Genomic DNA, 54352 nt, shown 5'->3' with positions numbered 1-54352 from the left:
GAATAGAACTTGGCCCCGCCATTGTATTTCGCGCCGGGACCCTGGTCGCCCCTGGCGGGATCGAACGGCGCCGCCGTCGTGATGATGGCGATGCGGGACTGGTTCAGCGATTTTTTCAGCGGTTCGAACGGGGCGGACGTGTAATGGGCCCAGCGGTAGGGGGTGGTGTAGCCGATCGCCGCGTAATAATCACGGGTCCGCTTCATGTAGCCGATCGGGGCATCGTCGTCGGGGGCAAAGCCGAGTTGATCGTCTGAAGCTGCGGCCATTTTGCGCTCCCTTTTGCGCGCCATCATTTCAGTCCATAGCTAGACCACGAGCTCGCGGTGTCAAGCCGCGCTGCGCGGGAACAGATTTGCAATGCGAACAGGTCGTTGCGCCGCATTGGTCATGCTTCTGTTGCTGGCGTCCGCGGCGGGCGCCGGCGCGGAGGATGCACCGGCCGCTCCTCCGGCGCCGCCGCCAGGCGCCGAGCAGCCCGCGACGCCACCTGCGGACAAGCCCGCCGACAAACCCGCGGCCTCGCCGGCGGAGCAGGCTGCTCCAGCGCCGGGAGAGCAGACCGCGCCATCGGCCGGGAAACCTGCCGCACCTCAGCCAGACACGCCCGCGGCACCCGCCGAGAAGCCCGCGGCGGCTACCGACAAGCCCGCGGACGATGCGCGGGAGAGCGACACCCGCGAGGCGATGTGCCTGATGATCGAGTCGGCGGCGCGGGCGAACGATTTGCCGCTCGAATTCTTCGCGCGCGTGATCTGGCAGGAGAGCCGTTTCCAGGCAGACGCGGTCGGTCCCGTCACGCGGAACGGCCAGCGCGCGCAGGGCATCGCGCAGTTCATGCCGGGCACCGCCAACGAGCGCGGGCTGCTCGATCCGTTCAATCCGGTGCAGGCGCTGCCGAAGTCGGCCGAATTCCTCAGCGAGCTGCGCAACCAGTTCGGCAATCTCGGCCTTGCGGCGGCCGCCTACAATGCCGGCCCGCGCCGGATCCAGGACTGGCTAGCCGGCTCCGGATACATGCCGCAGGAGACGCGCAACTACGTGTCCGCGATCACGGGGTCGAGCGTTGATGATTGGGCAGCCGCCGGCCGCAGCGGCAAGATGCCGGAGCGCAAGCCGACCGCGAGTTGCCGCGAGCTGATGGCGCTGTTGCAGCGCGCGCCCAATCCGTTCGTGGCCGGGCTCGAGCAGCACATTACGCTGTCGGCGGCCAAGCTGTGGGGCGTGCAGCTCGCGGCCGGATTCAGCCGCGACAAGGCACTTGCGATGTATGCCCGTGCCATCAAGCGGCTGTCCAACGTGATCGGTGATCAGGATCCGAGCCTGCTCTCCTCGCGCCTGCGCAGCCGCGGCAGCGCGACGTTCTACCAGGTGCGTATCGGCGCCGACACGCGCCCCGAGGCCGACGGCCTGTGCGGCCGCATCCGCAAGGCCGGCGGGGCGTGCTTCGTGCTGAAGAACAGGGCGTGATCCAGCCGGCCTACTGCATACCGGACCTGTGTTGTCGCTTGCTTGACCCTGCGGTCACCGCGCCCTAAGCCGCCGCGATTGCAAAACCATCCGGCTCCCCGTGGCGCTTCCTCGGCTTGATTCTCCGCAATGGCAAACCTCGTTCCGCGCCTTCCTGTGGGGCGCGCGGTCGATCGGCGCGACCGTGCTGACCCTGGTGCTGTTTGCGACCTATCTCGGCATCGGCGCGCTGGCGCATGATTCCGGTTTCTCGCTGGGCTGGACCTTGGCGAGCACGGCGTTCGTCTGGGCAGGGCCCGCGCAGATCATCGTGATCACGACGCTCGGCTCCGGCGCCACCGTGCTGCAATCGGCGATCGCGGTCACCGTCAGCGCCATCAGGCTGTTCCCGATGGTGGTGTCGGTGTTGCCGATGATGCACACGGAAGACACCAAGCGCCGGCATCTGATCCTTGTGGCGCATCTGACCGCCGTGACGCTGTGGGTCGAATGCTTCCGCTTCCTGCCGCAAGTGCCGCGCAACCGCCGCATCGCCTTTATCCATGGGCTCGGCTGCGGGCTGGTGACGGTCTGCCTGATCGCCAACACCATCGGCTACACGCTCGCGGCCAACCTCACGCCGCTGTTGGCCGCCGGCATGCTGATGCTGACGCCGCTCGCCTTCCTGTTCTCGACCGCGCGCAACTGCCGCGAGCTCGCCGATGTCATCGCGCTGGTGCTCGGCCTGCTGCTGTTCCCGCTGGCTGCCATGCTGAACAGCGGCGTCGACATCCTGGTCAGCGGCGTCGTCGCCGGAACCATCGCCTATGGCGTGCATCGGGCGAGAGCGGGCATCGTGAGGGCGCGCGCGTGAGCACCTTCATCGGCGACTGGCACGCGCTTGCGATCCTGTTCGTGGCCGGCGTCATTCCCAACCAGATATGGCGCATGCTCGGCCTGTGGTTCGGCGGCGGAATCGACGAGAATTCCGAGCTTCTGGTCTGGGTGAGGGCGGTCGCCACCGCGATCCTCGCCGGTATCATCGCGCAGATCGTGGTGCAGCCGCCGGGTGCGCTTGCCAGCGTGCCGGACTGGTTGCGCTACGGCGCCGTCGCCGCCGGCTTTGTGGTGTTCATGCTGGCGAGGAAATCGATCTTCGCCGGTGTGATCGCGGGTGAAATCGTCATGCTCGCTGGCAAATACTGGCTCGGCTGATTGCGGCGAGCGCATTATCCGTTACTGTCGTCCCCAACAAAACAACACCGGGGGAAACGGCATGCAGCGGCGCGCATCATCGTCCTTCATCGTGGCTCTGGCCGCCTTGCTGGTGGCGGCGCTGCCGGCGCGCGCCGCAGATTATCCGACGCGTCCGATCAAGCTCGTGGTGCCCTATGCCGCGGGCGGACCGACCGATGTGCTCGGCCGCATCGTCGGCGAGTATCTCGGGCGCGATCTCAAGCAGGTGGTCGTGGTCGAGAACAAGGCCGGCGCGCAGGGCGCGATCGGCGCCGAGGCCGTGGCGCGCTCCGATCCCGACGGCTACACGCTGTTCGTGACAGCCGCCTCGATCTTCGTACTCAATCCGCTGCTCTACAAGAAGTTGCCCTATGATCCGGCCAGGGACTTTCGCTTGCTGTCCGTGATAACGGATGCGCCGATGATCATGGAGGTGCATCCCTCAGTGCCCGCCACAACGATCGCCGAGTTCGTTGCCTATGCCAGGAAGAATCCCGGAAAACTCAATTTCGGATCGGCCGGCACCGGCGGCACGGTTCACCTCGCCGGCGAGATGTTCAAGCAGATGGCCGGCGTCGAGATGACCCATGTGCCCTACAAGGGCGCCGGGCCGGCGCTGACCGATCTGCTGTCGGGCAACATCCAGCTGATGTTCGATACGCTCGGCACTGCGCTGCCGCCGGTCAGGTCCGGCATGCTGCGCGCGCTCGGCGTCAGCTCGACGGAGCGCATTCCGGACTTGCCCGATCTGCCGACGATTGCCGAGAGCGGCTATCCCGATTATGCGGTCAGCGTCTGGTATGGTATCGCAGCGCCGTCGAAAGTGCCTGACGAGATTACCGACAAGATCAAGGCGAGCCTCGACCGGGCCTTGAATGACGAGGCGTTTCGCGCTTCGTTGGTCAGGATCGGTTTTCCGCCGCTGCACGCGAAGAGCCAGGCCGAGATCGACAAATTCGTAGATGCCGATCGCGCGCGGTGGGCGGGCGTGGTCAAGGCGCTGAACATATCGTTGGACTGAGACATGGTACGTGAAATGGAATTGCGCCAGGGCGAGGTCGCCGTCGATATGCCGACGGCTCGCCACGCCGGGCTCGTGTTCATCGGCCGTATCCGCACACCCTGGACCTCGCGGCTGGCGACGCCGCGGCAGGGGCGGCATGACGGGCCGGTGTGCCGGCTCGAGATTTTCGAGCCCTGGGTCGCCGCGATCAAGGGCGTCGATTTCTATTCAAATCTCGAGGTGCTGTACTGGCTGCACCAGTCGCGCCGCGACATCGTGCTGCAAAGCCCGAAGAACAACGGCAACACCCGCGGCACCTTCTCGCTGCGCTCGCCGGTGCGTCCGAACCCGATCGGGACCTCGATCGTCAAGCTGGTCGGTGTCGAGGGCAGCGTCATTCTGGTCCGCGGCCTCGACTGCCTCGACGAGACGCCGCTGATCGATGTCAAACCCGACCGCTGCGAGTTCACCCCGCTGGCCCCGCCACAGCCGGGCGATTTCGAGACGGAGTGACGGGCGCGACGCCGTCGCCCGGATAAGCGAAGCGACATCCGGGACCAATATCGCCAGCCTTCCCGGATATCGCTTCGCTCATCCGGGCTTCAAAATGGCCGTGCCTACTTCAACGCTGCGATCAGCTTCGCCGCGTTCGCCTCCAGCACCTTGCCGTCTTCCTTGTGGCTGGCGGGCGGCAGCAGTGCGACGCCGTTCTTGCGCGGCATCACGTGCATGTGGAGATGGAAGACGACCTGGCCGCCGGCGGGCTCGTTGAATTGCTGCACGGTGATGCCGTCGGCCTCGAACGCCTTCATCGAAGCGGCGGCGATCTTGTGCGCGGCGCGCGCGACATGGGCGTAGTCGTCAGGCGTGACGTCGAGGATATTGCGGGCAGGGGCCTTCGGGATGACAAGCGTATGCCCGGGCGAGCGCGGCATGATGTCGAGGAAGGCGATCACGTGCTCGTTCTCGTAGACCTTGTAGCAGGGAAACTCGCCGCGCAGGATTTTTGCGAAGGGATTGTTGTTGTCATAGGCGGCGGGCATGGGCGGCTCCTCGGATTTTTGTAGCTTTTGTTTAGGCATGATCGTTTCGGAAAACCGCGTCACACTTTTCCGGATCATGCCCTAATGTCTCGGTCGCGGCCGAAACGTCAAGCGTCGTCGTCGGCCGTCTTCCGGAACGGACCGGCCTCGGAGAGCTCGCGGCCGACCTCGGCGACATAGTCGCGCTCGCGCTTGAGGTAATCGGCGATCGCCCGGCGCAGCCCGGGATCGGCGATGAAATGCGCCGAGTAGGTGGTCTGCGGCAGGTAGCCGCGCGCCAGCTTGTGCTCGCCCTGCGCGCCGGCCTCGACCACCTTGAGCCCGCGCTGAACCGCGAAATCGATCGCCTGGTAGTAGCAGACCTCGAAATGCAGGAACGGGTGGTGTTCGATCGCGCCCCAGTTGCGGCCAAACAGCGTGTCCGAGCCGATGAAGTTGATCGCGCCCGCGATCCAGCGGCCATTGCGCTTGGCCATCACCAGCAGCACGTCCCGGCTCATGCTCTGGCCGATCAGCGAGAAGAATTCTCGGGTCAGATACGGCCGGCCCCATTTGCGTGATCCGGTTTCCATGTAGAACGCGAAGAACGCATCCCAGGCGTCCTCGGTGATATCGGAGCCGGTCAGCCGGTGGATGGTAACCCCGGCGGCAACCGCCTCGCGGCGCTCTCGCTTGATGCCCTTGCGGTGACGCGAGTTCAGCGAGCCGAGAAAATCGTCGAAGGTCTTGTAGCCCTCATTGTGCCAGTGGAACTGCTGGTCGGTCCGCTGCAGGAAGCCGTGTGCGCCGAGGAACCTGGCCTCGTCCTCGCGGGCAAAAGTGACGTGCACGGAGGACGCCTCGGTGGCGTTGCAGAGCGCCCGCAGGCCCCGCGCCAACGCCGAGCCGATCACCTCGCGGTCGACACCGTCGCGGATCAACAGCCGTGGCCCGGTCGCGGGTGTGAAGGGGACGGAGACCTGCAGCTTCGGATAGTAGCTGCCGCCGGCGCGGTGATAGGCCTCGGCCCAGCCGCGGTCGAACACGTATTCGCCCTGTGAATGGGATTTCAGATAGCAGGGCACGACGCCGACGATCTTGCCATCGAGCTTCGCGATCAGATGCCGCGGCCCCCAGCCGGTCCGCGGGCAGGCCGAATTCGAAGCTTCGGCGGCAGCAAAAAAGGCGTGGGAAACGAACGGGTTATAGCTCGAACTTGCGGTCGTCTGGCAATCGCCTGCGGCAGCAGGCGAGGCCAGCGTGTCGAGGCTGTGAATGCTGTCCGCGTCCGCCTTCGGATTGGCGCAAGCGTCCCATTCGGCGGGTGGAATGTCGCCGATGTCAGCTATAGCCTCTAGGGTAATTTCAGACGACGCCATCGAGAATGAAGACCGGTGCCTCTTTTGAGCATGATCTTTCCGGAACAGCTGGCCCAACTTCCGGATCATGCTCTGCATTCCGCCATCGCAGATGACGACCAACCCTTGCCAAGCCAACCATTGCCAAGATCGTGCGTCGCAGCGACGAGTTCAAGACTGCAAGGGACCATGTCTGGGGCATGTCAGGTTCCCGGCACAAACCCCTCGAAAATCATCTGGTCGGCGTAGCGCGCCGCGCGCTCGCGCTGTTCCGCGGTCCGGACGGTCCAGGCCAGCAGCGGGCAGCCGAACACGTTGCGGGCGATCCAGGGCGCCGGCGCCGGTAGCTGATTGATCCAGAAGGCGACGAAATGCGGCTCGGTCTTGAAGCCGTGGCGCAGATACCGCATGCCGTCGCGCTGTTCCGGCGTCAGCTTGGTCCAGGAACTGTCGTCGTAGGTGCGCTGGGCGGTGATACCGCGCGGCAAGGCCGGTATGATCTCGCGCAGCGCCAGCACCTGGTCGGGGTCGAAGGACATGCCGACAACAGGGCCGGAGTAGGATGACAGCACCTCGGCCATCCGCCGCACCAGCTTGCGGTCGCCGTCGAAATGGCTCTTCACCTCGATCACCAGCGGGACGCGGCCTGAGACCAGCGCGCAGAGATCGCCGAGCGTCATCATCTGCTCGGATGTATCCTTGAACTTGACCGCCTTCAGCTCAGCCGCCGTCTTCGTGGCCAACAGGCCCGAACCTTCAGTGAGGCGGCCGAGGGCATCGTCGTGATGCACCATCGCCTCGCCGTCGGCGGTGAGCTGGATATCGCACTCGATCGCGAAATTGCCGGCAATCGCGGCGTTGGCCGCGGCCGGCATGTTCTCGATCACACCGCGTGCGGCATCGTGCAGGCCGCGATGGGCGACCGGCCGTCTCGTCAGCCAACCAGGAGCGCGCATCGATCAGGAGACTTCGAACACACCCTCGACCTCGACCGCGGCATCCGCGGGCAGCGAGGCGACGCCGACGGTGGTGCGGGCATGGCGGCCCTTGTCACCGAAGGCCGCGACCATCAGGTCGGAGGCGCCGTTCATGACCTTCGGTCCGTCGAAGAAATCAGGCGCGGAGTTGATGAAGCCGCCCAATCGCACCACGCGCACGACCTTGTCGAGATCGCCGAGCGCGGCCTTGATCTGCGCCAGCAGGTTGATCGCGCAGCCGCGCGCGGCTTCGGTGCCTTGCTCAATCGTGACGCCGGCGCCGAGCTTGCCCTTGGCGATCAGCTTGCCTTCGGCGTTAAAACAAACCTGGCCGGACACGAACAGCAGGTTTCCGCTGCGGACGAAGGGGACGTAGTTGGCGACCGGGGAGGTCGGTTCGGGAAGTGTGATGCCCTGTGACGCCAGTTTCTGTTCGACGGTACCCGCCATTTTTTGTCCCCCAATTGGATTGCACGACGCCTGAAACGCGGTCAGGGCCCGGTTTGTTTCGCGCATCGTGCCGCCGGTTGCAAGCAACTGTAAAGGACGCGTAAGGCTGCCGTGATGCGCGGGAATCGCACGGAAAATTGTCGAAAATGACGGCACTTTCGCTGCGCACATTGCTATTTTGTCAGACTTGCCCCAGTTGCGGCGCAATACCACCGTCACTATTGTGGCGAATCCCTGCCTCCCCGAGGAAAAATCATGACCCTTCCGTTCCGGAATCCGTCGCGTGCCTTGGTGCTCACGATCGCCGTTGCCGCAGGATCCGGTCTGGTTCAAGGGCCCGCCGCCGCGGCCGGCGGGCCGTTTCTTGCGCATCAGGCGCTGTACGATCTCAGCCTGGTGAAATCACGCGGCTCCAACTCGGTCAGCGATGCGCGCGGGCGCATCCTCTACAATTTCACCGGCAGCTCCTGCGAAGGCTACACCTCCGAATTCCGCCAGGTGTCCGAGCTCGACAGCGGCGAAGGCAAGGTGACGCTGTCCGATCTCCGCTCAACGTCCTGGGAGGACGCGTCGGGCAAAAGCTACCGCTTCAAGATCGACACGCGGATGAACGACAGTGAATCGTCGCCGGTCGACGGCATCGCCGAGCGCGTCGGCGATCATATTACCGTGAAGCTGACCCAGCCGGTGAAGAAGACGTTCAATATCGACGGCAAGATCGTGTTCCCGACCGAGCAGATCCGGCACATCATCGCTGCCGCCCGTGACGGCAAATCGGTGCTCGAGCAGACCGTCTATGACGGCTCCGACAATGGCGAGAAGATCTACAACACGCTGACGGTGATCGGCCGACCGATCGCGGGTGACCGCGCGCCGTCATCGCCCGATCCGTCGACGGCGAGCGACGCGATGAAGACCATGACGCGCTGGCCGGTGACGGTGAGCTATTACGACAGCGATGCGCGGGCGAAGGACGGCGAGCAGACGCCGGTCTACGCAATGTCGTTCGAGCTCTACGAGAACGGCGTCTCCCGCGCGCTGGTGCTTGATTACAACGATTTCGTAATCTCGGGCGCGCTGGACAAGTTCGACGTCAGGGATTCCAAGCCCTGCAAGTGACGGCTGGCTATCGCCGCCCACTCGGTGTCGTCCCTGCTTTCGCCGAGACGACGGCGGAGCAAGCCTGAGCACCCTGCGGGACTGCACTGGCCGGAACCGTCCGACACGAGTACGCTTTCCAAGACGCGCGTATCAGGGAGGCGCATCATGAGCAAGCTCGACCATCTTCGCCCCAGCGGCCTGCATCACAATCCGGCTTACTCCCACGTCGTCGTGGCGTCGGGCGCGCGCACGATCTACATTTCGGGACAGGTTTCTGTCGACGAGGAGGGCCGCGTGGTCGGCGCCGGCGATCTCGCCGCGCAGACGACGCAGGTGATGCAAAACCTCGGCATGGCGCTGAAGGCCGCCGGTGCCAGCTATTCCAACATCGTCAAGATCACGACCTTCGTGGTGGGCTACAAGCCGGAGCTTCGCCCCATCATCGGCAAGGCGCGCTCGGCGTTCTTTGAGGGGATGGAGCCGCCGGCCTCTACGCTGGTCGGCGTCACCGCGCTCGCGGCGCCGGAATGGCTGATCGAGATCGAGGCGGTTGCGGTCGCCGATTGATATCTTTTCGGTCGTCATGCGCGGGCTTGACCCGCGCATCCATCGCTCTTCCAAGAATCTTGCTGGATGGATGGCCGGGTCAAGCCCGGCCTTGACGACTGAAGGCTACTCCTCCCCCGGCTTTCCTGGCCCTTCATAGGCAATGCCCCTGATCACGGCGGCATTGCCGAACTTCTTGCGCAGATTGTCCATCGCCCGTTCGGCGTGCGCCGAGCGGCGGTCGAGCATGTCGGAATCGTTGGCCTGCGAGCCCGGGCGCAGCGCGCTGACGCCGGTGCCCATCAGGCGGAAGGCGGTGCCGTCGATTTCCTTCACCAGCATCTCGCGCGAGACCGCAAAGATCTTGGCGGCGAGCTGGGTCGGGGTCTGGATCGATTGGGAGCGGGTGCGCTGGCGGAAGTCCGCGGTCTTCAGCTTCAGCGTGATGGTGCAGCCCGAAAGCTCGCTGGTCTTCAGCCGCGCCGAGACCTTCTCGGACAGTTTCCAGAGCAGTTTTTCCAGCGTGGCGAAGTCGCGGAGATCGGTCTCGAAGGTGGTCTCGCTCGAGATCGTCTTGGCGCCGCGATCGGGCACCACTGAGCGGTCGTCGATGCCGCGCGCCAGTCGCCACAGCCTGCGGCCTTCGCTGGCGAACTGCTTCATCAGCTCGTTCTCGTCGGCGCGCTGCAGGTCGGCGATGACGCGGAAGCCGCGTTGCACGAGCTTCTCCTGCGTCGCAGGGCCAACCCCGTAGATGAACCCGACCGGCTTGCTTGCCAGCATCTCGCGCGCCTCGTCCTGGTCGAGCGTGGCGAAGCCCCTGGGCTTGTCGAGGTCGGAAGCGATCTTGGCGAGGAACTTGTTGCAGGACAGCCCGACCGACACCGTGATGCCGATATCGCGCTCGATATCGCGGGCGAATTTGGCAAGCACCTTGGCCGGGATCATGCCGTGAACGCGCTGCGTGCCGGAGAGATCGAGGAAGGCTTCGTCGATCGACAGCGGCTCGACCAGCGGCGTCAGCGCCTGCATCGCCTGGCGCACCTCGCGCCCGACCCGGACATATTTCGCCATGTCCGGAGGGATCACGGCCGCGTCCGGGCAGAGTTCCAGCGCTTTGAACATCGGCATCGCCGAACGGACGCCGTAGGTGCGGGCGATGTAGCAGGCGGCGGACACGACGCCGCGCTTGCCGCCGCCGATGATGACGGGGCGGTCGGCGATCTCAGAGTTGTCGCGCTTCTCGACGGTAGCGTAAAACGCGTCACAATCGATATGCGCCAGCGCCAGCGCGGGCAGGGCGCGATGACGCACCAGCCGCGGCGAACCGCAATGGCTGCAACGCTTCACCTTGATATCGAGATCGCCGAGGCAGTCTCGGCAGAAACTGAGGGGGCCGTCGGAAGCTGCCGCTGCCGTCGTCACGGCACGTCGCGCTCCCATTTTGGGTCGCCCAGCACTTGATGGGCGGCAGCGATGTTGGTCGGGTGCAACTCGGAGGCCTGCGCGAACGCCTTCACGGTGGCATCGTCGCGCATCACGAAATCGAGCACGCTCGCAAGAAATTGAGGATTGGATGCTGCGTTCCGCAGCGTCTCTGGACCGATTCCGGTCTCGGCCAGGAACAGGCCCAGCCGTTCTGGATCGCCGGCAATAAAGCCGAGCGCCTGAATCGCAACGATTTCAGCTACTTCCCGGGGGTTGTGAACAGGCTTTTTCAACGCGCCGGTTTGCCTTTCCATTAACTTATGGTCTCTATTGAGAGGCCCATCATGCCCGAGTCTTCTGCGTGTGTTCAAGCAATGGAAACCACGCTTTGGAAGTTGGACTTCGGGTTAACGGGTTAGAGCGATTCTGGCGCTAGTTTGAATTCACATTTTCGACGCGCTCCGCGCGCGGTACGTGAGGTGCCGCGGCCGGGCCCGTCTCCGGGATTTGGGAGGGACGGGATGGCCAAAACCGTCCTGATCGTGGAGGACAACGAGCTCAATATGAAGCTCTTTCGCGATCTGTTGGAAGCGCACGGCTATCAGACTTCGGGCACCAGCAATGGCTTCGAAGCGCTCGATCTCGTGCGCAAGCTGCGCCCCGATCTGATCCTGATGGATATTCAACTGCCTCAGGTTTCCGGCCTCGAGGTGACGCGCTGGATCAAGGACGATCCCGATCTGCGCACGATTCCGGTGGTCGCGGTCACCGCCTTCGCAATGAAGGGCGACGAAGAACGCATCCGCGAGGGCGGATGCGAAGCCTATTTGTCCAAGCCGATCTCGGTCGGCAAATTCATTGAGACTGTCCGACGCTTTATCGGATAGGGGAGTTGTGGTGCAATGTCCGCGCGTATCCTCGTCGTCGATGACGTTCCGGCGAACGTCAAGCTGTTGGAAGCCCGTCTGTCAGCCGAGTACTTCGATGTGCTGACCGCTTCCAATGGAACCGAGGCGCTGGAAATCTGCACTCGCGCGGAATGCGACATCATCCTGCTCGACGTCATGATGCCGGACATGGATGGATTCGAAGTCTGCCGCCGGCTGAAGTCGAATCCGGCGACCCATTTCATTCCCGTCGTCATCGTCACTGCGCTCGATAGTCCCGCCGATCGCGTGCGCGGTCTTGAAGCCGGCGCCGATGACTTCCTGACCAAGCCGGTGTCCGACGTCGTGCTGATCGCGCGCGTGCGCTCGCTGACGCGGCTGAAGATGATGACCGACGAACTGCGCATGCGCGTCATCACCTCGCTCGAGATCGGCATGCAGGCGCCGGAGCGCAGCGCGATCGCCGACAGGGGCACGGGCGGCCGCATCCTCCTGGTCGACGACCGGCCGTCGTCCTACGAGAAGCTGGCGCCGATCCTCTCCGCCGAGCACACCGTCGACGTCGAAATCAATCCGTCGGAAGCCTTGTTCCACGCCGCCGAGGGCAATTACGACCTCCTGATCGTGTCGCTCAGCCTCGACAATTACGACGGCCTGCGCCTGTGCAGCCAGGCTCGCTCGCTCGAGCGCACCCGCCAGGTGCCGATCCTCGCGATTTCGGATGCCGACAACAATGCGCGGCTGATGCGCGGGCTCGAGATCGGCGTCAACGACTATCTGCTGCGTCCGGTCGACAAGAACGAACTGCTGGCGCGTGCGCGCACCCAGATCCGCCGCCGCCGCTATACCGATCATCTGCGCGACAACGTGCAGAACTCGATCGAGATGGCGATCACGGATGCGCTGACCGGCCTGCATAACCGGCGCTACATGGAGAGCCACCTCGCGACCCTCGCGGAGCAGGCCTCGATCCGCGGCAAGCCGCTGGCGCTGATGATCCTCGACATCGACTACTTCAAGGCGATCAACGACACCTACGGCCACGATGCCGGCGACGACGTGCTGCGCGAATTCGCCGTCCGCATCCGCAAGTCGATCCGCGGCATCGATCTCGCCTGCCGCTATGGCGGCGAGGAATTCGTCATCGTGATGCCGGAGACCGACCTGCATGTCGCCGGCATGGTCGCCGAACGGCTGCGCCGCTCGATCGCAGGCGAGCCGTTTGCCGTCGACAAGGGCGGCAAGCGGATCACGGTGACGATCTCGATCGGGCTCACCACGCTGGAGCGCAAGGGCGAGCAGGTCACCGACGTGCTGAAGCGCGCCGATACTGCGCTCTATCGCGCCAAGCACGACGGCCGCAACCGCGTGGTTTCCGCCGCGGCGTAGCGCGCTTCACGCTCTCATCATCCGTCGTCATACCCCGCGAAAGCGGGGTATCGAGTACGCTGCGGCCTCTCGTTTCAGGCGACACCGCTCTGCAATACTGGATCACCCGCATTCGCGGGTGACGACAGGGTCCGCCAACCTAACGTCCGCGCTTCACTGCGTCATAGGCCATCCGCTTGAACTCGAACGCGAACGGATGGACGAACGCCATCTGGCGCTGCGCCATCATCACGCCGGCGATGCCCGTCTTTGGCGAAATCCACCACTGCGTGCCGGCGACGCCGCCCCAGTAAAACTCGCCGGCAGCGTCGGGGTGATCGATCGGTGAGGGGTTGAGGATCAGGCCACCGGCAAGCCCGTGCGCCTTGCCGGGTTGCTCGCCCATCATCGCGAAGCGGATCCACTGTCCTTCGGGCAACTGGTTGGACATCATCATTGCGATCGTGTCCGGCTTCAGCAGCGTCGGTCCGCCCGGCAGCAGGCTGCGGATCAGCGCGACCATGTCAGGCAGTGTCGATACCAGGCCGCCGCCGCCATTGAGCCTTGCGACCGGGCGCAGATAGGCACCGGGGAAGGGCGCATTGTCGGTGCGGGTGAGGCCCGGCTTCATCGGCTCCATCAGATCGGCACCCGCGTAATACGCGACAAGGCGCCCCTGATCCTGTTGCGGAATGACGAAGCCGGTATCGACCATGCCGAGCGGATCGAGGATGCGTGCCTTGATGAACTTGTCAAAGGTCTGGCCGCTGACGACTTCCACCAGGCGTGCGATCACGTCGATCGCGAGCGAGTATTCCCACGACGTGCCCGGCTGATAGATCAGCGGCAGATCGGCCAGCACATCTACCATCTCAGCCAAGGTCGTATTCGGATTGTGCACTCCGCGCTCGTTGAGCGCCTTGAAAATGACGGTGCCGGGATCGAAGAAACCGTAGCTCAAACCAGCGCTGTGGCTCAGCAATTGGCGGATGGTGATCGAACTCCCGGCCGGCTCGGTGTCATCGATCGACGTTGCGCCCGGCCGCAGCACTTTCCGGTTTCCGAGCTGCGGGATGAAGGTCTCGATCGGATCGTCAAGCCCGATGCGGCCTTCCTCGACCAGCAACAGCGCCGCGCAGGAGGTGATCAGCTTGGTGTTGGAGAAGACCCGGAAGATATGGTCGGTGCGCAGCGGAATCTGCGCTTCCTTGTCGGCCCATCCGACGCAAGAGACGTCGACGAGCTCGCGGCCGACCATGACCGCCGACGAGATGCCGGACAGGAGATTATTGTCGATATAGCGCTGCATGGCGGCGCGCGCCGGCGCGAAATCGTAGCCGGTGGCCGTCACCTTCAGATCTTCCATGGTCGTCCCCCTGTTGTGCCGCACGCTGTTCGCGCGGTCGTCAATCTCGCCGGACGGAATATCCAATCGGGAATGCCGTCACTTCGGTCAGGGCTAACAACCAAACCGGACTTCCGGACGCAACCGGATTTATCTGCTGCGTTTCTTGTGTGCAGGCGTGGTGCTGCCGACCTTGACCCTTGCGTTCGCCAGTAGCACGCGGGCGGCTTCTTTCGCCGCGCGCGCCATCGCGGGATCGTCGCGCACCAGGTCCTGCGCGATCGAGCCGTCGACCAGCAGCGTGAGCTGGGTCGCAAGCCCCTCGGCATCGGCGACGTCGAGTTGCCGCAGCAGATCGCGAAACCAGACCCGGCGGCTTTCCTTGAAGGCAATTGCGATGTTTCGGACGGTGCGATCCTCGTCCTCTGGACCAAGCTCCGCCACCGCGTTCACGAACGGGCAGCCGCGAAAATCCTTCGCCGAGAAGCGCCGCTCCAGCGAATCGAAGGTTGCGAGAATCTGCTCGGCCGGCGGCTTGTCGGAGGGGCGGGGCTGCACGAAGCGGCGCTGCAGATAGGCTTCGATCAGCGCGTCCTTCGACGGGAAGTGATTGTAGAGCGTGCGTTTGCTGATGCCGATCTCGGCCGCGATGGTGTCGACGCCGATGGCGCGAATGCCCTGCAGGTAGAACAGCTTGTCGGCGGTCTCGAGGATCCGCTCTTTCATGGTCTGTTTGGGAGGCGGGGAAGCCATGCGCCGGCCGTGATCCTCTTCGCTTGACAGGTCGCCCCCTGTATAGCCTAAGTACACAGGTCTGTGTAATCAAAACATGCGTGAATCGCAGGCCGTGGCACTCGTGCCGCGCCGTTCCGGGAGAACAAGAACAATGCCCCTGTTGCAGGTCCTGCGTCCCACGCTTCCCATTCTGATCGGTGCCTCCATCATGCTCACGCTGAGCATGGGGCTGCGGCAGAGCCTCGGCATCTTCATGCAGCCGCTGACGCACGACGTCGGTATTTCGATATCCCATTTCACCTTGGCGCTGGCGGTGCAGAATCTCGCCTGGGGCTTCCTGCAGCCGCTGGCGGGCGCGATGACGGTGCGTTACGGCTTCCGCCCGATCATGGTGGTCGGTGCGCTGGCCTATATCGCGGGCCTCGTGCTGATGACGACGGCGCATGGGCTCGTCGCCATCATGATCGGCGCCGGTGTGTTGATCGGCATTTCGCTCGCTTGCACCGCCAATGCGATCGCAATGTCGGTCGCGGCGCGCGCGGTGCCGGAGACGGTGCGCTCGACCGTGCTCGGCATGGTCTCCGCCGCGGGCTCGCTCGGCGCGCTGCTGTCGGCGCCGCTCGGCCAGATCCTCAATGAGGGTTTTGGCTGGCGCGTCGGGCTTGCCGGTTTTGTCATCCTGTCGATCGGGATGATTCCGGCCGCGCTGTACGCCGGAGGCGTCGACAAGATTCCGCTGCCGAAGCCCGCGGCCGATGATATCGGCAACGCCACCGCGGTGACCGCGGCCAAGACCGCGTTCGGCAACGCCTCCTTCGTGGTGATGACCTGCGCCTACATGGTCTGCGGCATGCAGCTGGTCTTTCTCACCACGCATCTGCCGTCGTATCTTGCGATTTGCGGGCTCGATCCGATGCTGAGCGCGCAGACTCTCGGCATGATCGGCGGCTTCAACGTGCTGGGCTCGCTGTTCTTCGGCTGGGCCGGCCAGCGCTGGAACAAGCTCGCGCTGCTCGGCGGGATCTACATCCTGCGCTCGCTGGCGCTCGCCTGGTACTTCATGCTGTCGGCAACGCCGGGATCGACACTGCTGTTCGGCGCCATCATGGGCTTCCTCTGGATGGGTGTCGGTCCGCTGGTGGCGGGCGCGGTGGCCGAGATGTTCGGGCTGCGCTGGCAGGCGATGATCCAGGGCCTCGCCTTCATGAGCCACCAGATCGGCAGCTTCCTCGGTGCCTATGGAGGAGGGGTGCTCTATGACACGCTCGGCTCCTACACCATGGCCTGGCGCATCGGCGTCGCGCTGGGTCTTGCCGGCGGCATCATCCAGCTCGCCTTCGCACTGATCCGCCCGGCGCAGCCCCCGCTGCTGAGAACGGCCTAGCTTCCGATCCCGGTAAGGTCGGCGACTGCCCCGTGCGCGGGCAGCCGCCGGTCGCTGCCTATTTTTTCACCGGTCGCTTGCCGCGAGAACGTGCAATGGAGCGCGATTCCATTCCGTGCGCAGATTGAAGTAACAGCGCTTTCAAAGCGTTACGCCGCACGCATCAGTGGCACGAATCTTGATTGAACGTGGCTAGAAAACGTGCCGGAAGCCGCCGCTGAGGTTTCCGGCCTGGGGACCCATGGGAAGGGCTGGCCGCGATGAGGCTAGTCGCCGTCACTCTCCAGCCATCTGCGCACGACGGCCTTCGCTGCGCCGCCGAGCAGGGGGCCCTTGTGCCTCATGTCAGGTCCAGTGCCGCCACGGCTTCGGTGTGTCGCGGCACCCGTATCGCGGCACATCGAGATATCCCGATAACCGAACACGCGGGTGGCCTCTCGGCGCTTACCGCGCCCGTCGCGCCCATTCCGAACCGCAGCATTTCTTGTGTGATGGGAGGAAGATGATGGAGTCTCGGATATACGCGCGCCAGAAGCTTGTGAGTATCGTGACCGCCCTGCTGGGAGTAGCGCTTCTTTGCCTGCTGTTCAGCGACCTGGCGCTGGCTGAGGACGCTGCGCCGCCGGCCTGCGGCGGCAAGATTCTCGAGAAGTGCACGCCGAATTCCGGCGACACCGCCTGGATGCTCACGTCAGTCGCGCTCGTCCTGATGATGACGATCCCGGGGCTCGGCCTGTTCTATGGCGGCATGGTGCGCAAGAAGAATGTCGGCGATACCGTGATGACCAGCTTCGCCGTCACCTGCCTGGTCACGATCCTGTTTGCCGTCCTCACCTACAGTCTGGCGTTTCGTGCCGGCACGCCGTTTATCGGCGGCCTTGATCGCCTGTTCCTCAAGGACATCCTGAGCGACATCGGCAAAGGTGGCATCGGCAATCCCAATCCGCTCGCTGCGACGATTCCTGAGTCTGTTTACATCTGCTTCCAGATGACGTTCGCCATCATCACGCCGGCGCTGATTGCCGGCGCGTTTGCCGAGCGGATGAAGTTCTCGGCGATGCTCTGGTTCATCGGGCTGTGGGCGATCTTCGTCTATGCGCCGATCGCGCATTGGGTTTGGGGGCCCGACGGCATCTTCTCGGCGGGTAACGACGCTGCGTATGTCAAAGTGCTCGATTTCGCCGGCGGCACTGTTGTGCATATCAACGCCGGCGTCGCGGGCCTGATGTGCGCGATCATGCTTGGCAAGCGCGTCGAAACCGGACCGGCGCACAACATGGTGCTGACATTCATCGGCGCCTCGCTGCTGTGGGTCGGCTGGTTCGGCTTCAACGCCGGCTCCGCCGTCACGGCGGGAATGCAGGCGGGCATGGCCATGCTGGTGACCCAGATCGCCACGGCGGTGGCGGGCTTCACCTGGATGCTGGTGGAATGGGCGTTGAAGGGCAAGCCGACCGTCGTCGGCATCTGCTCGGGTGCTGTCGCCGGCCTCGTTGCGATCACGCCGGCCTCCGGTTTCGTCGGGCCGGTCGGCGCTTTCGCCATCGGCATCGCCGCCGGTGTCTGCTGCTACTGGGGATGCACCGGCTTGAAGCGCATGTTCAGCTACGATGACGCGCTGGACTGCTTCGGCGTCCATGCCCTCGGCGGCATCGTAGGGGCGTTGCTGACCGGGGTGTTCGCGGTCGAGCAATATGGTGGAACGGCTGGCGTTCTGGAGGGGAACGTCGGGCAGTTCGTCAATCAATGCATCGGCGTCGCCACGGTTTTCGTGTATGATGCCGTCGTGAGCCTGATCATCCTGTTCGTGATCAATCTGTTCGTCGGGCTTCGCGTGACACGGGACATCGAGCGCGAAGGGTTGGATCTGGCACTGCACGGCGAGATCGTGCAGTAGACGGGGCGGCGTCCCGCAAAGGCCGGCGATCTTCGCCGGCCGGCGCGGATCAAAGCTGTTCGAGGTGATCCCATGAACTGGTTCTATTGGAACACAGCGTGGTCGCTGTTCTTCAGCCTCGTTTGGTTCATGACCATCACGCACAATGCAGATGCCCACATCGCAGATGCGCACCTGCGTGATGAGGCGTTCGGCGGCCGCTAGCTGCGGTAATAGCGCCACATTCTGAGGAACGTCCGATGGATTTCATCGGGCGCCCGGTCGAATGGCTCGAGATTGACGCGCACCACGCCACGATGGTCCATGCGCCAGGGCAGGCGCATCAGGAACCGATAGGCGGGCCGCTTGCGCCAATCGGCCACCAGTGCGCTGCCGAGCGGTCCGTTGAGCGCGATCTGCAATTCGTGAACGGTCATCGCGCGCTCGGCGATTTCGACGAGGTCGATGCGCGTGATGGCGCGCCAGCGGATCAGCCCGAAGGCCTGGATGAAGACGCCGTATTGGTTGGCCCCGATGGTCGGACGACCGGCCTCCAGCAGGGGGATGTTGTAATAGGTGAAGCCGACGGCGGCCGCCGCCGGCGCCAGCCAATAGATCGCGCCGGTGATCCAGCTCGCGGTCAGGAAGATCGCGGCCAGCGCGGCCGTGACATAAACCGGAAAGTAGATGTCCTCGCGGCCGTAGGCGACCGAGTAGCCGCCGACGTTTCCCTCGTCCAAGGTTGCGATCATGTGAGCCCTGCGCCCGGGACTTGTCCGGGAAGCATGAGGGATGACGCTTGGCTAGAAAGCAAAAACGGGGCCGCAAGGGCCCCGTTTGTAACGTCGGAAGCAGGCGATCTTACTTGATCTTGGCTTCCTTGAACTCGACGTGCTTGCGCGCGACCGGGTCGTACTTCTTCTTGACCAGCTTGTCGGTCATGGTGCGCGAATTCTTCTTGGCGACGTAATAGAAGCCGGTATCGGCCGTCGACACGAGCTTGACCTTGATGGTGACCGCTTTGGCCATGTGCAGAACCTCGAAAGTGCAGGGAATTCGGGAGCCGGCCAAATCGGCCCGCGTTTGGCCGGGAAACTAGCCGCAAACCGCCCAAAGTCAAGGATTTCTGAGCCAAAACCACCCCGATTCCGGGCCGATTAACCCTCGAAGAACTGATTTTTGGGTCGTGGCAGGCCCAAATTCTCCCGCAAGGTCCGTCCCTCGTATTCCGTGCGGAAGATTCCGCGCCTTTGCAGTTCCGGGACGACCTTGTCGACGAAGTCGAACAAGCCCTGCGGCAGATACGGGAACATGATGTTGAAGCCGTCGCTGCCGCGGCCGGTCAGCCATTCCTCCATCTGGTCGGCGATGGTCTGCGGCGTGCCGACGAAGGCGAGCCCGCCATAGCCGCCGACGCGCTGGGCGAGCTGGCGCACGGTGAGCTTGTCGCGCGCCGCGACCTCGACGAGGCGCTGCCGGCCACTCTTGCTGGCATTGGTTTCCGGTATCGGCGGCAGTTGACCATCGGGATCGAAGCCGGACGCATCGGTGCCGAGGATCACCGACAGCGAGGCGATCGCGCTGTCGTAGTGCACGCGGCTGTCGAGCAGCGCACGCTTCTCCTTGGCTTCCTCGACACTGTCGCCGACCACGACGAAGGCGCCGGGCAGGATCTTCAGATGCTCGGGATCGCGGCCGATCGTCTCCATGCGGCCCTTGATATCGGCATAGAGCTTCTGTCCGTCCGCGAGGCTGCCGCCGCCGGTGAACACGGCTTCCGCTGTCTCGGCTGCTAGCTGCCTGCCGTCATCGGATGCGCCGGCCTGCACGATGACAGGCCAGCCCTGCACCGGGCGCGCGATGTTCAGCGGGCCGCGGACCGAGAGATATTTGCCCTTGTGATTGAGCACATGCATCTTGTCGGGATCGACGAACAGCCCGGACTCGACATCGTACACGAAGGCGTCATCAGCGAATGAATCCCAGAGGCCGGTGACGACGTCGTAGAATTCGCGGGCGCGCTTGTAGCGCTCGGCATGCTCCATGTGATCGTCGAGGCCGAAATTCAGCGCCGCGTCCGGATTGGACGTGGTGACGATATTCCAGCCGGCGCGGCCACCCGAGATGTGGTCGAGCGAGGCGAAGCGCCGCGCGACGTGATAGGGCTCGTCGAAGGTGGTGGAGCCGGTCGCGATCAGGCCGATATTCTCGGTGACGGCCGAGAGCGCCGAGAGCAGGGTGAATGGCTCGAACGAGGTCACGGTGTGGCTGCGCTTCAGCGCATTGATCGGCATGTTCAGCACGGCCAGATGGTCGGCCATGAAGAAGGCGTCGAACTTGCCGGCCTCGAGCTTCCGGATCAGCTGCTTGATATGGTCGAAGTTGAAATTGGCGTCCGGCCAGGCCCCGGGATAGCGCCAGGCGCCGGTGTGGATGCTGATCGGCCGCATGAACGCGCCGAGCTTGAGTTGACGCTTCGCCATTGCCCCGTTCCGTCGTTGATGTCGTTGGGGGAAAAGATAGGGAGGCGTTTCGCGGCGCGCCATCGGGAAGATTATTTTGTTTTTGCGGGCCCTCTCGACATCGTCATTCCGAGGCGGCGCGAAGCGACGAACCCGGAATCTCGCGCCACAGATCCAGATTCCGGGTGCGATACTGCGCATCGCCCCGGAATGACGAGTCTCATACTACGCCCCCAAGACGTCCTTGTGCATCTTGCCACCGTAGAAATGGAAGAACGGCACCGGCGCGTCGTGGCGGAGCGGGCCGGTGGCGAGACGGCGGTCGAGCTCGGCGAGCACGTTCTTGGTCATGGCATGCGCGTCCGCGAGCGGCTCGGAGCCGATCTCGACCCAGACCAGCTCGACCAGTTCGGCATCGGCATGCACCACGCCTTCGACACGGTGTGCGATCGTCGAGGCATCGGCAGTGAAGAAGCGCGTGTCGAAGCGGCGGACGCGGCCGGGCGGGGTGATCGCGCGCGCGATCAGGAACAGGCCGGACGGATCGGGCAGGAGACCTGCGTCGGCGAATGGCGCCCAGGGACCGTCGAGCTTCTGTGACTTCTCGACCTTGCGGCCGAGGCAGAGCCCGGTCTCTTCGCAGGCTTCGCGGATCGCGGCATTGGCGAGTGCGCGCGCGCGGCCGGGCGTGATCTTCGGGCTGCCTTTCAGGAGATTGGCTTCGAGCTCCGGCGTGATCGGTGCTGCGACCGGCACGCGGTTGTCGGCCTTGTCGACGCGGCCGCCGGGGAAGACAAACTTGCCCGGCATGAACACGACCTTGTCGTGGCGCTTGCCGACCAGCACCTTCGGCTTGGCGCCGGAGCGATCAATCAGGATCAGCGTCGCCGCATCCTTCGGCCGGAAATACGCGTGATGATCGGCTTCTTTTTCCCCTTGGTGAACGGCAGCGGCAGCTTCAGTCATTTCATCCCTTTCATTTCTTCTTGTGGTCCGGTTTAGCTAGACCGGCGGGATGTCGCTAGGGGGATTCTCGTCAAAACCATGCATGCGCAGGGCCCATTGCAAGCCGATCACGGCTCCCTTCACCGGCTGCAGCAGGGCCAGCGATGCGAACAGCGTGAGCGGCAGATAGATCGCAAGTTGCAGCCACACCGGTGGCGAATAGTTGGTCTCGATCCACAGCGCGGTCGGTACCACGATATGGCCGACAATGACGATGACCAGATAGGCAGGCAGATCGTCGGCGCGATGCGGTGTGAAATCGAGGTCGCAGACCGGGCAATGGCCGTCGCATTTGAGAAACTTGCGGAACAGCTTGCCTTTGCCGCAGCGCGGGCAGCGGCCAAGGAACCCGCGCCTCATCGCGCTCCAAACGTCGCGCTTCTCGGGCTCAGCCGCGTCGCGAGTCCAGACCACCGTCGGGGGTGTCACTTCCATGACTGGCCTCGCTTCGATTTGCCGGACTTCTGCGTCGGCGGCTTGCGGCCCTTCTTGTTGCGCGCTTTCCGTTCCTCGTGTGCCTTGCCAGGTCCTTTACCTGGTCCCGTGCCGTGTCCCTTGCCGTGTCCCTTGCCAAACGCTGCGGCGGGAGGCTCGGCTCTTGCGCCGTCGCGTTTTCTGCTCCGCGGAATTGCCTGACCGCCGGATAATAGCTCAAAGCGCAGCGCGCCCGCCACCGGCGCGGCCTCGACCAGACGCACGTCGACGACATCGCCGAGCCGATACATGGTTCCGCTGCGCGAGCCGATCAGCGCGTGGCGCGTTTCGTCGTAGTTGAAATATTCACTGCCGATGGTGCGGATCGGGATCAGGCCGTCGGCTCCGGTATCGTCGAGCTTCACGAACAGGCCGGCTCGCGTCACGCCGGAAATGCGGCCCTGGAACGAAGCGCCGACGCGATCGGCAAGGAAATGCGCGATCAGCCGGTCGGTGGTCTCGCGCTCCGCCTTCATCGCGCGGCGCTCGGTGACGGAAATCTGCGCGGCGATCTCGGCCAGCGTCTCCACGCTCTCGTCGGTCGGCAAGGCGCCTTCGCCAAGGCCGAGCGCGCGGATCAGCGCGCGATGCACGATCAGATCGGCGTAGCGGCGGATCGGCGAGGTGAAGTGTGCATAGCGGCGCAGGTTCAAGCCGAAATGGCCGTAGTTCTCGGCGGAGTATTCGGCCTGCGCCTGCGAACGCAGCACCACCTCATTGACCAGCGGTTCGTAATCCTCGCCGGCGACCTGTGCCAGCACGCGATTGAATTGCGAGGGACGCAGCGCGCCCGACTTGGTGAAGGGCAGGTCGAGCGTCTTCAGAAATTCCTGGAGGTTGTGGACCTTCTCCTGGCTCGGCTCGTCATGCACGCGGTAGATCAGCGGCAGCGCCTTCTTCTCCAGCATCTCGGCCGCGGCGACGTTGGCCAGGATCATGAACTCCTCGATCAACCGGTGCGCATCGAGCCGCTGCGGCACGATCACCCGATCGACGGTGCCGTCCGGCTTCAGGAGGATCTTGCGCTCGGGCAGATCGAGATCGAGCGGATCGCGCTCGTTGCGTGCGAGCCTGACCAGCTCATAGGCCGACCACAGCGGCTTCAGGATCGGGTCGAGCAGGGGACCGGTGGTGTCATCGGGCCTGCCGTCGATCGCGGCTTGCGCCTGCGCGTAATTGAGCTTCGCGGCCGAGCGCATCAGCACGCGATGAAACGTATGCGAGCGCTTGCGGCCGTCGGCGCCGATCACCATGCGCACCGCGAGTGCGCCGCGTGGTTCGCCCGGCACCAGCGAGCAGAGATCGTTGGAGATGCGCTCGGGCAGCATCGGCACCACGCGATCGGGGAAGTATACCGAGTTGCCGCGCTGGAGCGCGTCGCGGTCGAGCGCCGAGCCGGGCCGCACATAGAAGGCGACGTCGGCGATCGCGACATGGACGATGAAGCCGCCCCTGTTGTTGGGATCGGGGTCGACCTCCGCATGCACGGCGTCGTCGTGATCCTTGGCATCCGGCGGGTCGATGGTGACGAGCGGCACGTCGCGCCAGTCCTCGCGGCCCTGCAGCGTCGCTGGCTTTGCGTCTTCGGCTTCACGCAATGCGGAGGGGGAGAAGACCTGCGGGATGTCGTGGGTGTTGATTGCGATCAGGCTGATCGCCTTCTCGCTCGCGATCGAGCCGAGCCGCTCCTTGACGCGGGCGGAGGCGAGCCCATAGCCGCGGGTGCGGATCAGGTCGACGCTGATGAGGTCGCCGTCCTCGGCGTCGCCGCTGTCGGCCTTGGCGATGTTGAGCTCGCGGCCGGCCTGCTTCTTGTCGACCGGGATCAGGCGCCCGCCGCCATCAGGGTTCTTGCGGAAGATGCCGAGGATGCGGGTACGCCCGTGATCGATCACCTTGATGACGCGGCCGCGATAGGGCGTGCCGTCGTGCTCGTCCGTCACCTCGACCCGCAGCAGCGCGCGGTCACCGACGCCGGCCGTGGTGCCGGGCTTCGGCCGCCGCGGCGTCTCGATGCGGATTTTCGGGGCGGCGCCGTCTTCTTCCGTGTCCCACTCGGCGGGCGAGGCGATCAGTTCGCCGTCGCTGTCGCGGCCGGTGATGTCGGCAAGCACGGTCGGCGGCAGCGCCGCCGGCTCGTGAACCTTGCGGCCGCGCTTGGCGACCGTGCCGTCGTCGGCGAGTTCGCGCAGGAGCCGCTTCAGCTCGATGCGGTCGGCGTTCTTCAGGCCGAACTCGCGCGCGATCTCGCGGGTGCCGACCTTGCCTGGATTGGCGCGAATGAAGGCGACGATGGCATCCCGGCCCGGAAAGCCATGTCCGGGTTTTCGTTTCACTTATCCTCGTGCCTTGCCGGCGCTCTTCTTGGCGGGCGCTTTCGCTGGTGCCGATGACTTCGCAGCCGTGGTCTTTGTAGCCGATGTCTTGGCGCTGGAGGCGACCGGCGCGCGCGCCTTGCTGGTCGCATCCGATTTCGGTTTCGCTGCGGCCTTCTTGGACGCAGCCTTCTTGGCGGGCTTGGCCTCGCTATCGCCATCGGCTGTTTCAGCTTTGGACTTCGCGGGCTTTGCCGTTTTCGCTTTCTTGGCCTTTGCCTTGCCGCCGCCCTTGGCCGCGCGCTCGTCGATCAGCGCGATCGCTTCCGCGAGCGTGATCTGGTCGGGGGTGCGGTCGCTCGGGATCGTCGCGTTGACGCCGCCGGCCGCAACATAGGCGCCGTAGCGGCCGTTCTTCAACGCGACTGCGCCGAGCGTCGGGTGATCGCCGAGCGGCTTGCCGGGATCGGCGCCGAAGCGGCGGCCGCTCGGGCCCTTCGCGATCTTCTCCGCGATCAGCGTGACGGCGCGGTTCAGCCCGATATCGAAGACCTCGTCGCCGGCCTCGAGGCTGGCATAGGTCTTCTCGTGCTTCACGAACGGCCCGAACCGGCCGAGGCCGGCTGTGATCGGCTGCCCGGTTTCCGGATGCTTGCCGATCTCGCGCGGCAGCGACAACAGCTTCAGCGCCAGTTCGAGATCGACATCGGCAGGTGAGGTGCCCTTCGGAATGCCCGCGCGCTTCGGCTTCTCGCCTTCGGCGTAATCTTTCTGCTCGCCGAGCTGGATGTAAGGGCCAAAGCGGCCCGCCTTCACCGTGACATCGAACCCGGTGTCGGGATCGGTGCCGAGCACGCGATCGGCGCTCTCGGCGCTGTCGGCCGCGAGCGGACGGGTGTAACGGCATTCCGGATAGTTCGAGCAGCCGACAAAGGCCCCGAACTTGCCGGCCTTGAGGTTAAGCCGGCCGGTGCCGCAGGTCGGGCATTGCCTGACGTCGCCGCCATCCGCGCGCGGCGGATAGATATGCGGGCCGAGCATCTCGTCGAGCGCATCGAGCACTTCGGCGACGCGGAGGTCCTTGATGTCGTTGACCGCGCCGATGAAGCCGAGCCAGAAATCCTGCAACACCTGCTGCCAGGCGATCTCGTTGTTGGAAATCCGGTCAAGCTGTTCCTCGAGATCGGCGGTGAAGTCGTACTCGACATAGCGCGCGAAGAAGTTTTCCAGGAACGCGACCACGACGCGGCCCTTGTCCTCGCCGTGCAACCGCTTCTTCTCGAGCTTGACGTAGCCGCGGTCCTTCAGCACCTGCAGGATCGAGGCGTAGGTCGAGGGACGGCCGATGCCGAGCTCTTCCATCCGCTTCACCAGCGAGGCTTCGGAGAAGCGCGGCGGCGGCTCGGTGAAATGCTGGGTGACGGCAAGGCTCTGGCGCTTCACGGCTTCGCCCTGGCTCATCGCGGGCAAGCGGCGCGAATCCTCGTCCTCCTCGTCGTCACGGCTTTCCTGGTAGAGCGCGAGGAAGCCGTCGAACTTGATGACCTGTCCGGAGGCGCGCAGCTCCAGCACGCGGGCGCCGGCCCTGGCCTCGATGTCGACGGTGGTGCGCTCGAGTTCAGCCGACTCCATCTGGCTCGCAATGGTGCGCTTCCAGATCAGCTCGTAGAGCCGCGCCTGATCGGTATCGAGCCTTCGGCCGATGGTGGCCGGGCGACGCGACAGATCGGTCGGGCGGATCGCTTCGTGCGCTTCCTGCGCGTTCTTGGCCTTGGCCTGGTACTGGCGCGGAGCGTCGGGCACATAGGCGTTGCCGTAGTCCTCGCCGATCACCTTGCGCGCCTGGGTGACCGCGGACGGATCGATCTGCACGCCGTCAGTTCGCATATAGGTGATGAGGCCGGTGGTTTCGCCGCCGATGTCGATGCCTTCATACAGCCGCTGCGCGATGCGCATGGTATGCGCCGGCGCGAAGCCGAGCTTGCGGCTTGCTTCCTGCTGCAGGGTCGAGGTGGTGAAGGGCGCCTGCGGATTGCGCCGCGCCGGCTTGGCCTCGACGGTCGCAACCTTGAAGAGTGCGGCCTCGATCGCCTTCTTGAAATCCTCGGCTTCCGCACCGGACCCGATGTCGAGCCGCGCAATCTTCTTGCCGTCGGCGCCGACCAGCCGCGCCTCGAAGGCCTCGCCGCGCGGCGTCAGCAGCGTCGCGACCAGCGACCAGTACTCCCGGGCCACGAACTTCTCGATCTCGAGCTCGCGGTCGCAGACCAGCCGCAGCGCGACCGACTGCACGCGGCCGGCGGAGCGGGCGCCGGGCAATTTGCGCCACAGCACGGGCGAGAGGGTGAAGCCGACCAGATAGTCCAGCGCGCGGCGCGCCATATAGGCGTCGACCAGCGCGCCATCGATCTGGCGCGGCGCCTTCATGGCGTCAGTGACCGCCTGCTTGGTGATGGCGTTGAACACCACGCGCTCGACCTTCTGGTCCTTCAGCGCGCGCTTCTCCTTCATCACCTCCAGCACGTGCCAGGAGATCGCTTCGCCCTCGCGATCAGGGTCGGTTGCCAGAATCAGGCGGTCGGCCCCCTTGAGCGCCTTGGCGATGTCGTTCAGCCGGCTCGCAGCCTTGGCATCGACCTCCCAGATCATCTGGAAATTGGCGTCGGGATCGACGGAACCGTTCTTGGCCGGGAGGTCGCGAACATGGCCGAACGACGCCAGGACCTCGTAGGAGGACCCCAGATATTTGTTGATCGTCTTGGCCTTGGCCGGCGACTCCACAATGACGATATTCATGTCATTCCAATATCTTATGGGAAAACTTGAAGGCGGGTTCCGCTAGACTCGCGGCCCGCCATGTCGGGGCGAACATGGGTGCTGGGGCGGCCCCTGTCAAATCGCCAGATATTGAAAGGAGCGCTCAAGCTCTGAAGTTTTGATCCCAAGGGTTGAAAAATGCGTCCTAGAGTTGCGGCCGGATAGGGCGTATCTCTTTATATATTGGGTGGGAATCGGATTAGGCCTTTTGAGCAGTACAGGGGCGGGCGGAAGCGCAAGGCGTCCGGCCGGCGGCGACCGGCGGACGACTGGACAGCTGGGGAGGGCGGCCCGGATGACGCCCTGGTCCTGATCGCAGCCGCCGCGACCGAACTCGCCAAACTCGCCCAGCGCCACAAATTCGAAGTCCTGGACCGTCTGCTCGCGATGACCCGGCTGGAGACCGACGAGCAGCTGCGCACGCGCAGCCGGCGAAGTTGTCGCGATGGCACGGCCGTCATTGCGAGGAGTGACAGCGACGATAGCCAAGCCCTCGGTGTCATCACCCGCGCATGCGGGTGATCCAGTATTCCAGAGACAGCAGTGCTTGAATTGAGAAGCCGCGGCGTACTGGGCGGATTCGCCCGGTCGAGCCGGGCGACGACAGGTACAAATGGTGGAATGGATACGGGTTCTCGCTTCGCGAGCCCTCAGGTGCGCAATTGCCTCGCCACCTTCCGCACAGGCCGCAGTTTCAATGTCGTGTCCGCCACACCCAGCACGCGTCCGTCCTGCGAAAGCAGCGCGAGCTTCTTTACCGGTCTGCCCTTGTCGCGGTCGACCAGCATGGTCGCGATCTCGTCCGGATGCTCGTCGAACTCCTCGGTCCACTGCCGGAGCGCGACCAGGATCGGAAAGATGCCGTGGCCCTTCGGTGTCAGAACATATTCCTGATAGGCGCTGCCGTCGGAAGCGGGGACCGTCTTCAGAATGCCGCGCTCGACCAGCGTGCGCAACCGGGTGGCGAGGATGTTCTTTGCCAGCCCGAGGCTGGCCTGGAATTCGCCGAAGCGGCGCCGGCCGAGGCTGGCGTCGCGGATGATCAGCAGCGACCACCAGTCGCCGAACACGTCGAGTGCGCGTGCCACCGGACAGCTGTCGCCTGCAAGGCTGGTTCTCTTCACCACGCATCTCCGGAAATCTAATGCGCGCTGAAGCGCGCACTAGATTCTTGCTTGAGCATGATCTCTCCGGAAAACCGCTTCGCACTTTTCCGGATCATGCTTGGCCATCACGGCCTTGTGTGGTTGCAATATTAAACCTCATGGCCTAGGTAGACAACGAAGTTTAATAATGCAACCAACTGGAGGCGGGCATGAGACTGGCAAACAAGACGGCGTTGATCACCGGCGGCAACAGCGGCATCGGGCTTGCGACGGCAAAGCTGTTCGTGGCCGAGGGCGCCAAGGTCGTCATCACCGGACGCAACAAGGAGACGCTTGCGGCGGCGGCCAGGGAGCTCGGACCGAACGCACTCGCTGTGGTCGCCGATGCCACCGACGTCGCGGCGCTGGAAGCCGCGGTGAAGCAGGGCGCCGAGAAGTTCGGCAAGTACGATGTGCTGTTCGCCAATGCCGGCATTCCCGGCCAGACGCCGGTCGGCGGCACCACACTTGCCGCGTTCGAGAATGTGATCCGCACCAATCTCACCGGCGTGTTCTTCACCGTGCAGGCGGTCGCGCCCTATCTGAACGATGGCGCGTCGATCATCCTCAACGGCTCGGTGATTTCGGTGCTCGGCAATCCCGGCTACTCGGCCTATGCCGCGAGCAAGGCCGGCGTGCGCGCGATGGCGCGGGTGATGGCGTCAGAACTGTCGCCGCGCAACATCCGTGTCAACGTGGTGGCGCCGGGCGCCGTGCGCACGCCGATCTGGGGCGCCGCGATCGCAACGCCCGAGGCCGAAAAGGCATTCGAGCAGCGGATCGGCAAGACCACGCCGCTCGGACGGATCGGCGAGCCCGATCATATTTCGAAGACCGTGCTGTTCCTGGCGTCCGATGACGCGGCGCATGTGCAAGGGCAGGAGCTGTTCATCGATGGCGGTGCAACGGCGTCGCCCGCCGGCGCGCCGATCTATCGCGGCTAAATTGTTTCTCATTGTAACGAAGGGCCGGTGTGAAATGGATCATACCGGCCGTTTTCGCGCGGGACTATTGTTGCACGCAATAAGCGCGCTGACGTCTGACTGAATCGTCATCACGTTTTAGCTTCTTGTTTGAGCATGATCTTTCCGGAACCGCTTCGCACTTTTCCGGACCATGCTTGTGGCATTGAACCTTTGGCGGACTGCCCGGACTCCTGAATGGGCGGGGAATTTTTCACCACGGAATCATTTGGAGTGCCGTTATGCCGAAAGCAGCCCGCATTTCGACGCCGATCCCAGTTTCATCCGCTTCCGAAACTTCGGACACGGCACAATTTGTGACCGTCGCGCTGTTTTCCGGCATCGGCCTGTTGGTTTCGCTGGTCGCCGTTATCCTCGGCATTCAAGGCGTCTGGTTCTGAGGCAACAACCACAACTGTCATACCCCGCGCATGCGGGGTATCCAGTACGCCGCGGCCCATCGGTTCGTGACGACCGTCTCTGGAATACTGGGTCACCCGCCTTCGCGGGTGACGACAGCGGTTCTGGAACTAGGCGGCGTTCAGGCTGCCGGCGGCCTGCAACGCGCCCGCAACCGCCTTTTCGCGATGTTCGGGGCCGACCTGGATGCCGTCGGCAGGGATGAATTCGACGTTTTTGACACCCATGAAGCCGAACACCCCACGCAGATAGCTCTCAAGATGTTCAAGCGCGGCCATCGGCGTGTCGGCGCCGTAATAGCCGCCGCGCGAGATCGCGATGATAATGCGCTTGTTGCCGGCCAGTCCCTCGACGCCGGTGGCGCCGTATTTGAAGGTCTTGCCCGCAATCAGGACGCGGTCGATCCAGGCCTTGAGCTGGCTCGGAATCGTGAAATTGTACATCGGCGCGCCGATCACGACGATATCGGCGGCGAGGAACTCGTCCAGCACCGCCTGGCCGGTCGCGATGTCATCGCGCACCGACGGGTCCGGCGCCGCGCCCTGGCTGGCGGCGAGGTGCAGGCCGGAGAGGTGGGCGAGCGGGGTCTGGGTGAGATCGCGGTAACTCACGACAAGACCGGGGTTGGCCTGGCGCAGCCGCTCGACGGCGGCGGCGGAGATCTGGCGGCTGACGGAGTGGGGGCCGAGGACCGAGGAGTCGATGTGCAGAAGTTTCATGGCTGGGGTCACCGTTGGTATAGGTTTGTAACTGGCGCTATATGAGTGACCGCCTTAAATGTCCGCAAGAACGCACATTTTTGAAACCCGAGCACACCGATGAGACCTGAGAACATCCATGTGACTGACCTGCCGCCCAATCCCGCGGAGCATCAGGACTGCCGCGGGGTGGCATCCGTACTGTCGCGCGTCGGCGACAAATGGAGCGTGCTGGTCATCATGCTGCTGCGGGATGGACCGCGCCGCTTCAACGAACTGAAGCGCATGGTCAACGGCATCTCGCAGCGCATGCTGACATTGACCTTGCGCGGGCTGGAGCGCGACGGGCTGGTGACGCGCACTGTGTTTCCGACCATTCCGCCGCGGGTCGATTACGAGCTGACCGACCTCGGACGCGGGCTCGCCGTGCCGGTGATGGCGCTCGGCGAATGGGCGTTCGCGCATCTGCCGGAGATCGAGGGCGCGCGAAACAATTTCGATGCGCGCAATGGCTGATTAGATCATCGACACCAGACCGCCGCCGTGACGCTCGAGCTTGCCGGCGAGCTCGAGCTCCAGCAGCACCGCGCGCACGACAGCGGGCGAGACATCGGCCATCCGGATCAGATCGTCGAGGCTGATCGGGCTCGGCCCGAGCAGATTGATGATGCGGGCGCGATCGGGCGCACCGGTGGCAAAATCCAGCGGCTCATCCTCCTCGCGCGCGCCGAGCATCACTGGCCGCGCCATGATCGGCGTCACCGCGCTGATGACGTCGGCGGCTTCGGTGACCAGCGTGGCGCCCTGCTTGATCAGGTCGTTGGCGCCGGCGGCGCGCGGATCGATCGGCGAGCCCGGCACCGCGAACACCTCGCGGCCCTGTTCGGCCGCCATCCGCGCCGTGATCAGCGAGCCCGAGCGGTGCGCGGCTTCGACGACCACGACACCGAGCGATGCGCCCGAGATCAGCCGGTTGCGGCGGGGGAAGTCGCGCGCCCGCGGCACATGGCCGAGCGGCATCTCCGAGATCGCCGCGCCGTGTTCGAGCAGGGCGGCCAGCAAATCCTCGTGCTCCGGCGGATAGATCTTGTCGTGGCCGCCGGCGAGCACGGCGACCGTGCCGCTTGCGACGGTCGCGCGATGCGCGGCCTGATCGATGCCGCGGGCCAGGCCGGAGATCACGACAAAACCGGCGTCGCCGAGGTCGCGCGCGAGGGATCCGGCAAATTTCAGCCCGGCGCCGGAGGCATTGCGGGAGCCGACGATCGCGATCATCGGTCGCATCAGGGTGTCGCGTGCGCCGCGCACCGCAAGCAGGGGCGGTGCATCGTCGATGGTGGCAAGCCGCGCCGGATAATGGGCCTCTTCCGGCGCGACGAGATCGATGCCGAACCTGCGGCAGGCCGCGAGCTCCGCAGCGGCGTCGGCCGCGCTGCAGATTCGCCCGGGCCCCGACGCGCCGCCGCGGCGCGCCAGATCCGGCAGGCGCTCCAGCGCCTGCGCCGCATCGCCAAAATGGCGGAGCAGCGATGCAAAGGTGCGAGGGCCCGGTATTATGGCGCAAACGCCACAAGCCCGGTTGAATATCAGATCATCTTGAAATGCTTAAAGGCATCCAAGATGGCCACGCGTCTTTGAGGCGGGCAAGGTTGCTCCCTAGATGCGGGGTCGATGCGGTTGGGCGCGTCTCTCATTGGTAGGCCGCAATCGGACTTCACATGCGCAATCCAGCAAGTCTTGGCCGCGAAGCCATGCTTTGCCTTGATCCACTTCGCTATATCTGCGTAAGACGCCATCGTTGGCTCCTGTGCTAGATTTCCTCCAATACTACTTGCTCAAGCTCCAACGCTGCAACGCACGCAAGAAAGAAGATCGCCGTAAACGATCCTCGTTTCAGCTTCATTGTGATCCCGGCTTCGGTCTCATCCTTGAGGCCGTGCTTCTTCAGCCGCTTGGCCAAGTCGGCATAGGTGACGTCGGCTTTCTTCATTTCCGCCTTGAGGAAGGCGCTGGCACGTTGGCCCCATTCCTCTTCCGCCTTGGGTAGGACCATGGCATCTCCTATCGATTCCGTGAGCTAACAAATATGATAGACCGGCATTGACTTCCGGTCAAACGGATCATATCCGTTAGCTATCACATTCGATAGGATGCGGCAATGCGCGGGAGACCGACGAAGGACCCTCACACCCGCCCGGCCATCAACACCCTTGAACGGCTCCATATGGAGCTGGGCGGGCAGATACTGGCGAACCGGCAACAGCATGACGCCTTGAGTGAGCAAATGCGGCACGTCGAGGCCGTCATCAAGATGCTGGACCCGACGTACAACCTGGGACGGATCGCGGTGAAGCGGCGCAAGCCTAACCCGTGGTTCAAGCGCGGCACCCTCTACAGGCGGGCGCTGGACGTGCTCAGGACAGCCACGGAGGCGATGACCACCACGGAGCTGGCGAAGGCGGTTCTCGCTGCCCATGGCGTGCAGGACGCCTCTGGCGACGACGTGCAGGGCATCGCGCTGGGTATCCAGCACAGCCTCAAGAACCATGAAGGAAAGGGCGTACAGCGGGTTGGTGAGGCCACCCCGGCGCGATGGTCTCTCGTTGCCGGTGGGTAACTCAGCCAAAAGGTCAGTTGCGTTAACCATATTTGACTGCGAATCTGCCAGTATTGGTTGTATTGCATTGAAGGAAACGCGTTGTGACTATTGCTTCGTGCTATTTGTCTCCCGAGGGGGTTGTATTAGGTGCAGATAGCACGTCGACCTATTTTACCGCTTCCGGACCCCATTATTTCAATCACGGCCAAAAGTTATTTGAGATCGGCGTGGACAGCACGCTCGGTATCGTGACATGGGGGCTCGGCGGCCTTGCCGTCAGTAGCCACCGAATGCTTGTTGCTGCCCTCGCCGACGATCTAAGGAAGAAGAAGGCCGCATCGGTCGCCGAAGTTGCGACACGCTGGTGCCAGCAGTTTTGGAAGGCTTACTCAAACGCAATGTCTAACGACATTGCTCAATGCGAGGCTCTTTCAAAACTGCATCCATACGATCCTTTGAGCGTTCCGCCGAAATCCAACTCCAGAACCAAGGACCAAGAGACGCAGTTCATAAGGCTTCGTAATATGCTGCGGGTAGGCTTCTGTTTGGGCGGCCATGTGCTACCTGATCGCACCCCGCACGCCTTCCAAACCCTCTTCGATGCACTCGATGGGCAACCCCCAACGCCCACGGAAATCCCCATGGGGAAGCACCGCTTTTGGGGTGTGCCCAACATGTCGGCTCGGCTACTCAACGGCTACGATGATAATCTCCGTAAGGCGATCTTGAGTTCTGGAAAATGGGTTGGAACGGAAGCCGACCTTGATAATGTCTTGAAAAAACAATCGCTTACCCATCCGCCAGCGCCAATGCGGGATGCGGTCGATTTCACGTACTCTTGTATCCTTTCGACCATCAAGGCGTTGAAATTTTCAGAGTACGCTCAAACCTGTGGCGGTCCTATTGAGATTGCTGTAATCACCGTCGACCGGCCATTCAGGTGGGTGCGTCACAAAGAGTGGGATGCAGCTATCACTGAGGGAGACCCATAATGCCGGATAAAACGCGTGCGGGAGCTGAGCCCTTGGACACCAATTTTACTACGGACATTAAGCTGGAAGCAGCGACTGTCGACCCGTCGACTTCGACGCAGGACGCGACCGCAGTGCTTGGCGACGCGCATTCCTATGTAGAAGTTCAGGCGGGCGATTACTCGCTGGCGGCCTATTGCAATCAAGCCAGCGATTAATTGCCTATGTGGCGTTGCCAATAGCCAGTAAAGTCGGCGCTCCTGCCACGTTTGAGCGCAAGCGCCGCAATGCGGTTCACCTGATCTCCGTTCGAGACGCGACGGTTGTCCTCACGCCATGAGGACTCCTGCGCGTACCGGAGGAGATACGAACCGGCGATGTGGTGGTGAATTCCGATCTCTGCACGTCGCAGGCGGGAAAAGTATTCCTCAGCCATGTTAGTGCACGCGCCATCGAGGCTGTATGCCTCCTGATGGTTGATTCTTTTGACCTCGAAACGCTCATGTAAGTTGTCCCATGAGGCCGCTTCATCCGCATGCACAACCGTTCCCTTCGCGATGCGCGCGCGAATGAACGAGGCGGCTTGGCTTTCCGAATTGAACACTGCCGGAACGGAGTTGCCATCGCGCTCCCGGACTATCACTACAACTTTGCGCTTGCCGTTCTGGTTCCTAGCGAAGCGGCGGTCGATACGATCCGCCTTCATATTGGCGGGCTTCACGTAGCCGCCGAAATAGCCGCCATCGACCTCGGCAACCTTGCCTTCGCCGCCGACGACACGGCCTTTCATTTCCTCAGCCATCGCCTCACGGAGCTTGTGTAGGAGGACGAAGGCAGACTTGTAGGACAGGCCCAGGTCGCGGCTGAGGGCCAGCGCGGACTTGCCCTTCACTTCGTTGCAGAACACGGCAATGGCCGCCAGATAGCCGCGCAGAGGCAGCTTGTGGCTGGCGAACAGGGTGCCGGACGTGATGGTGAAGTCCTTCTTGCAGCCCTTGCAGCGAAAGCGCAGGGAGCCGTTCGGACGGCGGGCTTCGTAAGCCTCTACGGAGCCGCAGGAAGGGCATACGGGAGCGCCAGCGGTATCAGCCCAACGAATAGCCTTGAAGGCCGTCTCGGCTTCCGCATCAGTCATGCGGAAGACCTGAGCTAGGCTCAGGGTCTTTGCCGCTTTGCTGAGAAGGAAGTGTTGGGACACAGCCGCTACCTAACGAATACGATAGGTAACGAATATGATAGGTTTGGTTCTAGGTCAAGAAAATCTATCGTTTCTGTTAGGTAACGAATTCGTTAGATTCCGCGCGGCAATACCCTTTAGGTGTATTGCGTTCCCGAAACCCCAACAGGTAGTATTTGGAGGGCGTGGGGGAGGATAATGAAACGGCTGCGGCTCGGATTGCTGTTTCTACTCGCCGCGCTCTATTTGCTGGGAGCGCCCACGCTAGCCCAAACCAACCATAATCCCGACGCCCAAAAGGCCGAGCAGCCAGAGGGCGTAAAGCCCGACACAAAGCCAGAGAGTTCGGCGACCTCGACCCATGAACCCGAACGCAGCACCCACGATCGGGATAAGCACGAAGAACACTGCGAGTACCGGGGGCCAACTTGGTTCTCGGGCTTCTATTGTTTCTTTGCGCTCCATGACAAGTTTTGGGTCGCCTTCGGAACATTGATCCTTGCTGTAGGCACAGGAATCTTGGGCTTTGCCACCGTATTCTTGTGGCGGGCTACGCGACAGCTGGTTTTGGACGCCAAAGAAGCCAGCGATAATCAGTTTAAGGTTTCCATGCTGGCTGCCAATGCCGCGAAAGAAACTGCTGCCACCGCCAAAACTCAGGCCGAAGTCGCCCGCGATACTCTCCTCACAATGAGGGCTCAATTGCGGGCCTATCTCGTTGTTGAAGCTGATAGGATCGAAGACTTTGAGGCCGGGAAAGTCACGATAGGCCACTTCTGGATTCGCAATGTAGGCCAAACCCTGCCGCGCGATGTCATTATGGCAACTGGGGTAGAGATAGCCAAGCGCGGACAAATCCCGACATTTGATGCTCCACCTTCCGATGCTCTTCGAGCAGAACCAAATGCAAGAAATGGTCTTTTCGCCGAACAAATCTCGGTTAAGAAGGCCGCCAACCGGGTATTCAGTCAGGGCGAAATAGACGACGTTCTCGCCAATCGAAGCCGCGCCTGCGTGGGCGGGCGCGTCTATTACAAAGACGTTTTCGGGGGCGAGTGGCACACGGATTTTCTGTACGTGTACTCCGGTCCAGAAACACGGACCATGATCCCGGAGCAGTACCAGACCGGCAACAAGGCTACCTAGCAGGATTGCGGCCAGAGCCGTCCGCGCCCTCACGGCGCGGTTCCTAGCCTAACTCAACCCCCTTGTGGCGTTTGCGCCATAATACCGCGAGGGCCGACATTGTCGGAGCGGATCAGCCGCAGACGGTTGAGCCGTTCGGCATCCGGGAGTATTGCGGCATTGGGCGTTCTGTCGTGCATGCGGGGTGCAGCTTCGCCCAACCTGAGATTGCGATCAACCGCGACATTGGCGCACCTGCATGCAACGCGCTACAAGCGATTGCCAAGAAGCCGTCAAGAAGCGGCCAAGAAACAGCAAGAAACAGCAAGAGACAGGAAGTTTGCCGATGATTTCGTTTGCCGATCTCCAACGCCGCATCGAGTCCGGCGAATTGTCCGCCGATGCCGCCATCACGCAAACGCGGGACGCCATCGCGGCGCAGGAAAAGACCATCGGTGCCTTCGTCCGCCATGATGCGACGGCGCGTGCGCAAGATGCCGGACCGCTGCGCGGGATCGCGGTCGGCATCAAGGACAATATCGACACTGCCGACTTCCCGACCGAGATGGGTGCCGCAATCTATTGCGGGCATCAGCCGCGCGCCGATGCGCCGGTCGTGATGGCGCTGAAGCAGGCCGGCGCGACCATCATCGGCAAGACCACGACCACCGCATTCGCCGCGAACGATCCGACGGCAACCCTCAATCCGCACAATCACGCGCACACGCCGGGCGGATCGTCGGCGGGTTCGGCCGCCGCGGTCGCCGCGGGGATGATCCCGCTGGCGCTGGGTACGCAGACCGGCGGATCGGTGATCCGGCCGGCGTCGTTCTGCGGCGTCGCCGCGATCAAGCCGAGCTACCGGCTGCTGCCGACCGTCGGCGTGAAATGCTTCTCCTGGACGCTCGATACCGTCGGGTTGTTCGGCGCCGGCGTGCGCGACGTCGCGCTCGGCTTGGCTGCGATGACAAGGCGGCCGGAACTGATCGTGCCGTCATCGGTCGCGGCGCCGCGCATCGGCGTGGTGACGCAGGCATTCGCCGGCGCGCCCGAACCATCCGGCGCGGAGGCGTTGCAGAAGGCCGCGCAGGCGGCGGAGCGGGCGGGGGCAACCGTGCGCGAGCTCGCGATGCCCGAGATCATCGCGGAGGCCTGGCGGATCCATCCGGTGGTGCAGGAGTTCGAGGCGCATCAGTCATTCGCCTGGGAGTACGGGCAGAATTACGATGCGATGCCGCCGCTGCTGCGCGGCCGGCTCGACGAGAGCAAGGGCGGCACGCCGGCTGAGTACGACGCGGCGATGGACGTCACGCTGCGCGCGCGGCAGGCGCTGGCCGCGATCCTCACCGAGGTCGACGTGCTGCTGACGCTGTCTGCGCCGGGCGCTGCACCCAAGGGCTTGGCGTCGACCGGCGATCCCCGTTACAACCGGCTCTGGACGTTGATGGGTGTACCCTGCGTCAACGTGCCGACACTGACCGCCGAGGGCGGATTGCCCGTCGGCGTGACCGTGATCGCGGGCTTTGGCGGCGATGCGCGGGCGCTGGCGGCGGCGAGCTTTGTCGAGGACGCACTGAAGCGGTAGCGCTACTTCTTCTCGCCGATCTTGCCTTCCGTCCCGGCCTGCAGGCGTTTGATGTTCTCGCGGTGCATGTAGAACAGCAGCAGCGTCAGCACGGCGAACAGCGAGGCGAGCGCGTTGTGGCCGAACCACCACAGGAATAGCGGGGTCACGAACGCGGCGATCAGCGCCGACAGCGACGAGTAGCGTGTAGTGTAGGCGGTGCCGAGCCAGATCACGGCAAAGATCAGCGCCGCCGGCCAGAACAGGCCGAGCAGCACGCCGATATAGGTCGCGACGCCCTTGCCACCGCGAAACCTGAGCCAGACCGGGAAGAGGTGGCCGAGGAATGCGCCCAGCGCCGCCAGCATTGCGGCGTTCGGGCCGTCGATCGAGCCCGCGATGATGACGGCGACCGTGCCCTTCAGCATGTCGCCGATCAGCGTCGCCGCGGCGAGGCCTTTGTGGCCGGTGCGCAGCACGTTGGTGGCGCCGATATTGCCCGAGCCGATGGTGCGCAGATCCTGCGTGCCGGCGAGCCTTGTGAGGATCATGCCGAACGGGATCGAGCCCAGCAGATAGCCGATCACAAAGCCGGCCAGCAGCAACGCGTCAGCAGACATCGCGGTGGCTCCCCGGACAGTCGGTTCGGTCCACTTTGGACAATCCAGTCAACGCAATATTAACCATCAATCCGCACCATGGCCTTGGAAATGAGGGACCTTATCATGGCTTCTGTTCGCAGGCGGCTGGAGCAGGTTTTCTTTGTCGTTTACGTCGCGGCCATCGTCGTTGGAACGACGATGGAAGCAATGTCGCAACTTGCGGCCCGCTGAGTTCCACGCCAACTTCAGACGTGTTCGTACACCGTTCGTCCGCCCACGATCGTCCGCGTCACGCGGCCCGAAAAGCGCGCGTCGTCGAACGGCGTGTTCTTGCACAGCGATTTGAGCTCGTCGCGGTCGAGCACCCAGGGCGTATCGGGGTCGATCACGATCACGTCGGCCGGCGCACCGGCGCGCAGCGTGCCGCCGGGCAGGCCGAGCAGTTCCGCCGGCCGGGTCGACATCGCCTGGATCAGCGTCTTGAATTCCATCTCGCCGTTGTGGATCAGCCGCAGCGCCGCCGGCAGCATGGTCTGTAGGCCGACCGCGCCGCTCGCCGCTTCCGCGAACGGCAGCCGCTTGACCTCGACGTCCTGCGGATTGTGATCGCTCATCACGACGTCGATCAGCCCGGAGGCGAGCGCTGCGACCAGCGCCTTGCGGTCCTCCTCGGTGCGCAGCGGCGGCGCCAGCTTCAGGAAGGTGCGGTAAGGGCCGATATCGTTCTCGTTCAGCGTCACATGGTTGATCGAGACCGAGGCCGAGACATTGTAGCCGGCGTCGCGGGCACGCTTGAGGATCTCCAGCGATTCGATCGAGGTCAGCGACGCCGCGTGATAGCGCCCGCCGGTCAGCCCCGCGAGCCGCATGTCGCGCTCGAGCATGATCGACTCGGCGGCGGTCGGAATTCCGGCGAGGCCGAGCCGGGTGGCGAATTCGCCTTCGTTCATGACGCCTTCGCCCACCAGGTGCGGGTCCTCGGTGTGATGCACGATCAGCGCGTCGAAATCGCGGGCATAGGTCAGCGCGCGCCGCATCACCTGGGCGTTGGTGACGCTGCGGTCGCAATCGGTGAAGGCCACGGCGCCGGCGGCCTTCAAGAGGCCGATCTCGGTCATCTCCAGGCCCTGCATGCCCTTGGTCAGCGCCGCCATCGGGTGGATGTTGACGATCGCGGTGTCGCGGGCGCGGCGCAGCACGAAGTCGACGGTCGCGGAATTGTCGATGACCGGAGAGGTGTCGGGCTGGCAGATGATGGTGGTGATACCGCCGGCGGCGGCAGCCTGGCTGGCGGAGGCAAAGGTCTCGCGGTGGCTGGCACCGGGTTCACCGACGAAGGCGCGCATGTCGATCAGGCCGGGGGCCACGATCTTGCCGGCGCAGTTGACGATGTCGGTGCCTTCGGGGACGCCGGCGGCGCCGATGCCGCGCTTGGCGTCACGGATCACGCCGTCGGCGATCAGGACGTCGCCCGGACCGTCGAAGTCGCGGGACGGATCGATGACGCGGGCGTTGGCGAGCAGGATGGGGCGGCGGTCAGTCAGCATGGCGTCACGCGTTCGGCAGGTTGCGGGCGAGTGCTTCGAGCACCGCCATGCGCACCGCCACACCCATTTCAACTTGTTCACGGATCAGCGACTGCGCGCCGTCGGCGACGAAGGTGTCGATCTCGACACCGCGGTTCATCGGGCCCGGATGCATCACCAGCGCATCCGGCTTGGCGTAACCGAGCTTCTTCTGGTCGAGGCCGAAATAGTGGAAGTACTCCTGGCTCGACGGCACGAAGGAGCCATTCATGCGCTCGCGCTGCAGCCGCAGCATCATCACGATGTCGGCACCGTTCAGCCCCTCGCGCATGTCGCGTGCGACCTCGACGCCCATCCGTTCGATTCCGGACGGCAGCAGCGTGGAGGGTGCCACCACGCGGACGCGCGCGCCCATGGTGTTGAGCAGGAAGATGTTGGAGCGCGCCACGCGCGAATGCAGCACGTCGCCGCAGATCGCGATCGTCAGCCCCTCGAGCCGGCCCTTGTTGCGGCGGATGGTCAGCGCGTCGAGCAGCGCCTGGGTCGGGTGCTCGTGGGCGCCGTCGCCGGCATTGATCACGGAACCGTCAACCTTGCGCGCCAGGAGCTCGACCGCACCGGAGGCGTGGTGGCGCACTACCAGGATGTCGGGGTGCATCGCGTTCAGCGTCACCGCGGTATCCATCAGGGTCTCGCCCTTGCGGGTCGACATCGATGACACCGACATGTTCATGACGTCGGCGCCCAGGCGTTTGCCGGCGATCTCGAACGAGGACTGGGTCCGGGTCGAGGCCTCGAAGAACAGATTGACCTGGGTGCGGCCGCGCAGACTGGCACGTTTCTTGTCGACCTGGCGGTTGAGCTCGACATACTCCTCGGAGAGGTCGAGCAGGCCCGTGATGTCGTCGGCGGAAAGGCCCTCGATGCCCAGCAGATGCCGGTGACCAAGGACAAAAGTCGATTTCAATGATGGGGTCATTAAAGCCAGAGCTATAGGCGCGGATGGCCGGTGGGGCAAGCGCGAAGAGGGGACATTGGAGTTATCCCCATGCCGGGTGGAGGGGTCGACGGGGGAGCGATCTCCCCCATCACGCCTGGGCTGGTCACGCCCCATCCGCGCCTTGTTTTGCAGGCCTTTCCGGAACAGGACATCGATGGCCGGCCTCGGGCGGAGCGAAAGCGAGCGGTCCGTCGGACGGCGGCGCCCAGGCAGGACACCGGAGCGAGAACTCGTGAAAATTGCCGTGATCGCACTGCTGGCCCTCGGATCGATCTCGTCTGCCTTCGCTCAGAACTTGCCCGGCGACTTCGCGTTCCTGCGCGATATCGATCCGACCATCATCCAGGACATCCGCTACGCCACCTCCAACAATTTCATGGGGCGGCCGATCGCGGGCTATGGCGCGGCGGAATGCGTGGTGAAGCGGGAGGTGGGGCTGCGGCTCAAGGCGGTGCAGCAGGAACTCGCACGGCAGAAATTGTCGCTGAAGATGTTCGATTGTTACCGGCCGGCCCGCGCCGTCGCCGACATGGTGGCATGGTCGAAGAACGGCAAGGAAACCGCCGCCGAGCGGCGCTACAATCCGGCCTTCTCGAAGGCGGATCTGTTCCGCCTCGGCTATATCGCCACCCATTCCGGTCATTCGACTGGCGCCGCGGTCGATCTCACGCTGGTTGATCTGACCTCCGACAACTCAGGCAGGTTCGACCCGGCCAGGGACTATGCCGACTGCACCGCGCCGGCGGCCGCGCGCGCCCCGGAGGGCAGCGTCGACATGGGCACCGGCTATGACTGCTCCGACGCGAAGGGCCACACCGCTGCCAACTCGATCACGCCGGCGCAGAGGCGCTGGCGCAACACGCTGGTCGCAGCGATGGCCGAGCGGGGATTTGTGAATTACGCCAAGGAATGGTGGCACTTCTCGCTGCCGGGGGCCGGCGGCGCGCCCTACGATTTCCCGATCGCCCGGGGGCGCTAGCGCGGGATTTTCCTCAAATCCGAAGCATTGTCGCAACACAAAGCTTGCCCTCGCAAAAGTAGCGGAGCGCGCGTTCAACACTCCTTAATTGGCGGAGTACGATGTACGGGCAACGCGGGAGCATCAAGCATGCGCTTCGGAGCCATTGCAGTTATTGCCGTCGGCGCCGCCGGCATCGCGATTTACGATCAATACGACAAGAGCGCGAATTTTCAGCGCGTCGATGCACGCATCAGCGGCGTCAGCGAGCAATGCTATCTGGAAAAGGTCGAGCGCGGCGTCATCACCAAGACGACGTTTACTTCCGACCTGACCCGCTGCGAAATTGCCGAGCTGCTGCGCAAGGAGCACCCGAAGTGGCAGGGCTATGACGTGAAGCACAAGATCGAGGTGAAGGTCGTCTATGTCTCTCCGGTAGACAATGTCACGCACACCTCGAGCTTGCAGATGTCTGCCTTCCCCAACGGAAAGCTGCTGCGCGCCGGTGACGTGTTTCCGGTACTGGCCTCCAAGAGCAAGGCGGAGAGGACGCGCACGATCTGACCGTTCAGCGGGATGGGAGTTCAACCATGCGTCTGGGTCTCTACGGGATGATCGCCATCGGCGTTGCGAGTTTCTATGCCTACGGCGAGATCGACAAGCGGGTGAACTTCCGGCCGATCGACGCGCGCGTCAGCAGCGTCAAGGAGCAATGCTATATGGAAAGGACCGAGGGGCAGCGGAGCTCGACCTCCGATCTGTTGCCTTGCGAGCTTGTCGAGCTTCTGGCGCGTCACCATCCGAAATGGCAGGGCTCCGACATCAAGCACAAGATCGAGATCCGGTTTGCCTACATCTCTCCGGTGGACGGGGCCGCGCACGAGTCGAACCTGCAGCTGGTGGCCTATCCCGATGACCGGCCGCTGCACGCGGGCGACATCTTTCCTGTCCAGGCTTCCCGGAAGGAGGCCGACAAGACCCGCGCAAATGATTGGCTGGACAGGCGGCTGGGCCGCCATGCGCCGACGCATGGAAGCATCTAGTGTTGTGACTCTAACGCTTGTTTCGCCCGGGCGACTTTTTCGAGGATTTGGCTCGCAGACTTGGTCCAGACGAAGGGTTTGGGATCGGCATTGTGGTTTTCCAGGTATTGCATGATGGCGCCTTTCAATTCGGCGACGCTCTTGAAGGCGCCGCGGCGGATGCGGTTTCGGGTGATGTCGGCAAAGAAGCGCTCGACCATGTTGAGCCAGGACGCCGAGGTGGGCGTGAAGTGCAGGTGGAAGCGCGGGTGTGCCTTGAGCCAGCGTTTCACGGCCGTGGTCTTATGCGTGGCATAGTTGTCCACGATGAGGTGAAGGTCGAGACCCTCGGCGATCTGTTGGTCAATCAGCTTGAGAAAGCGCAGAAACTCCCGGTGCCGATGGCGTGGCATGCACGTCCCAATGACCCTGCCGTCCAGCATGTTGAGCGCTGCAAACAGCGTCGTGGTGCCGTTGCGCTTATAGTCGTGGGTCATCGTTCCGGCGCGGCCCTTCTTCATCGGCAGGCCGGGCTGGGTGCGGTCGAGGGCTTGAATTTGGCTCTTTTCATCGACGCAGAGAACCAGCGCCTTGTCCGGCGGATCGAGATAAAGCCCGACCACATCCTCGACCTTCGCGGCGAAGTGCTTATCGCGCGAGACCTTGAACGTCTTAACCAGATGCGGCTTCAGCCCATGCGCACGCCAGATCCGTTGGACGCTGCTGTAGGAAATGCCCGCTACCGCCGCCATGCTGCGCCCGCTCCAATGCGTTGCCTTCGGAGGCTTCTCGTGCAGCGTCATATGCACCACTTGCTTGATCTTCTCAGGGCTCAACGGCTTGACGCGCGAAGGCCGGGTTGCGTCCTTCAAAAGCCCGTCCGCTCCCTTGGCAACATAGCGGCGGCGCCAGCGGCGTACCGTCAGAAGGCTCTTGCCCACGGCCGCCGCAATCGCTTCCGCCGTCAGCCCGTCGCTGGTCAAAAGCACGATCCGCGCTCTCCAAACCGCCTTCTGGGGCGTGTTCCGGTTTCGGACCAGCCCCTCCAATCCTTCACGATCAGCTTTGCTAATCGAAATCCGTTCGATCGTCCTCATCGGCCCAGATTCGCAGGTCTGAACCGATTTGTGAATCGTTCGTCAGCATCGGAACACTAGCAGAGGGCGCATTTTTCGCTGCCCGGCGCCGGCTCGCGGGCTTATGATCCCCCGATTCCACTGCGTGACGATTGGCTCGTGATCCCGGCCGGAGGAGGCCGTTGTCCGGGCCCATGGACGCAGCGAGACTGCTCCCGAGGAGACCATGACGCAGGCTTCGTTTGCCACCCACGACGTCCTCAACCAGTCGCCGCCGTTTTGGGATGTCGACCTGTTCACGACGGACGCGCCGCTCGTCGCGGCCGTTGCCGCCAATGGCGGGGCGGCGGCCACGGCTGAACTGTCGGATTTCGGCAAGCATTGGGGATCGGCAGCGATGGCGGAGCGCGGCCGCGTCGCGAACGAGAACACGCCGAAATTGCGCTTGTTCGATGCCAGGGGCAATCGCCGCGACGAGGTCGAGTTTCATCCGGCCTATCACGAGCTGATGGCGCACTCGGCGCATGCCGGCGTGCACAACTCAACCTGGAGCGCGGACGGCAAGCCGGCCGGCGGGGCGGCCGAAGTGGTGCGTGCGGCGAAATTCTATATCGCCGCGCAAGTCGAGACCGGCCATCTCTGTCCGATCACGATGACGCGTGCCTCGGTTGCGGCGCTGGCCTCGCAGCCGGATATTCTGGCGAAGACGATGCCTGTCATCGCCACGCGCGCCTACGATCCCGGCTTTGCGCCGTGGTGGACCAAGCGCGGCATGACGCTCGGGATGGGCATGACGGAAAAGCAGGGCGGCACCGATGTGCGCGCCAACATGACGCGTGCCGAGCGCGACGGCGGCACCTATCGCATCACCGGGCACAAATGGTTCATGTCGGCGCCGATGTGCGACGCGTTCCTGGTGCTGGCGCAGGCCAAGGACGGCCTGAGCTGTTTCTTCATGCCGCGCTTTGCGCCCGGCGGCACGGTCAATGCGATCCATTTCCAGCGCTTGAAGGACAAGCTCGGCAACCGATCCAACGCTTCGTCGGAGGTCGAATTCCACGGCGCCCATGCCGAATTGATCGGCGAGGAGGGCAAGGGCATCCGCACCATCATCCAGATGGTGCAGTTGACGCGGCAGGATTGCGCGATCGCGTCCGCCGGCCTGATGCGCTCGGGGCTGGCGCATGCGCTCAATCACGCGCGGCACCGTAGCGTGTTCCAGAAGCATCTCGCCGACCAGCCGCTGATGCAGGCGGTGCTGTCGGACATGTCGCTGCATGTCGAGGCGTCCATCGCGCTGGTGATGCGGCTCTGCCGTGCCTTCGATCGCGCGCCTGCCGATGCAGGCGAGGCCGCCTATATGCGGCTGCTGACGCCGGCGATCAAATACTGGATCTGCAAGAGCGCACCAGGTTTCCTCTACGAGGCGATGGAGTGCCTCGGCGGCAATGGCTATGTCGAGGAGGGCATTCTGGCGCGCCACTACCGGGAGTCGCCGGTCAACGCGATTTGGGAAGGCTCCGGCAACGTGATGTGCCTCGACGTGCTCCGCGCGCTCGGCCGCGAGGCCGATGCCGCACTGGCCGTGCTGCGGGCGCTCGCCGACGAGACCAAGGGCCTGCCGGGCGCTGTTGAGGCGGTCGCCTCGATCGGACAATCGTTCCGCCGAGCGGACGGCGAGCGCATCGCAAGGCTTGCGGTCGAGCAACTGGCGCTGCTGGCGGCCGCCGCCGCGCTCAACCAGGTCTCGCCTGAGAACGCCGAATTGTTCGCGGCGACACGGCTTGCCGAACGCCACGCCGGCATGTACGGCGCGGTGGAGCTATCCGATGCCGATCAGCGCGCGCTGCTGGCGCGGGCGCTGCCATGACCACATTCACCACCGTCATGCGCGGCCCCGTGCCGGGCATCCACGTCTTTGCTTCGGCAGGGCAAGAAAAGACGTGGATGGCCGGGACAAGCCCGGCCATGACGAATTGATAGAGCCGAGGTTCGCTGATGGATTCTCTCACGCCGCAAGACGCGACTGCCGCTATCGAACCGCCACCACTGCCCCCGCGGGTCTGGAAGTTCTGGGGCACCGCGCTGTGGGGCCTCGTCATCTTTGCCGCGATGTTCCTCGGCCAGGTCGCGGTCATCATCTACCGCATCATGGCGCAGGGCGGGGAACTGTCGACGGCCGGCATCACCCATGTGGTCGCCGACGGTCTGACGATCTCGCTCTCGGTCCTCGCCGGGCTGCCGATGGTGCTCTTGGTGCTGTGGTTTGCGATCCGGCGAACCCGGATATCGTTCACCGATTATCTCGGGCTGGGCGGGACGTCGTGGAAGAATGTGATCATCGGCGTCGTCGCGCTCGTCGTGCTGGTCGGCGCCTGGGACATGGTGTCCCGCGCGGCCGGCCGCGAGGTGACGCCGGGCTTCATGGGCGACGTGCTGAAATCGGCGCAGGAGCACAGCGCGTTGTGGCTTCTGATCATTGCGTTCGCCGGCGCCGCGCCGCTCTGGGAGGAGCTGTTCGCGCGTGGCTGGCTCTATCGCGGCTGGTCGGAATCCAGGCTCGGCCCCTATGGCGCGATCCTGCTGTCGTCGCTGGTCTGGACGGTGATGCACCTCCAGTACGACTGGTTCTTCCTGTGCGAGGTGCTGTCGATCGGCCTCCTGTTCGGATACCTGCGCTTCCGCACCGGCTCGACCTGGCTGACCATCCTGCTGCACGGGCTGAACAATTTTGCGGCGACGATCCAGACCTGGTGGCTGGCGGGATGATAGCCCGAACGGCGTCTCCGGCGTTATCAGTAATGACGGGGGGGGGGACAGGCGGGACGGTCAAGCCATCGCAGTGGCGCATTCGCAGGTTTTGCAACAGGCTCTAATCGTCTGCCCGGACGATCACGATAGGTGATAGGTGGCCAGCTTTCTTTCTCTAGCACGCAATGTGAGTTTGGCCCAACGCCGACAGGTATTCACGCCCGCTCCAACGGGCAAAGCCGACGTGACTAGCGAATGAGTGCGCGCCCTAAAGCCCAACCGCGGCAATCACGATCGGCATCGTGATCGCGGCCAAAATCGTCTGCAGCGTGATGATCTGGGCGAGCAGCGGCGCGTCGCCGGCCATCTGGCGCGCCAGCACATAGGCTGACGGCGAGGTCGGCACCGCGGCGCAGGCCGCGACGATGGCGAGATTGGCGCCGCTGACGCCGAACCACACGGCGAGCGCGACGGTTAGGACGGGCATTGCGACCAGCTTCAGGACTAACGCGACGCTGGCGGCGAGGCTGGGGCGGAAGATGCCTTCCAGATGCAGCCCGGCGCCGGTCACGAGCAGGCCGATCGCGAGCGACGAGCCGCCGAGAGCGTCGGCGACGTCGTGCCAGATCTGCGGCAGCGGGATGTGCGCAACGTTGATGACGAGCCCGATCACGCAGGCCCAGATCAGCGGGTTCTTCACCACCGTCGTCACGATCGCGCCGGTCGACCGCTTCTCGGACGAGGCATATTTCGCCAGCACGGCGACGCTGAAGACGTTGACCAGCGGGATGATCGCGACCATCGCGACCGAGGCCAGCGCAAGGCCTGTGCTGCCATAGAGATTGCGCGACACCGACAGCGCGACATAGGTCTGCCAGCGGGTTGCGCCCTGGAAGATCGAGGTGAAGGCGGGACCGTCGACGCCGGCGCGGGCGAGCGGGCCACGCAGCGCGAGGCAGAGCAGGCACATCAAAAGCGCCGCGAGCAGCAGCGCGCCGCCGACACCCGCGACCGGCACTTTAGTCAGGTCGGCCTTCACCAGCGTCTGCACCAGCAGCACCGGAAACAGCACGTAGTAGGTCAGCCGCTCGAGCCCGTGCCATTGGGTGTCTGTCGGCATCAGCGTGCGCTTCAGGACGAAGCCGAGCACGATCAGCAGGAACACCGGCAATAGCGCCGCGATCACCACGGCCATCGTCAGCGGTCCCCGCGCAGTTTCGCGAGCCGGTCGAGCGCGCCCTGCAGGATGAAGATCGCGGCGTGCTCGTCGATCACCTCGGCGCGGCGGGCGCGGCTGACATCCATCCCGATCAGCTCGCGCTCGACCGCGGCGGTCGACAGACGCTCGTCCCACAGTCCGATCGCAAGCGCGGTGAGGCCGGCAAGGTTGCGGGCAAATGCCCGCGTCGATTGCGCGCGCGGGCCTTCGCTGCCGTCCATGTTGATCGGCAGGCCGAGCACGAAGCCTGCGGCGTTGCGCTCGGCCGCGATCGCAAGCAGCCGCGCCGCATCGGCCTTGAACTGCTTGCGGTGGATGGTCTCGACGCCGGTCGCAAGCCGCCGGTCCGGATCGGAGACGGCAACGCCAATGGTCTTGGTGCCGAGGTCGAGGCCGACAAGCGCGCCGCGGTCGGGCCAGTGCCGCGCGGCTTCGATCAGGGGAAGGATGGGGGCGGGCATGGCCTTGCGCTTAGCACGTGGGCGCGCGCCGAGGCAAAGCCCGGCGACGGGCGGCCGTCCATGCGAAAACGCCGGTCAAACTGGGCTATTGCCTTTGGAATAGACGGATCCTCTGACACCGTCATGGCCGGGCTTGTCCCGGCCATCCACGTCTTTCCCTCCGTGTAAGCATAGACGTGGATGCCCGGGACGAGCCCGGGCATGACGAGTCTATGGAGACACTGATCCCAAATGCGATTGCATGCCGTTCAGGCGGCGATCACCCGATCGTCGCCGCCAAGGCACGCGGCAAGTCCCTGCAACGCGCTGTACTGATGCGCGGTGCGGCGCTGGATGAACAGTGTCTCGACATGCGCGTGCCGCGGATTGAGCTTGTGGATATTGATGTCGCGCTGGACGTGGTCTCGCTCGACCACCGCGCGCGGCAGTAGTGTCACGCCCATGTCGGCGGCGACGCAGCCGACCATGCCGTCAAGCGTGCCGAGTTCGAAGCGGGCGGCCGACGGCCAGCCGAACTCGGTGAAGACCTGTTCGAGGCGTTGCCGGTAGGTGCAGCCGGTGCGGAACACCAGCGCGGTCGGGCCCGACTCCGAGGTGCCGGCGCGCAAGGCGGCAAGCGATTTCCAGCGCTGCGCGGTGACGAGCACCAGTTCCTCGGTGAATGCGGGCGTTGCGGTGAGTTCGGCGTGCTCGATCGGACCGGCGACAAAGGCGCCATCGAGCGACCCGTCGAGCACGGCGGCGACGAGATCGGCGGTCGGTGCGGTGCGCAAGGTCAGGCGCACGGCCGGATAGCGGCGATGAAACCCGGCAAGCAGCGTCGGCAGCCGCACCGCGGCGGTGGTCTCCATCGAGCCGATCGACAGCGGACCCTTCGGCTCGCCATCGTCGCGTGCGGCGAGCACGGCTTCGCGCGACAACGCCGCCATGCGCTGCGCATACGGCAAGAGGCGGCGGCCGGCCCCGGTCAGCGACATGCCGCGGCTATGACGCTCGAACAGCGCCGTGCCGATGTCGGCCTCCAGCGCCTTGATGCGCTGGGTGACGTTGGACTGCACGGTATTCAGCTCTTCGGCCGCCCGGGTGATGCCGCCGAGCCGGGCGACCGTGGAAAAGGTGAGCAGGTCGGTCAATTCCATCTGGGACCACCGTTTCATTTTAGAGATGATAGCGTTCACTATCATTCATTTTCCGAGAATGTTATGCTGCTCTAGTCTGGATGTCCATCATCCAGGGAGGGAGCCGTGCCGATCGAGACGCCGCTGTCTGCGCTTTTGGGTATCCGTCAGCCGATCCTGCTCGCGCCCATGGATTTTGTTTCCGGGGTACGGCTCGTCACGGCGGTCAGTGCCGCCGGCGGTTTCGGCATTCTCGGCGGTGGCTACGGCGACCGAAGCTGGCTTGAACAGGAAACAGCGAAGCTTCGGGAATTGACCGTGCCGTTCGGGATAGGCTTCATCACCTGGAGTCTGGCCAAGCAGCCGGAGCTGCTGGATATCGCGCTGGACGCACGGCCCCGTGCGATCATGCTGTCGTTCGGCGACCCGAGGCCGTTCAGTCCCCGGATCAAGCAGGCGGGCGCGCTCCTGATCTGCCAGGTGCAGGAGGAGGAGATGGCGTGGCAGGCACTGGAGGCCGGTGCTGATATCCTGGTCGCGCAGGGGACGGAGGCGGGTGGCCACGGAGCATCGCGCACCACGCTTGATATCGTGCCGACGATCGTGGATCTCGCCGCGGGGCGCGTGCCAGTGGTCGCCGCCGGCGGCATTGCGGACGGCCGGGGCCTCGCCGCGATGCTGATGCTTGGCGCCTCCGGCGTGCTGATGGGTACACGCTTCTATGCTAGCCAGGAGGCCGACATCGCCGAGGAGGCGAAACGCCGGGTCTGCGCAGCCCGGAGCGGCGAGACCGTGCGCAGCATTATCTTCGATCTCTCGCGCAACAATGTATGGCCGGCACCGTTCAATGGACGCTGTCTCGTCAACGATCAGGTGCGGCGCTGGATCGGGCGAGAGGTTGAAATGATGCAGAACCTGAAGCAGGTTGCCGCCGAATATGCGGAGGCTAGAATGCGCGGCGATTTCGACATCGCGGCCGTGATTGCAGGCAGCGCGGTCGGGTTGATCCACGATATTGCGCCTGCGGCCGAGATCGTCGGCCGCATCGTCGCCGAGGCCGAGCAGTCGCTGCAGGGCCGGCGCAACTCTCTTTCCTCTTTGACCTGAACAAGCGCGAGGCAGACCATGTGGCCGGACCGTCGATTGATCGATCGTTTCAAGACCGAATTCCCGATCGTGCTGGCGCCGATGGCCGGCGTGATGGATGCGGAGCTGGTAATTGCGGTGGCGCAGGGCGGCGGGCTCGGCTCGCTGCCATGTGCGATGCTGTCGGCCGAGAAGGCGCGCGAGCAGGTCAAACTCATCCGCCAGCGCGTGTCTGCGCCGATCAATCTCAACTTCTTCTGCCACAAGGCGGTCGACGCCGATCCCACGCGCGAGGCAAACTGGCGGCAGCGGCTGGCGCCCTACTATCGCGAACACGGCCTCGATCCGGATGCGCCGATCAATGCGGCGAACCGCGCGCCGTTCGATCCGGCGTTCTGCGCAGTGGTCGAGGAACTGAAACCCGAGGTCGTGAGCTTCCATTTCGGCCTGCCGGAGCCAAAGCTGTTGCAGCGGGTGAAGGCTGTGGGCGCCATTGTGATGTCGTCGGCGACCACGGTGAAGGAGGCGATCTGGCTCGAGGAGAACGGCGCCGACGTCGTCATCGCGCAAGGCGCCGACGCCGGCGGCCATCGCGCCATGTTCCTGACCGAGACGATCGCCGAGCAGCCCGGCACGTTCTCGCTGCTGCCGCAGGTGGTGGATGCGGTGAGGGTGCCGGTCGTCGCGGCCGGCGGCATCGCTGACGGGCGCGGGATCGCGGCGGCATTCGCGCTCGGCGCCTCGGCCGTGCAGATCGGTACAGCGTTCCTGCGCTGTCCGGAGTCCAAGGTCACCGCGGCAGGCCGCGTCGCGTTGGCGCAGGCGAGCGACGAATCGACCGTCATCACCAATGTGATGACCGGCCGTCCGGCGCGCGGCGTCGCCAACCGCGTGATGCGCGAGGTCGGCCCGATCTCGCCGGACGCGCCTGACTTCCCGCATGCGGCGACCGCCCTCGGGCCTCTGAAGGCGGCCGCCGAAAAACAGGGCAAGGTCGATTTCACCAATCTGTGGGCCGGGCAGGCGGTGCGGATGGGCAAGGAAATGCCGGCCACCGAGCTGACCCGGGCGCTGGCTGGGGCCGCGCTGGCGCGGATGGGGCGGCTAGGGGGCTGATTTTGCCCCCGCTTCCAGCGCGGTTGCGGCGCAAAACCGGCCTCTGCTATACGGCAGGCTGACCTTTCAGCCTGACCTTTAAGATCTGGGGCCCTATATTAATGTCCGTAGACGCCACGACTGTCCGCCGCATCGCGCATCTGGCGCGGATCGCGGTCAGCGACGCCGAAGTTCCCCATCTCCAGGGCGAGCTGAACGCGATGCTGGCCTTTGTCGAGCAGCTGTCGGAAGTGAATATCGACGGCGTCGAGCCGATGACCTCGGTGACACCGATGGAGATGAAGAAACGCGCGGACGTGGTCAATGACGGCGAGATCGCCGACGCCATCGTCCGCAACGCGCCCGATACGATGAACCACTTCTTCCTGGTGCCGAAGGTGGTCGAGTAACTCTAGCACAGCGTTTTCTAGCGAAGCGGATACCGGTTCGCGTGAAGAAAACGCGTCAAACAAAAGCGACAAAGTCCGATGTGTCTGCTCTGCGACGATGAGAAGGCCTACAAGGCTTATATGGACTTCCTTGATGTGATGGAGCGCAAGGGGAAGGTCGCCGATCCCAACGAGGCGATCGACGCGGTGCTCGACCAGCTCGAGGCGCTCGATGCCGAGCGCGCCAAGGAAAACGCCAAAGCCCGGCAGGACGATCCCGCCAACGACAAGACCCTTTCTCCGTTCTTCTGCAGCCCAATCAATAAATGACCGATTTGACATCGCTGACGATCGCCGAGGCCCGCGAGGGCCTGGCGAGCAAGTCTTTCACCGCAAGCGAACTGACCGATGCGCATCTCGCCGCCATCGAAGACGCGCGCGTGCTCAATGCCTATGTGCTCGAGACGCCCGACCGCGCGCGCGAGATGGCCAAGGCCGCCGATGCGAAAATTGCAAAAGGCGAGGGCGGACCGCTCGCCGGCATTCCGCTTGGCATCAAGGACCTGTTCGCGACCCGCGATATCAGGACCACGGCGTGCTCGAAGATCCTCGGCAATTTCATCCCGCCCTACGAATCGACGGTGACCTCGCAGCTGTGGCGCGACGGCGCGGTGCTGCTCGGCAAGCTCAACAATGACGAGTTCGCGATGGGCTCGTCGAACGAGACCTCGTGCTTCGGCCCGGTCACCAATCCGTGGCGGCGCGAGGGATCCAACACCACGCTGGTGCCCGGCGGCTCGTCCGGCGGCTCGGCGTCGGCGGTGGCGGCGCTGCTCTGCATGGGCGCGACCGCGACCGACACCGGCGGCTCGATCCGCCAGCCCGCGGCTTTCACCGCGACCGTCGGCATCAAGCCGACCTATGGCCGCTGCTCGCGCTGGGGCATCGTGGCGTTTGCGTCCTCGCTCGACCAGGCCGGCCCGATCGCGCGCTCGACGCGCGATGCCGCGATTCTGATGCGCTCGATGGCGGGTCACGATCCCAAGGACACGACGTCGGTCGACATCGCGGTGCCGGATTACGAGGCCGCGATCGGCAAGTCCGTGAAGGGCATGAAGATCGGCATCCCCAGGGAATATCGGCTCGACGGCATGCCGGCCGAGATCGAAAAACTCTGGAGCGAGGGCGCGCAATGGCTGAAGGCCGCCGGCGCCGAGCTCGTCGAGGTGTCGCTGCCGCACACCAAATACGCGCTGCCGGCCTATTACATCGTGGCGCCGGCGGAGGCCTCGTCGAACCTCGCGCGCTATGACGGTGTGCGCTACGGGCTGCGCGAGCCGGCCAAGAACGTCCTCGAGATGTACGAGAACACCCGCGCCGATGGCTTTGGCGACGAGGTGCGCCGCCGCGTGCTGATCGGCACCTATGTGCTCTCCGCCGGTTACTACGATGCCTATTATCTGCGTGCGCAAAAGGTGCGGACGCTGATCAAGAAGGACTTTGAGGACTGCTTCGCCAAGGGCGTGAACGCGATCCTGACGCCGGCGACGCCGTCGGCGGCGTTCGGCATCGGCGAGAAGGGCGGCGATCCCGTGGAGATGTATCTCAACGACATCTTCACGGTGACCGTGAACATGGCGGGCCTGCCGGGCATCGCCGTGCCCGCAGGCAAGGACACCCAAGGCCTGCCGCTCGGCCTGCAGCTGATCGGCCGTCCGTTCGACGAGGAGACGCTGTTCTCGCTCGGCGAGGTGATCGAGCAGGCGGCCGGCCGGTTCGCGGCGCCAAGATGGTGGTGAGCGATGACGGATTTCCGCGCCAGTCTCGCTGACGCAGCGCCGGACACCGCGCTGTCGCCGCCGCTCGCCGCATTGTGGTGGGCAAAGAAGGGCGATTGGGCCAAGGCGCACGACATCGTGAAGGATGGAAGCGACGTCAACTCGGCCTGGGTTCATGCCTATCTGCATCGCGTCGAGGGCGATCTTGCCAATGCGGGCTACTGGTATCGCCACGCCAATCAGCCCGTTGCCAGTGACTCGCTCGAGGCCGAGTGGGAGCGGATCGTTTCCACGCTTTTGACGGAAAGCGCCTGAGTTTGCCGGTGCCAAGGCACCGCGAGCATTAACCCTGTTTCGGCCGCCATGCCGCCG

59 protein-coding genes and 1 pseudogene (1 of these 60 running past the window's edge) are annotated in these 54352 nt (G+C 64.3%); 31 read left to right on the top strand and 29 right to left on the bottom strand.

The window, feature by feature from the left end:
• Positions 1-269, bottom strand: the start of a protein-coding gene (locus ABIB78_RS18560; protein ID WP_429027110.1) for a glycine/sarcosine/betaine reductase selenoprotein B family protein. The gene continues 661 nt to the left of window position 1, outside the view; only the first 269 of its 930 coding nucleotides appear in the window; it begins with the start codon at positions 267-269; its stop codon lies off the left edge, out of view.
• Positions 270-390: 121 nt separating this feature from the next.
• Here ABIB78_RS18560 and ABIB78_RS18555 point away from each other — a divergent pair, with 121 nt between their 5' ends.
• The 5 genes from ABIB78_RS18555 to tsaA all read left to right on the top strand — a co-directional run bounded on the left by ABIB78_RS18555 (position 391) and on the right by tsaA (position 4201).
• Positions 391-1470, top strand: coding sequence for a transglycosylase SLT domain-containing protein (locus tag ABIB78_RS18555; protein WP_429027108.1), 1080 nt, complete (start codon positions 391-393; stop codon positions 1468-1470).
• A gap of 100 nt (positions 1471-1570) precedes the next feature.
• The gene (locus tag ABIB78_RS18550; protein WP_429027106.1) at positions 1571-2323 is read left to right on the top strand and encodes an AzlC family ABC transporter permease; all 753 of its coding nucleotides are present in this window, start codon (positions 1571-1573) and stop codon (positions 2321-2323) included.
• A complete protein-coding gene (locus ABIB78_RS18545; protein WP_429027104.1) occupies positions 2320-2664 on the top strand; it encodes an AzlD domain-containing protein in 345 nt (114 codons plus the stop codon). The genes ABIB78_RS18550 and ABIB78_RS18545 overlap by 4 nt, the downstream gene beginning before the upstream one ends.
• A gap of 61 nt (positions 2665-2725) precedes the next feature.
• Positions 2726-3706 carry a Bug family tripartite tricarboxylate transporter substrate binding protein gene (locus ABIB78_RS18540; protein ID WP_429027102.1) on the top strand — a complete coding sequence of 327 codons (981 nt, stop codon included), beginning with the start codon at positions 2726-2728 and terminating at the stop codon, positions 3704-3706.
• A gap of 3 nt (positions 3707-3709) precedes the next feature.
• Positions 3710-4201 (top strand): tRNA (N6-threonylcarbamoyladenosine(37)-N6)-methyltransferase TrmO, encoded by a 492-nt coding sequence (tsaA, locus tag ABIB78_RS18535; protein WP_429027100.1) that lies wholly within the window; start codon positions 3710-3712, stop codon positions 4199-4201.
• A gap of 104 nt (positions 4202-4305) precedes the next feature.
• On the opposite strand, the gene ABIB78_RS18530 is transcribed toward tsaA, so the two are convergent.
• The 4 genes from ABIB78_RS18530 to ABIB78_RS18515 all read right to left on the bottom strand — a co-directional run bounded on the left by ABIB78_RS18530 (position 4306) and on the right by ABIB78_RS18515 (position 7495).
• Positions 4306-4731: an HIT family protein gene (locus tag ABIB78_RS18530; RefSeq protein WP_429027098.1), complete on the bottom strand. Its 426-nt coding sequence runs from the start codon at positions 4729-4731 to the stop codon at positions 4306-4308.
• Positions 4732-4838: 107 nt separating this feature from the next.
• Positions 4839-6089 (bottom strand): GNAT family N-acetyltransferase, encoded by a 1251-nt coding sequence (locus ABIB78_RS18525; protein ID WP_429027096.1) that lies wholly within the window; start codon positions 6087-6089, stop codon positions 4839-4841.
• Between the two features lie 182 nt (positions 6090-6271).
• Positions 6272-7024: a glycerophosphodiester phosphodiesterase family protein gene (locus ABIB78_RS18520; RefSeq protein ID WP_429027094.1), complete on the bottom strand. Its 753-nt coding sequence runs from the start codon at positions 7022-7024 to the stop codon at positions 6272-6274.
• A gap of 3 nt (positions 7025-7027) precedes the next feature.
• A complete protein-coding gene (locus tag ABIB78_RS18515) occupies positions 7028-7495 on the bottom strand; it encodes a RidA family protein (RefSeq protein WP_429027092.1) in 468 nt (155 codons plus the stop codon).
• A gap of 255 nt (positions 7496-7750) precedes the next feature.
• Here ABIB78_RS18515 and ABIB78_RS18510 point away from each other — a divergent pair, with 255 nt between their 5' ends.
• Both ABIB78_RS18510 and ABIB78_RS18505 read left to right on the top strand, forming a co-directional pair.
• A complete protein-coding gene (locus ABIB78_RS18510) occupies positions 7751-8614 on the top strand; it encodes a cell envelope integrity EipB family protein (RefSeq protein ID WP_429027090.1) in 864 nt (287 codons plus the stop codon).
• 147 nt (positions 8615-8761) lie between these two features.
• Positions 8762-9163, top strand: a complete 402-nt coding sequence (locus tag ABIB78_RS18505; RefSeq protein ID WP_411783222.1) for a RidA family protein — start codon at positions 8762-8764, stop codon at positions 9161-9163.
• Between the two features lie 105 nt (positions 9164-9268).
• On the opposite strand, the gene ABIB78_RS18500 is transcribed toward ABIB78_RS18505, so the two are convergent.
• Together ABIB78_RS18500 and ABIB78_RS18495 are read right to left on the bottom strand one after the other, a co-directional pair.
• Positions 9269-10585 carry a DNA polymerase IV gene (locus tag ABIB78_RS18500; RefSeq protein WP_429027087.1) on the bottom strand — a complete coding sequence of 439 codons (1317 nt, stop codon included), beginning with the start codon at positions 10583-10585 and terminating at the stop codon, positions 9269-9271.
• Positions 10564-10863, bottom strand: coding sequence for a DUF3572 domain-containing protein (locus tag ABIB78_RS18495; protein WP_097673376.1), 300 nt, complete (start codon positions 10861-10863; stop codon positions 10564-10566). The genes ABIB78_RS18500 and ABIB78_RS18495 overlap by 22 nt, the downstream gene beginning before the upstream one ends.
• A gap of 228 nt (positions 10864-11091) precedes the next feature.
• Here ABIB78_RS18495 and ABIB78_RS18490 point away from each other — a divergent pair, with 228 nt between their 5' ends.
• Both ABIB78_RS18490 and ABIB78_RS18485 read left to right on the top strand, forming a co-directional pair.
• Entirely contained in the window at positions 11092-11457 is a 366-nt protein-coding gene (locus ABIB78_RS18490; RefSeq protein ID WP_016845968.1) for a response regulator, read from the top strand.
• Positions 11458-11472: 15 nt separating this feature from the next.
• Positions 11473-12846, top strand: a complete 1374-nt coding sequence (locus ABIB78_RS18485; RefSeq protein WP_429027085.1) for a PleD family two-component system response regulator — start codon at positions 11473-11475, stop codon at positions 12844-12846.
• Between the two features lie 139 nt (positions 12847-12985).
• Here the strand turns inward: ABIB78_RS18485 and ABIB78_RS18480 are convergent, their stop codons facing one another.
• Both ABIB78_RS18480 and ABIB78_RS18475 read right to left on the bottom strand, forming a co-directional pair.
• Positions 12986-14191 (bottom strand): serine hydrolase domain-containing protein, encoded by a 1206-nt coding sequence (locus ABIB78_RS18480; RefSeq protein WP_429027083.1) that lies wholly within the window; start codon positions 14189-14191, stop codon positions 12986-12988.
• A 129-nt stretch (positions 14192-14320) separates the two neighbouring features.
• On the bottom strand, positions 14321-14923 hold the full coding sequence (locus tag ABIB78_RS18475; protein WP_429027081.1) for a TetR/AcrR family transcriptional regulator: 603 nt from the start codon (positions 14921-14923) through the stop codon (positions 14321-14323).
• Positions 14924-15056: 133 nt separating this feature from the next.
• On the opposite strand from ABIB78_RS18475, the gene ABIB78_RS18470 reads away from it, so the two are divergent.
• From ABIB78_RS18470 to ABIB78_RS18460, 3 genes are all read left to right on the top strand, one after another.
• The gene (locus tag ABIB78_RS18470) at positions 15057-16289 is read left to right on the top strand and encodes an MFS transporter (protein ID WP_429027079.1); all 1233 of its coding nucleotides are present in this window, start codon (positions 15057-15059) and stop codon (positions 16287-16289) included.
• Between the two features lie 502 nt (positions 16290-16791).
• Entirely contained in the window at positions 16792-18186 is a 1395-nt protein-coding gene (locus ABIB78_RS18465) for an ammonium transporter (RefSeq protein ID WP_429027077.1), read from the top strand.
• 72 nt (positions 18187-18258) lie between these two features.
• Positions 18259-18390: a hypothetical protein gene (locus tag ABIB78_RS18460; protein ID WP_429027076.1), complete on the top strand. Its 132-nt coding sequence runs from the start codon at positions 18259-18261 to the stop codon at positions 18388-18390.
• Here the strand turns inward: ABIB78_RS18460 and ABIB78_RS18455 are convergent.
• From ABIB78_RS18455 to ABIB78_RS18420, 8 genes are all read right to left on the bottom strand, one after another.
• Positions 18387-18917, bottom strand: coding sequence for a hypothetical protein (locus ABIB78_RS18455; RefSeq protein WP_429027074.1), 531 nt, complete (start codon positions 18915-18917; stop codon positions 18387-18389). The genes ABIB78_RS18460 and ABIB78_RS18455 overlap by 4 nt on opposite strands.
• Positions 18918-19026: 109 nt before the next feature.
• Complete coding sequence (gene rpmG / locus ABIB78_RS18450; protein WP_018271988.1) at positions 19027-19194, bottom strand: 50S ribosomal protein L33; 168 nt, start codon at positions 19192-19194, stop codon at positions 19027-19029.
• 128 nt (positions 19195-19322) lie between these two features.
• Positions 19323-20648: an LLM class flavin-dependent oxidoreductase gene (locus tag ABIB78_RS18445; RefSeq protein ID WP_429027071.1), complete on the bottom strand. Its 1326-nt coding sequence runs from the start codon at positions 20646-20648 to the stop codon at positions 19323-19325.
• A gap of 204 nt (positions 20649-20852) precedes the next feature.
• Positions 20853-21593 carry an NUDIX hydrolase gene (locus ABIB78_RS18440; protein WP_429027069.1) on the bottom strand — a complete coding sequence of 247 codons (741 nt, stop codon included), beginning with the start codon at positions 21591-21593 and terminating at the stop codon, positions 20853-20855.
• 36 nt (positions 21594-21629) lie between these two features.
• Positions 21630-22067, bottom strand: coding sequence for a DUF983 domain-containing protein (locus ABIB78_RS18435; protein ID WP_429027067.1), 438 nt, complete (start codon positions 22065-22067; stop codon positions 21630-21632).
• Positions 22058-24442, bottom strand: coding sequence for a ribonuclease R (gene rnr, locus ABIB78_RS18430; protein WP_429027066.1), 2385 nt, complete (start codon positions 24440-24442; stop codon positions 22058-22060). Before rnr ends, ABIB78_RS18435 begins: the two co-directional genes overlap by 10 nt.
• Positions 24443-27217 (bottom strand): type I DNA topoisomerase, encoded by a 2775-nt coding sequence (gene topA, locus ABIB78_RS18425; protein ID WP_429027064.1) that lies wholly within the window; start codon positions 27215-27217, stop codon positions 24443-24445.
• A gap of 671 nt (positions 27218-27888) precedes the next feature.
• Positions 27889-28365: a winged helix-turn-helix transcriptional regulator gene (locus ABIB78_RS18420; protein WP_429027061.1), complete on the bottom strand. Its 477-nt coding sequence runs from the start codon at positions 28363-28365 to the stop codon at positions 27889-27891.
• A 188-nt stretch (positions 28366-28553) separates the two neighbouring features.
• Between ABIB78_RS18420 and ABIB78_RS18415 the strand changes: the two genes are divergently transcribed.
• Complete coding sequence (locus ABIB78_RS18415) at positions 28554-29327, top strand: SDR family NAD(P)-dependent oxidoreductase (RefSeq protein ID WP_229168015.1); 774 nt, start codon at positions 28554-28556, stop codon at positions 29325-29327.
• A gap of 260 nt (positions 29328-29587) precedes the next feature.
• Complete coding sequence (locus ABIB78_RS18410; RefSeq protein ID WP_429027059.1) at positions 29588-29746, top strand: hypothetical protein; 159 nt, start codon at positions 29588-29590, stop codon at positions 29744-29746.
• 129 nt (positions 29747-29875) lie between these two features.
• On the opposite strand, the gene ABIB78_RS18405 is transcribed toward ABIB78_RS18410, so the two are convergent.
• A complete protein-coding gene (locus ABIB78_RS18405) occupies positions 29876-30484 on the bottom strand; it encodes an FMN-dependent NADH-azoreductase (protein ID WP_429027056.1) in 609 nt (202 codons plus the stop codon).
• A gap of 99 nt (positions 30485-30583) precedes the next feature.
• Between ABIB78_RS18405 and ABIB78_RS18400 the strand changes: the two genes are divergently transcribed.
• On the top strand, positions 30584-30979 hold the full coding sequence (locus tag ABIB78_RS18400) for a winged helix-turn-helix transcriptional regulator (protein ID WP_429027053.1): 396 nt from the start codon (positions 30584-30586) through the stop codon (positions 30977-30979).
• Here ABIB78_RS18400 and dprA read toward each other — a convergent pair.
• Positions 30980-32011, bottom strand: a pseudogene (dprA, locus tag ABIB78_RS18395) (DNA-processing protein DprA); the annotation flags it as partial. It lies immediately after the preceding gene.
• 262 nt (positions 32012-32273) lie between these two features.
• Positions 32274-32516, bottom strand: a complete 243-nt coding sequence (locus tag ABIB78_RS18390; protein WP_429027052.1) for a DUF6471 domain-containing protein — start codon at positions 32514-32516, stop codon at positions 32274-32276.
• A gap of 105 nt (positions 32517-32621) precedes the next feature.
• Here ABIB78_RS18390 and ABIB78_RS18385 point away from each other — a divergent pair, with 105 nt between their 5' ends.
• The 3 genes from ABIB78_RS18385 (at position 32622) to ABIB78_RS18375 (ending at position 34251) form a co-directional block, all read left to right on the top strand.
• Positions 32622-33080 carry a hypothetical protein gene (locus tag ABIB78_RS18385; RefSeq protein ID WP_429027050.1) on the top strand — a complete coding sequence of 153 codons (459 nt, stop codon included), beginning with the start codon at positions 32622-32624 and terminating at the stop codon, positions 33078-33080.
• An 83-nt stretch (positions 33081-33163) separates the two neighbouring features.
• A complete protein-coding gene (locus ABIB78_RS18380) occupies positions 33164-34054 on the top strand; it encodes a hypothetical protein (RefSeq protein ID WP_429027047.1) in 891 nt (296 codons plus the stop codon).
• On the top strand, positions 34054-34251 hold the full coding sequence (locus ABIB78_RS18375; RefSeq protein ID WP_429027045.1) for a hypothetical protein: 198 nt from the start codon (positions 34054-34056) through the stop codon (positions 34249-34251). The genes ABIB78_RS18380 and ABIB78_RS18375 overlap by 1 nt, the downstream gene beginning before the upstream one ends.
• Here the strand turns inward: ABIB78_RS18375 and ABIB78_RS18370 are convergent.
• Positions 34248-35231, bottom strand: a complete 984-nt coding sequence (locus tag ABIB78_RS18370) for an IS1595 family transposase (protein ID WP_429027044.1) — start codon at positions 35229-35231, stop codon at positions 34248-34250. The genes ABIB78_RS18375 and ABIB78_RS18370 overlap by 4 nt on opposite strands.
• Before the next feature lie 177 nt (positions 35232-35408).
• Here ABIB78_RS18370 and ABIB78_RS18365 point away from each other — a divergent pair, with 177 nt between their 5' ends.
• Positions 35409-36356: a hypothetical protein gene (locus ABIB78_RS18365; protein WP_429027042.1), complete on the top strand. Its 948-nt coding sequence runs from the start codon at positions 35409-35411 to the stop codon at positions 36354-36356.
• A 53-nt stretch (positions 36357-36409) separates the two neighbouring features.
• Here the strand turns inward: ABIB78_RS18365 and ABIB78_RS18360 are convergent, their stop codons facing one another.
• A complete protein-coding gene (locus ABIB78_RS18360; protein ID WP_429027040.1) occupies positions 36410-36535 on the bottom strand; it encodes a hypothetical protein in 126 nt (41 codons plus the stop codon).
• Between the two features lie 146 nt (positions 36536-36681).
• Here ABIB78_RS18360 and ABIB78_RS18355 point away from each other — a divergent pair, with 146 nt between their 5' ends.
• Positions 36682-37920: an amidase gene (locus ABIB78_RS18355; protein ID WP_429027039.1), complete on the top strand. Its 1239-nt coding sequence runs from the start codon at positions 36682-36684 to the stop codon at positions 37918-37920.
• Positions 37921-37922: 2 nt separating this feature from the next.
• Here ABIB78_RS18355 and plsY read toward each other — a convergent pair whose 3' ends face one another.
• The 3 genes from plsY to ABIB78_RS18340 all read right to left on the bottom strand — a co-directional run bounded on the left by plsY (position 37923) and on the right by ABIB78_RS18340 (position 41006).
• On the bottom strand, positions 37923-38519 hold the full coding sequence (plsY, locus tag ABIB78_RS18350; protein WP_429027037.1) for a glycerol-3-phosphate 1-O-acyltransferase PlsY: 597 nt from the start codon (positions 38517-38519) through the stop codon (positions 37923-37925).
• A 227-nt stretch (positions 38520-38746) separates the two neighbouring features.
• Positions 38747-40048: a dihydroorotase gene (locus ABIB78_RS18345; protein ID WP_429027034.1), complete on the bottom strand. Its 1302-nt coding sequence runs from the start codon at positions 40046-40048 to the stop codon at positions 38747-38749.
• 4 nt (positions 40049-40052) lie between these two features.
• Positions 40053-41006, bottom strand: a complete 954-nt coding sequence (locus ABIB78_RS18340; RefSeq protein WP_029081056.1) for an aspartate carbamoyltransferase catalytic subunit — start codon at positions 41004-41006, stop codon at positions 40053-40055.
• Between the two features lie 175 nt (positions 41007-41181).
• Here ABIB78_RS18340 and ABIB78_RS18335 point away from each other — a divergent pair, with 175 nt between their 5' ends.
• The 3 genes from ABIB78_RS18335 to ABIB78_RS18325 all read left to right on the top strand — a co-directional run bounded on the left by ABIB78_RS18335 (position 41182) and on the right by ABIB78_RS18325 (position 43028).
• Positions 41182-42006 (top strand): M15 family metallopeptidase, encoded by an 825-nt coding sequence (locus tag ABIB78_RS18335; RefSeq protein ID WP_429027032.1) that lies wholly within the window; start codon positions 41182-41184, stop codon positions 42004-42006.
• Positions 42007-42135: 129 nt separating this feature from the next.
• Positions 42136-42549 carry a hypothetical protein gene (locus tag ABIB78_RS18330; RefSeq protein ID WP_429027031.1) on the top strand — a complete coding sequence of 138 codons (414 nt, stop codon included), beginning with the start codon at positions 42136-42138 and terminating at the stop codon, positions 42547-42549.
• 26 nt (positions 42550-42575) lie between these two features.
• Positions 42576-43028, top strand: a complete 453-nt coding sequence (locus tag ABIB78_RS18325) for a hypothetical protein (protein WP_429027030.1) — start codon at positions 42576-42578, stop codon at positions 43026-43028.
• Here ABIB78_RS18325 and ABIB78_RS18320 read toward each other — a convergent pair.
• Positions 43025-44104, bottom strand: a complete 1080-nt coding sequence (locus ABIB78_RS18320) for an IS630 family transposase (RefSeq protein ID WP_429027027.1) — start codon at positions 44102-44104, stop codon at positions 43025-43027. The two genes, ABIB78_RS18325 and ABIB78_RS18320, sit on opposite strands and share 4 nt — an antisense overlap.
• Before the next feature lie 205 nt (positions 44105-44309).
• Here ABIB78_RS18320 and ABIB78_RS18315 point away from each other — a divergent pair, with 205 nt between their 5' ends.
• Entirely contained in the window at positions 44310-45953 is a 1644-nt protein-coding gene (locus ABIB78_RS18315) for an acyl-CoA dehydrogenase family protein (protein WP_429027024.1), read from the top strand.
• Positions 45954-46081: 128 nt separating this feature from the next.
• On the top strand, positions 46082-46852 hold the full coding sequence (locus ABIB78_RS18310) for a CPBP family intramembrane glutamic endopeptidase (RefSeq protein WP_429027023.1): 771 nt from the start codon (positions 46082-46084) through the stop codon (positions 46850-46852).
• 250 nt (positions 46853-47102) lie between these two features.
• On the opposite strand, the gene ABIB78_RS18305 is transcribed toward ABIB78_RS18310, so the two are convergent.
• The 3 genes from ABIB78_RS18305 to ABIB78_RS18295 all read right to left on the bottom strand — a co-directional run bounded on the left by ABIB78_RS18305 (position 47103) and on the right by ABIB78_RS18295 (position 49653).
• A complete protein-coding gene (locus ABIB78_RS18305; protein WP_429027021.1) occupies positions 47103-48029 on the bottom strand; it encodes an AEC family transporter in 927 nt (308 codons plus the stop codon).
• A 2-nt stretch (positions 48030-48031) separates the two neighbouring features.
• Entirely contained in the window at positions 48032-48514 is a 483-nt protein-coding gene (gene ruvX / locus ABIB78_RS18300; protein ID WP_429027019.1) for a Holliday junction resolvase RuvX, read from the bottom strand.
• A gap of 248 nt (positions 48515-48762) precedes the next feature.
• The gene (locus ABIB78_RS18295) at positions 48763-49653 is read right to left on the bottom strand and encodes a LysR substrate-binding domain-containing protein (protein WP_429027017.1); all 891 of its coding nucleotides are present in this window, start codon (positions 49651-49653) and stop codon (positions 48763-48765) included.
• 105 nt (positions 49654-49758) lie between these two features.
• On the opposite strand from ABIB78_RS18295, the gene ABIB78_RS18290 reads away from it, so the two are divergent.
• The 6 genes from ABIB78_RS18290 to ABIB78_RS18265 all read left to right on the top strand — a co-directional run bounded on the left by ABIB78_RS18290 (position 49759) and on the right by ABIB78_RS18265 (position 54295).
• Complete coding sequence (locus ABIB78_RS18290) at positions 49759-50739, top strand: NAD(P)H-dependent flavin oxidoreductase (protein WP_429027015.1); 981 nt, start codon at positions 49759-49761, stop codon at positions 50737-50739.
• A gap of 18 nt (positions 50740-50757) precedes the next feature.
• Complete coding sequence (locus ABIB78_RS18285) at positions 50758-51834, top strand: NAD(P)H-dependent flavin oxidoreductase (protein WP_429027013.1); 1077 nt, start codon at positions 50758-50760, stop codon at positions 51832-51834.
• Between the two features lie 101 nt (positions 51835-51935).
• Positions 51936-52223: an Asp-tRNA(Asn)/Glu-tRNA(Gln) amidotransferase subunit GatC gene (gatC, locus tag ABIB78_RS18280; protein WP_429027011.1), complete on the top strand. Its 288-nt coding sequence runs from the start codon at positions 51936-51938 to the stop codon at positions 52221-52223.
• A 78-nt stretch (positions 52224-52301) separates the two neighbouring features.
• Positions 52302-52532, top strand: coding sequence for a hypothetical protein (locus tag ABIB78_RS18275; RefSeq protein ID WP_429027010.1), 231 nt, complete (start codon positions 52302-52304; stop codon positions 52530-52532).
• On the top strand, positions 52529-54001 hold the full coding sequence (gatA, locus tag ABIB78_RS18270) for an Asp-tRNA(Asn)/Glu-tRNA(Gln) amidotransferase subunit GatA (RefSeq protein ID WP_429027008.1): 1473 nt from the start codon (positions 52529-52531) through the stop codon (positions 53999-54001). The genes ABIB78_RS18275 and gatA overlap by 4 nt, the downstream gene beginning before the upstream one ends.
• Before the next feature lie 3 nt (positions 54002-54004).
• Positions 54005-54295 (top strand): hypothetical protein, encoded by a 291-nt coding sequence (locus tag ABIB78_RS18265; RefSeq protein ID WP_429027006.1) that lies wholly within the window; start codon positions 54005-54007, stop codon positions 54293-54295.
• Positions 54296-54352 lie beyond the last annotated feature (57 nt).

Source organism: Bradyrhizobium sp. I1.14.4 (genome assembly GCF_050435825.1).
In the GTDB taxonomy this organism is placed as follows: Bacteria; Pseudomonadota; Alphaproteobacteria; order Rhizobiales; family Xanthobacteraceae; genus Bradyrhizobium.
The sequence above is the reverse complement of the archived record's forward strand: the minus strand, read 5'-3'. Positions and strand labels throughout refer to the sequence as shown.

What these genes read in the sequence shown, in the direction of transcription:
- ABIB78_RS18330 (WP_429027031.1), top strand. Translation starts at nt 42,136, where the DNA reads ATGCGCTTCGGAGCCATTGCAGTTATTGCCGTCGGCGCCGCCGGCATC.
- ABIB78_RS18285 (WP_429027013.1), top strand. Translation starts at nt 50,758, where the DNA reads ATGTGGCCGGACCGTCGATTGATCGATCGTTTCAAGACCGAATTCCCG.
- ABIB78_RS18475 (WP_429027081.1), bottom strand. Translation starts at nt 14,923, where the DNA reads ATGGCTTCCCCGCCTCCCAAACAGACCATGAAAGAGCGGATCCTCGAG.
- ABIB78_RS18415 (WP_229168015.1), top strand. Translation starts at nt 28,554, where the DNA reads ATGAGACTGGCAAACAAGACGGCGTTGATCACCGGCGGCAACAGCGGC.
- ABIB78_RS18340 (WP_029081056.1), bottom strand. Translation starts at nt 41,006, where the DNA reads ATGACCCCATCATTGAAATCGACTTTTGTCCTTGGTCACCGGCATCTG.
- ABIB78_RS18490 (WP_016845968.1), top strand. Translation starts at nt 11,092, where the DNA reads ATGGCCAAAACCGTCCTGATCGTGGAGGACAACGAGCTCAATATGAAG.
- ABIB78_RS18555 (WP_429027108.1), top strand. Translation starts at nt 391, where the DNA reads ATGCTTCTGTTGCTGGCGTCCGCGGCGGGCGCCGGCGCGGAGGATGCA.
- ABIB78_RS18385 (WP_429027050.1), top strand. Translation starts at nt 32,622, where the DNA reads ATGCGCGGGAGACCGACGAAGGACCCTCACACCCGCCCGGCCATCAAC.
- ABIB78_RS18325 (WP_429027030.1), top strand. Translation starts at nt 42,576, where the DNA reads ATGCGTCTGGGTCTCTACGGGATGATCGCCATCGGCGTTGCGAGTTTC.
- ABIB78_RS18335 (WP_429027032.1), top strand. Translation starts at nt 41,182, where the DNA reads ATGGCCGGCCTCGGGCGGAGCGAAAGCGAGCGGTCCGTCGGACGGCGG.
- ABIB78_RS18520 (WP_429027094.1), bottom strand. Translation starts at nt 7,024, where the DNA reads ATGCGCGCTCCTGGTTGGCTGACGAGACGGCCGGTCGCCCATCGCGGC.
- ABIB78_RS18405 (WP_429027056.1), bottom strand. Translation starts at nt 30,484, where the DNA reads ATGAAACTTCTGCACATCGACTCCTCGGTCCTCGGCCCCCACTCCGTC.
- ABIB78_RS18265 (WP_429027006.1), top strand. Translation starts at nt 54,005, where the DNA reads ATGACGGATTTCCGCGCCAGTCTCGCTGACGCAGCGCCGGACACCGCG.
- ABIB78_RS18320 (WP_429027027.1), bottom strand. Translation starts at nt 44,104, where the DNA reads ATGAGGACGATCGAACGGATTTCGATTAGCAAAGCTGATCGTGAAGGA.
- tsaA (WP_429027100.1), top strand. Translation starts at nt 3,710, where the DNA reads ATGGTACGTGAAATGGAATTGCGCCAGGGCGAGGTCGCCGTCGATATG.
- ABIB78_RS18510 (WP_429027090.1), top strand. Translation starts at nt 7,751, where the DNA reads ATGACCCTTCCGTTCCGGAATCCGTCGCGTGCCTTGGTGCTCACGATC.
- ABIB78_RS18505 (WP_411783222.1), top strand. Translation starts at nt 8,762, where the DNA reads ATGAGCAAGCTCGACCATCTTCGCCCCAGCGGCCTGCATCACAATCCG.
- ABIB78_RS18390 (WP_429027052.1), bottom strand. Translation starts at nt 32,516, where the DNA reads ATGGTCCTACCCAAGGCGGAAGAGGAATGGGGCCAACGTGCCAGCGCC.
- ABIB78_RS18400 (WP_429027053.1), top strand. Translation starts at nt 30,584, where the DNA reads ATGAGACCTGAGAACATCCATGTGACTGACCTGCCGCCCAATCCCGCG.
- ABIB78_RS18470 (WP_429027079.1), top strand. Translation starts at nt 15,057, where the DNA reads ATGCCCCTGTTGCAGGTCCTGCGTCCCACGCTTCCCATTCTGATCGGT.
- gatA (WP_429027008.1), top strand. Translation starts at nt 52,529, where the DNA reads ATGACCGATTTGACATCGCTGACGATCGCCGAGGCCCGCGAGGGCCTG.
- ABIB78_RS18540 (WP_429027102.1), top strand. Translation starts at nt 2,726, where the DNA reads ATGCAGCGGCGCGCATCATCGTCCTTCATCGTGGCTCTGGCCGCCTTG.
- ABIB78_RS18310 (WP_429027023.1), top strand. Translation starts at nt 46,082, where the DNA reads ATGGATTCTCTCACGCCGCAAGACGCGACTGCCGCTATCGAACCGCCA.
- ABIB78_RS18440 (WP_429027069.1), bottom strand. Translation starts at nt 21,593, where the DNA reads ATGACTGAAGCTGCCGCTGCCGTTCACCAAGGGGAAAAAGAAGCCGAT.
- ABIB78_RS18480 (WP_429027083.1), bottom strand. Translation starts at nt 14,191, where the DNA reads ATGGAAGATCTGAAGGTGACGGCCACCGGCTACGATTTCGCGCCGGCG.
- ABIB78_RS18345 (WP_429027034.1), bottom strand. Translation starts at nt 40,048, where the DNA reads ATGCTGACTGACCGCCGCCCCATCCTGCTCGCCAACGCCCGCGTCATC.
- ABIB78_RS18305 (WP_429027021.1), bottom strand. Translation starts at nt 48,029, where the DNA reads ATGGCCGTGGTGATCGCGGCGCTATTGCCGGTGTTCCTGCTGATCGTG.
- ABIB78_RS18485 (WP_429027085.1), top strand. Translation starts at nt 11,473, where the DNA reads ATGTCCGCGCGTATCCTCGTCGTCGATGACGTTCCGGCGAACGTCAAG.
- ABIB78_RS18360 (WP_429027040.1), bottom strand. Translation starts at nt 36,535, where the DNA reads ATGCACGACAGAACGCCCAATGCCGCAATACTCCCGGATGCCGAACGG.
- ABIB78_RS18355 (WP_429027039.1), top strand. Translation starts at nt 36,682, where the DNA reads ATGATTTCGTTTGCCGATCTCCAACGCCGCATCGAGTCCGGCGAATTG.
- ruvX (WP_429027019.1), bottom strand. Translation starts at nt 48,514, where the DNA reads ATGCCCGCCCCCATCCTTCCCCTGATCGAAGCCGCGCGGCACTGGCCC.
- ABIB78_RS18410 (WP_429027059.1), top strand. Translation starts at nt 29,588, where the DNA reads ATGCCGAAAGCAGCCCGCATTTCGACGCCGATCCCAGTTTCATCCGCT.
- ABIB78_RS18500 (WP_429027087.1), bottom strand. Translation starts at nt 10,585, where the DNA reads ATGGGAGCGCGACGTGCCGTGACGACGGCAGCGGCAGCTTCCGACGGC.
- ABIB78_RS18525 (WP_429027096.1), bottom strand. Translation starts at nt 6,089, where the DNA reads ATGGCGTCGTCTGAAATTACCCTAGAGGCTATAGCTGACATCGGCGAC.
- gatC (WP_429027011.1), top strand. Translation starts at nt 51,936, where the DNA reads ATGTCCGTAGACGCCACGACTGTCCGCCGCATCGCGCATCTGGCGCGG.
- ABIB78_RS18315 (WP_429027024.1), top strand. Translation starts at nt 44,310, where the DNA reads ATGACGCAGGCTTCGTTTGCCACCCACGACGTCCTCAACCAGTCGCCG.
- rpmG (WP_018271988.1), bottom strand. Translation starts at nt 19,194, where the DNA reads ATGGCCAAAGCGGTCACCATCAAGGTCAAGCTCGTGTCGACGGCCGAT.
- ABIB78_RS18530 (WP_429027098.1), bottom strand. Translation starts at nt 4,731, where the DNA reads ATGCCCGCCGCCTATGACAACAACAATCCCTTCGCAAAAATCCTGCGC.
- ABIB78_RS18365 (WP_429027042.1), top strand. Translation starts at nt 35,409, where the DNA reads ATGAAACGGCTGCGGCTCGGATTGCTGTTTCTACTCGCCGCGCTCTAT.
- ABIB78_RS18375 (WP_429027045.1), top strand. Translation starts at nt 34,054, where the DNA reads ATGCCGGATAAAACGCGTGCGGGAGCTGAGCCCTTGGACACCAATTTT.
- ABIB78_RS18465 (WP_429027077.1), top strand. Translation starts at nt 16,792, where the DNA reads ATGATGGAGTCTCGGATATACGCGCGCCAGAAGCTTGTGAGTATCGTG.
- ABIB78_RS18460 (WP_429027076.1), top strand. Translation starts at nt 18,259, where the DNA reads ATGAACTGGTTCTATTGGAACACAGCGTGGTCGCTGTTCTTCAGCCTC.
- topA (WP_429027064.1), bottom strand. Translation starts at nt 27,217, where the DNA reads ATGAATATCGTCATTGTGGAGTCGCCGGCCAAGGCCAAGACGATCAAC.
- ABIB78_RS18295 (WP_429027017.1), bottom strand. Translation starts at nt 49,653, where the DNA reads ATGGAATTGACCGACCTGCTCACCTTTTCCACGGTCGCCCGGCTCGGC.
- ABIB78_RS18455 (WP_429027074.1), bottom strand. Translation starts at nt 18,917, where the DNA reads ATGATCGCAACCTTGGACGAGGGAAACGTCGGCGGCTACTCGGTCGCC.
- ABIB78_RS18445 (WP_429027071.1), bottom strand. Translation starts at nt 20,648, where the DNA reads ATGGCGAAGCGTCAACTCAAGCTCGGCGCGTTCATGCGGCCGATCAGC.
- ABIB78_RS18435 (WP_429027067.1), bottom strand. Translation starts at nt 22,067, where the DNA reads ATGGAAGTGACACCCCCGACGGTGGTCTGGACTCGCGACGCGGCTGAG.
- plsY (WP_429027037.1), bottom strand. Translation starts at nt 38,519, where the DNA reads ATGTCTGCTGACGCGTTGCTGCTGGCCGGCTTTGTGATCGGCTATCTG.
- ABIB78_RS18515 (WP_429027092.1), bottom strand. Translation starts at nt 7,495, where the DNA reads ATGGCGGGTACCGTCGAACAGAAACTGGCGTCACAGGGCATCACACTT.
- ABIB78_RS18275 (WP_429027010.1), top strand. Translation starts at nt 52,302, where the DNA reads ATGTGTCTGCTCTGCGACGATGAGAAGGCCTACAAGGCTTATATGGAC.